The 57,382-nt window shown below is 42.5% G+C and carries 65 protein-coding genes and 3 tRNA genes (1 of these 68 cut by a window edge); 41 read left to right on the top strand and 27 right to left on the bottom strand.

Going from position 1 to position 57,382, the window contains the following annotated elements; all coding sequences use genetic code 11:
* Positions 1-594: 594 nt before the first annotated feature.
* Positions 595-2,220 carry a methylamine methyltransferase corrinoid protein reductive activase gene (locus tag MMAH_RS08390; RefSeq protein ID WP_013038120.1) on the bottom strand — a complete coding sequence of 542 codons (1,626 nt, stop codon included), beginning with the start codon at positions 2,218-2,220 and terminating at the stop codon, positions 595-597.
* A 127-nt stretch (positions 2,221-2,347) separates the two neighbouring features.
* Positions 2,348-2,932 (bottom strand): hypothetical protein, encoded by a 585-nt coding sequence (locus tag MMAH_RS08395; protein WP_013038121.1) that lies wholly within the window; start codon positions 2,930-2,932, stop codon positions 2,348-2,350.
* Between the two features lie 214 nt (positions 2,933-3,146).
* On the opposite strand from MMAH_RS08395, the gene MMAH_RS08400 reads away from it, so the two are divergent.
* Both MMAH_RS08400 and MMAH_RS08405 read left to right on the top strand, forming a co-directional pair.
* The gene (locus MMAH_RS08400) at positions 3,147-3,476 is read left to right on the top strand and encodes a DUF6951 family protein (RefSeq protein ID WP_013038122.1); all 330 of its coding nucleotides are present in this window, start codon (positions 3,147-3,149) and stop codon (positions 3,474-3,476) included.
* Positions 3,477-3,522: 46 nt separating this feature from the next.
* Positions 3,523-3,744: a histone family protein gene (locus MMAH_RS08405; RefSeq protein ID WP_013038123.1), complete on the top strand. Its 222-nt coding sequence runs from the start codon at positions 3,523-3,525 to the stop codon at positions 3,742-3,744.
* Between the two features lie 2 nt (positions 3,745-3,746).
* On the opposite strand, the gene MMAH_RS08410 is transcribed toward MMAH_RS08405, so the two are convergent.
* From MMAH_RS08410 to mmcA, 10 genes are all read right to left on the bottom strand, one after another.
* Positions 3,747-4,253, bottom strand: a complete 507-nt coding sequence (locus MMAH_RS08410; RefSeq protein WP_013038124.1) for a COG2426 family protein — start codon at positions 4,251-4,253, stop codon at positions 3,747-3,749.
* Positions 4,254-4,262: 9 nt separating this feature from the next.
* Positions 4,263-5,219 carry a replication factor C small subunit gene (locus MMAH_RS08415; protein WP_013038125.1) on the bottom strand — a complete coding sequence of 319 codons (957 nt, stop codon included), beginning with the start codon at positions 5,217-5,219 and terminating at the stop codon, positions 4,263-4,265.
* A gap of 101 nt (positions 5,220-5,320) precedes the next feature.
* Positions 5,321-5,662, bottom strand: coding sequence for a DUF4870 domain-containing protein (locus MMAH_RS08420; protein ID WP_013038126.1), 342 nt, complete (start codon positions 5,660-5,662; stop codon positions 5,321-5,323).
* A 4-nt stretch (positions 5,663-5,666) separates the two neighbouring features.
* The gene (locus MMAH_RS08425; protein WP_013038127.1) at positions 5,667-6,464 is read right to left on the bottom strand and encodes a Fe-S cluster domain-containing protein; all 798 of its coding nucleotides are present in this window, start codon (positions 6,462-6,464) and stop codon (positions 5,667-5,669) included.
* Entirely contained in the window at positions 6,461-7,054 is a 594-nt protein-coding gene (gene rnfA / locus MMAH_RS08430; protein ID WP_013038128.1) for an Rnf electron transport complex subunit RnfA, read from the bottom strand. The genes MMAH_RS08425 and rnfA overlap by 4 nt, the downstream gene beginning before the upstream one ends.
* Positions 7,051-7,668, bottom strand: coding sequence for an Rnf electron transport complex subunit RnfE (gene rnfE / locus MMAH_RS08435; RefSeq protein WP_013038129.1), 618 nt, complete (start codon positions 7,666-7,668; stop codon positions 7,051-7,053). Before rnfE ends, rnfA begins: the two co-directional genes overlap by 4 nt.
* A 13-nt stretch (positions 7,669-7,681) precedes the next feature.
* Positions 7,682-8,233, bottom strand: coding sequence for an Rnf electron transport complex subunit RnfG (gene rnfG, locus MMAH_RS08440; RefSeq protein ID WP_013038130.1), 552 nt, complete (start codon positions 8,231-8,233; stop codon positions 7,682-7,684).
* Complete coding sequence (gene rnfD, locus MMAH_RS08445; protein WP_013038131.1) at positions 8,226-9,149, bottom strand: Rnf electron transport complex subunit RnfD; 924 nt, start codon at positions 9,147-9,149, stop codon at positions 8,226-8,228. Before rnfD ends, rnfG begins: the two co-directional genes overlap by 8 nt.
* Before the next feature lies 1 nt (position 9,150).
* The gene (gene rnfC / locus MMAH_RS08450) at positions 9,151-10,506 is read right to left on the bottom strand and encodes an Rnf electron transport complex subunit RnfC (RefSeq protein WP_013038132.1); all 1,356 of its coding nucleotides are present in this window, start codon (positions 10,504-10,506) and stop codon (positions 9,151-9,153) included.
* Between the two features lie 14 nt (positions 10,507-10,520).
* Positions 10,521-12,083 (bottom strand): methanogenesis multiheme c-type cytochrome, encoded by a 1,563-nt coding sequence (mmcA, locus tag MMAH_RS08455; RefSeq protein WP_013038133.1) that lies wholly within the window; start codon positions 12,081-12,083, stop codon positions 10,521-10,523.
* A 254-nt stretch (positions 12,084-12,337) separates the two neighbouring features.
* Here mmcA and MMAH_RS08460 point away from each other — a divergent pair, with 254 nt between their 5' ends.
* A complete protein-coding gene (locus tag MMAH_RS08460) occupies positions 12,338-13,360 on the top strand; it encodes an FAD:protein FMN transferase (RefSeq protein ID WP_013038134.1) in 1,023 nt (340 codons plus the stop codon).
* On the opposite strand, the gene thpR is transcribed toward MMAH_RS08460, so the two are convergent.
* Positions 13,350-13,895 carry an RNA 2',3'-cyclic phosphodiesterase gene (gene thpR, locus MMAH_RS08465; RefSeq protein ID WP_083774853.1) on the bottom strand — a complete coding sequence of 182 codons (546 nt, stop codon included), beginning with the start codon at positions 13,893-13,895 and terminating at the stop codon, positions 13,350-13,352. The genes MMAH_RS08460 and thpR overlap by 11 nt on opposite strands.
* Before the next feature lie 134 nt (positions 13,896-14,029).
* Between thpR and MMAH_RS08470 the strand changes: the two genes are divergently transcribed.
* Entirely contained in the window at positions 14,030-14,899 is an 870-nt protein-coding gene (locus MMAH_RS08470; protein WP_013038136.1) for a DNA integrity scanning protein DisA nucleotide-binding domain protein, read from the top strand.
* Here MMAH_RS08470 and MMAH_RS08475 read toward each other — a convergent pair whose 3' ends face one another.
* Both MMAH_RS08475 and rqcH read right to left on the bottom strand, forming a co-directional pair.
* On the bottom strand, positions 14,900-15,949 hold the full coding sequence (locus MMAH_RS08475; RefSeq protein ID WP_013038137.1) for an mRNA surveillance protein pelota: 1,050 nt from the start codon (positions 15,947-15,949) through the stop codon (positions 14,900-14,902).
* An 11-nt stretch (positions 15,950-15,960) separates the two neighbouring features.
* Positions 15,961-17,949, bottom strand: coding sequence for a ribosome rescue protein RqcH (gene rqcH, locus MMAH_RS08480; RefSeq protein ID WP_013038138.1), 1,989 nt, complete (start codon positions 17,947-17,949; stop codon positions 15,961-15,963).
* 89 nt (positions 17,950-18,038) lie between these two features.
* On the opposite strand from rqcH, the gene MMAH_RS08485 reads away from it, so the two are divergent.
* From MMAH_RS08485 to MMAH_RS08530, 11 genes are all read left to right on the top strand, one after another.
* Positions 18,039-19,265: a DNA primase small subunit domain-containing protein gene (locus tag MMAH_RS08485; RefSeq protein ID WP_013038139.1), complete on the top strand. Its 1,227-nt coding sequence runs from the start codon at positions 18,039-18,041 to the stop codon at positions 19,263-19,265.
* Positions 19,252-19,920, top strand: coding sequence for a hypothetical protein (locus MMAH_RS08490; RefSeq protein ID WP_013038140.1), 669 nt, complete (start codon positions 19,252-19,254; stop codon positions 19,918-19,920). The genes MMAH_RS08485 and MMAH_RS08490 overlap by 14 nt, the downstream gene beginning before the upstream one ends.
* A gap of 26 nt (positions 19,921-19,946) precedes the next feature.
* The gene (locus MMAH_RS08495; RefSeq protein WP_013038141.1) at positions 19,947-20,225 is read left to right on the top strand and encodes a 50S ribosomal protein L44e; all 279 of its coding nucleotides are present in this window, start codon (positions 19,947-19,949) and stop codon (positions 20,223-20,225) included.
* A gap of 6 nt (positions 20,226-20,231) precedes the next feature.
* A complete protein-coding gene (locus MMAH_RS08500; RefSeq protein WP_013038142.1) occupies positions 20,232-20,408 on the top strand; it encodes a 30S ribosomal protein S27e in 177 nt (58 codons plus the stop codon).
* A gap of 10 nt (positions 20,409-20,418) precedes the next feature.
* On the top strand, positions 20,419-21,216 hold the full coding sequence (locus MMAH_RS08505; protein WP_013038143.1) for a translation initiation factor IF-2 subunit alpha: 798 nt from the start codon (positions 20,419-20,421) through the stop codon (positions 21,214-21,216).
* Between the two features lie 21 nt (positions 21,217-21,237).
* The gene (locus tag MMAH_RS10385) at positions 21,238-21,378 is read left to right on the top strand and encodes an RNA-protein complex protein Nop10 (RefSeq protein ID WP_245526218.1); all 141 of its coding nucleotides are present in this window, start codon (positions 21,238-21,240) and stop codon (positions 21,376-21,378) included.
* A gap of 5 nt (positions 21,379-21,383) precedes the next feature.
* Positions 21,384-22,163 carry a proteasome assembly chaperone family protein gene (locus MMAH_RS08510; RefSeq protein ID WP_013038145.1) on the top strand — a complete coding sequence of 260 codons (780 nt, stop codon included), beginning with the start codon at positions 21,384-21,386 and terminating at the stop codon, positions 22,161-22,163.
* Positions 22,164-22,165: 2 nt separating this feature from the next.
* The gene (locus MMAH_RS08515) at positions 22,166-23,419 is read left to right on the top strand and encodes a TIGR00375 family protein (RefSeq protein ID WP_013038146.1); all 1,254 of its coding nucleotides are present in this window, start codon (positions 22,166-22,168) and stop codon (positions 23,417-23,419) included.
* 58 nt (positions 23,420-23,477) lie between these two features.
* Positions 23,478-23,597 (top strand) — tRNA-Ser (locus tag MMAH_RS08520).
* 798 nt (positions 23,598-24,395) lie between these two features.
* Positions 24,396-26,150, top strand: coding sequence for an ATP-dependent nuclease (locus MMAH_RS08525; protein WP_013038147.1), 1,755 nt, complete (start codon positions 24,396-24,398; stop codon positions 26,148-26,150).
* 523 nt (positions 26,151-26,673) lie between these two features.
* Complete coding sequence (locus MMAH_RS08530; RefSeq protein ID WP_013038148.1) at positions 26,674-27,078, top strand: hypothetical protein; 405 nt, start codon at positions 26,674-26,676, stop codon at positions 27,076-27,078.
* Between the two features lie 51 nt (positions 27,079-27,129).
* On the opposite strand, the gene MMAH_RS10235 is transcribed toward MMAH_RS08530, so the two are convergent.
* From MMAH_RS10235 to MMAH_RS08555, 5 genes are all read right to left on the bottom strand, one after another.
* Positions 27,130-27,954, bottom strand: a complete 825-nt coding sequence (locus tag MMAH_RS10235; protein ID WP_013038149.1) for a protease inhibitor I42 family protein — start codon at positions 27,952-27,954, stop codon at positions 27,130-27,132.
* Positions 27,955-28,031: 77 nt separating this feature from the next.
* On the bottom strand, positions 28,032-29,246 hold the full coding sequence (locus MMAH_RS08540; protein WP_013038150.1) for an ABC transporter permease: 1,215 nt from the start codon (positions 29,244-29,246) through the stop codon (positions 28,032-28,034).
* A 12-nt stretch (positions 29,247-29,258) separates the two neighbouring features.
* A complete protein-coding gene (locus MMAH_RS08545) occupies positions 29,259-30,473 on the bottom strand; it encodes an ABC transporter permease (RefSeq protein WP_013038151.1) in 1,215 nt (404 codons plus the stop codon).
* A gap of 14 nt (positions 30,474-30,487) precedes the next feature.
* Complete coding sequence (locus tag MMAH_RS08550) at positions 30,488-31,777, bottom strand: COG1361 S-layer family protein (protein WP_245526219.1); 1,290 nt, start codon at positions 31,775-31,777, stop codon at positions 30,488-30,490.
* Complete coding sequence (locus MMAH_RS08555) at positions 31,746-32,438, bottom strand: ABC transporter ATP-binding protein (RefSeq protein WP_245526269.1); 693 nt, start codon at positions 32,436-32,438, stop codon at positions 31,746-31,748. The genes MMAH_RS08550 and MMAH_RS08555 overlap by 32 nt, the downstream gene beginning before the upstream one ends.
* 316 nt (positions 32,439-32,754) lie before the next feature.
* Here MMAH_RS08555 and MMAH_RS08560 point away from each other — a divergent pair, with 316 nt between their 5' ends.
* Together MMAH_RS08560 and MMAH_RS08565 are read left to right on the top strand one after the other, a co-directional pair.
* Complete coding sequence (locus MMAH_RS08560; RefSeq protein ID WP_157198723.1) at positions 32,755-33,843, top strand: hypothetical protein; 1,089 nt, start codon at positions 32,755-32,757, stop codon at positions 33,841-33,843.
* Positions 33,844-33,850: 7 nt separating this feature from the next.
* The gene (locus MMAH_RS08565) at positions 33,851-35,014 is read left to right on the top strand and encodes an ABC transporter permease (RefSeq protein WP_013038156.1); all 1,164 of its coding nucleotides are present in this window, start codon (positions 33,851-33,853) and stop codon (positions 35,012-35,014) included.
* Between the two features lie 229 nt (positions 35,015-35,243).
* Here MMAH_RS08565 and cofD read toward each other — a convergent pair whose 3' ends face one another.
* Complete coding sequence (gene cofD, locus MMAH_RS08570) at positions 35,244-36,167, bottom strand: 2-phospho-L-lactate transferase (protein ID WP_013038158.1); 924 nt, start codon at positions 36,165-36,167, stop codon at positions 35,244-35,246.
* A 67-nt stretch (positions 36,168-36,234) separates the two neighbouring features.
* Between cofD and MMAH_RS08575 the strand changes: the two genes are divergently transcribed.
* From MMAH_RS08575 to MMAH_RS08610, 8 genes are all read left to right on the top strand, one after another.
* Positions 36,235-37,455 (top strand): HD domain-containing protein, encoded by a 1,221-nt coding sequence (locus MMAH_RS08575; RefSeq protein ID WP_013038159.1) that lies wholly within the window; start codon positions 36,235-36,237, stop codon positions 37,453-37,455.
* Complete coding sequence (lpdD, locus tag MMAH_RS08580; RefSeq protein WP_013038160.1) at positions 37,442-37,777, top strand: prenylated flavin chaperone LpdD; 336 nt, start codon at positions 37,442-37,444, stop codon at positions 37,775-37,777. The genes MMAH_RS08575 and lpdD overlap by 14 nt, the downstream gene beginning before the upstream one ends.
* Before the next feature lies 1 nt (position 37,778).
* Positions 37,779-38,342 (top strand): UbiX family flavin prenyltransferase, encoded by a 564-nt coding sequence (locus tag MMAH_RS08585; protein WP_013038161.1) that lies wholly within the window; start codon positions 37,779-37,781, stop codon positions 38,340-38,342.
* Between the two features lie 85 nt (positions 38,343-38,427).
* Positions 38,428-38,505 (top strand) — tRNA-Pro (locus tag MMAH_RS08590).
* Positions 38,506-38,570: 65 nt separating this feature from the next.
* Complete coding sequence (locus MMAH_RS08595; protein ID WP_013038162.1) at positions 38,571-38,846, top strand: ubiquitin-like small modifier protein 1; 276 nt, start codon at positions 38,571-38,573, stop codon at positions 38,844-38,846.
* A gap of 22 nt (positions 38,847-38,868) precedes the next feature.
* Positions 38,869-39,237 carry a fluoride efflux transporter CrcB gene (gene crcB / locus MMAH_RS08600; RefSeq protein ID WP_013038163.1) on the top strand — a complete coding sequence of 123 codons (369 nt, stop codon included), beginning with the start codon at positions 38,869-38,871 and terminating at the stop codon, positions 39,235-39,237.
* Between the two features lies 1 nt (position 39,238).
* Positions 39,239-39,595, top strand: a complete 357-nt coding sequence (locus MMAH_RS08605) for a fluoride efflux transporter FluC (protein ID WP_013038164.1) — start codon at positions 39,239-39,241, stop codon at positions 39,593-39,595.
* A 29-nt stretch (positions 39,596-39,624) separates the two neighbouring features.
* Entirely contained in the window at positions 39,625-39,948 is a 324-nt protein-coding gene (locus MMAH_RS08610; protein ID WP_013038165.1) for a DUF190 domain-containing protein, read from the top strand.
* Between the two features lies 1 nt (position 39,949).
* Here MMAH_RS08610 and MMAH_RS08615 read toward each other — a convergent pair whose 3' ends face one another.
* From MMAH_RS08615 to MMAH_RS08625, 3 genes are all read right to left on the bottom strand, one after another.
* Positions 39,950-40,207 carry a YhbY family RNA-binding protein gene (locus MMAH_RS08615; RefSeq protein WP_013038166.1) on the bottom strand — a complete coding sequence of 86 codons (258 nt, stop codon included), beginning with the start codon at positions 40,205-40,207 and terminating at the stop codon, positions 39,950-39,952.
* Between the two features lie 62 nt (positions 40,208-40,269).
* Positions 40,270-40,977 carry an RAD55 family ATPase gene (locus MMAH_RS08620; RefSeq protein ID WP_013038167.1) on the bottom strand — a complete coding sequence of 236 codons (708 nt, stop codon included), beginning with the start codon at positions 40,975-40,977 and terminating at the stop codon, positions 40,270-40,272.
* A gap of 82 nt (positions 40,978-41,059) precedes the next feature.
* Complete coding sequence (locus tag MMAH_RS08625) at positions 41,060-41,596, bottom strand: MogA/MoaB family molybdenum cofactor biosynthesis protein (RefSeq protein WP_013038168.1); 537 nt, start codon at positions 41,594-41,596, stop codon at positions 41,060-41,062.
* A gap of 225 nt (positions 41,597-41,821) precedes the next feature.
* On the opposite strand from MMAH_RS08625, the gene MMAH_RS08630 reads away from it, so the two are divergent.
* Genes MMAH_RS08630 through pheS form a run of 5 tightly spaced genes read left to right on the top strand, consistent with a single transcriptional unit; the run spans position 41,822 to position 47,033 of the window.
* Positions 41,822-42,340 carry a 50S ribosomal protein L16 gene (locus tag MMAH_RS08630; protein WP_013038169.1) on the top strand — a complete coding sequence of 173 codons (519 nt, stop codon included), beginning with the start codon at positions 41,822-41,824 and terminating at the stop codon, positions 42,338-42,340.
* Positions 42,341-42,366: 26 nt separating this feature from the next.
* Positions 42,367-42,975, top strand: a complete 609-nt coding sequence (locus MMAH_RS08635; RefSeq protein WP_013038170.1) for a translation initiation factor IF-2 subunit beta — start codon at positions 42,367-42,369, stop codon at positions 42,973-42,975.
* 32 nt (positions 42,976-43,007) lie between these two features.
* Positions 43,008-44,198 (top strand): radical SAM/SPASM domain-containing protein, encoded by a 1,191-nt coding sequence (locus MMAH_RS08640; protein ID WP_013038171.1) that lies wholly within the window; start codon positions 43,008-43,010, stop codon positions 44,196-44,198.
* 42 nt (positions 44,199-44,240) lie between these two features.
* Positions 44,241-45,539: a tryptophan--tRNA ligase gene (locus MMAH_RS08645; protein WP_013038172.1), complete on the top strand. Its 1,299-nt coding sequence runs from the start codon at positions 44,241-44,243 to the stop codon at positions 45,537-45,539.
* Between the two features lie 18 nt (positions 45,540-45,557).
* On the top strand, positions 45,558-47,033 hold the full coding sequence (pheS, locus tag MMAH_RS08650) for a phenylalanine--tRNA ligase subunit alpha (protein WP_013038173.1): 1,476 nt from the start codon (positions 45,558-45,560) through the stop codon (positions 47,031-47,033).
* 1 nt (position 47,034) lies between these two features.
* On the opposite strand, the gene MMAH_RS08655 is transcribed toward pheS, so the two are convergent.
* Genes MMAH_RS08655 through MMAH_RS08665 form a run of 3 tightly spaced genes read right to left on the bottom strand, consistent with a single transcriptional unit; the run spans position 47,035 to position 49,209 of the window.
* The gene (locus MMAH_RS08655) at positions 47,035-48,144 is read right to left on the bottom strand and encodes a DUF362 domain-containing protein (RefSeq protein WP_013038174.1); all 1,110 of its coding nucleotides are present in this window, start codon (positions 48,142-48,144) and stop codon (positions 47,035-47,037) included.
* 11 nt (positions 48,145-48,155) lie between these two features.
* Positions 48,156-48,725 carry a DUF531 domain-containing protein gene (locus MMAH_RS08660; RefSeq protein ID WP_013038175.1) on the bottom strand — a complete coding sequence of 190 codons (570 nt, stop codon included), beginning with the start codon at positions 48,723-48,725 and terminating at the stop codon, positions 48,156-48,158.
* Position 48,726: 1 nt separating this feature from the next.
* A complete protein-coding gene (locus MMAH_RS08665; RefSeq protein WP_157198724.1) occupies positions 48,727-49,209 on the bottom strand; it encodes a GNAT family N-acetyltransferase in 483 nt (160 codons plus the stop codon).
* Between the two features lie 95 nt (positions 49,210-49,304).
* On the opposite strand from MMAH_RS08665, the gene hpt reads away from it, so the two are divergent.
* From hpt to MMAH_RS08720, 11 genes are all read left to right on the top strand, one after another.
* Entirely contained in the window at positions 49,305-49,877 is a 573-nt protein-coding gene (gene hpt / locus MMAH_RS08670; protein WP_013038177.1) for a hypoxanthine/guanine phosphoribosyltransferase, read from the top strand.
* Positions 49,864-50,847: a diphthamide biosynthesis enzyme Dph2 gene (gene dph2, locus MMAH_RS08675; RefSeq protein ID WP_013038178.1), complete on the top strand. Its 984-nt coding sequence runs from the start codon at positions 49,864-49,866 to the stop codon at positions 50,845-50,847. Before hpt ends, dph2 begins: the two co-directional genes overlap by 14 nt.
* A 3-nt stretch (positions 50,848-50,850) precedes the next feature.
* Positions 50,851-51,456: an METTL5 family protein gene (locus tag MMAH_RS08680; protein ID WP_013038179.1), complete on the top strand. Its 606-nt coding sequence runs from the start codon at positions 50,851-50,853 to the stop codon at positions 51,454-51,456.
* Positions 51,453-52,229, top strand: coding sequence for an exosome complex RNA-binding protein Csl4 (locus MMAH_RS08685; protein WP_013038180.1), 777 nt, complete (start codon positions 51,453-51,455; stop codon positions 52,227-52,229). Before MMAH_RS08680 ends, MMAH_RS08685 begins: the two co-directional genes overlap by 4 nt.
* A gap of 23 nt (positions 52,230-52,252) precedes the next feature.
* Complete coding sequence (locus MMAH_RS08690) at positions 52,253-52,528, top strand: DNA-directed RNA polymerase subunit L (RefSeq protein ID WP_013038181.1); 276 nt, start codon at positions 52,253-52,255, stop codon at positions 52,526-52,528.
* A gap of 23 nt (positions 52,529-52,551) precedes the next feature.
* The gene (gene pscS / locus MMAH_RS08695; protein ID WP_013038182.1) at positions 52,552-53,712 is read left to right on the top strand and encodes an O-phospho-L-seryl-tRNA:Cys-tRNA synthase; all 1,161 of its coding nucleotides are present in this window, start codon (positions 52,552-52,554) and stop codon (positions 53,710-53,712) included.
* Between the two features lie 67 nt (positions 53,713-53,779).
* Positions 53,780-53,851 (top strand) — tRNA-Gly (locus MMAH_RS08700).
* Between the two features lie 125 nt (positions 53,852-53,976).
* Positions 53,977-55,239, top strand: coding sequence for a rhodanese-like domain-containing protein (locus tag MMAH_RS08705; RefSeq protein WP_013038183.1), 1,263 nt, complete (start codon positions 53,977-53,979; stop codon positions 55,237-55,239).
* Positions 55,236-56,198 carry an L-histidine N(alpha)-methyltransferase gene (gene egtD / locus MMAH_RS08710; protein ID WP_013038184.1) on the top strand — a complete coding sequence of 321 codons (963 nt, stop codon included), beginning with the start codon at positions 55,236-55,238 and terminating at the stop codon, positions 56,196-56,198. Before MMAH_RS08705 ends, egtD begins: the two co-directional genes overlap by 4 nt.
* On the top strand, positions 56,195-57,376 hold the full coding sequence (locus tag MMAH_RS08715; protein WP_013038185.1) for an aminotransferase class V-fold PLP-dependent enzyme: 1,182 nt from the start codon (positions 56,195-56,197) through the stop codon (positions 57,374-57,376). Before egtD ends, MMAH_RS08715 begins: the two co-directional genes overlap by 4 nt.
* A protein-coding gene (locus MMAH_RS08720; RefSeq protein ID WP_013038186.1) for a SufE family protein crosses the window boundary here: on the top strand, positions 57,373-57,382 show its beginning. The gene runs 413 nt beyond the window's last position; 10 of the gene's 423 nt are visible here — the first part of the coding sequence; it begins with the start codon at positions 57,373-57,375; its stop codon lies beyond the right edge, outside the window. Before MMAH_RS08715 ends, MMAH_RS08720 begins: the two co-directional genes overlap by 4 nt.

The raw sequence follows: 57,382 nt of genomic DNA on the forward strand, positions 1-57,382 counted from the left end.
GGATGGATCCGCATCCCATGCTACTTTTCAGCCAACAAATTATGGGAAGGTAAGCCAACCCTTATTCATTGGCAAACTTACAACCTCCATAACTAAACATAACAAACTTTGCCGAATATCCGTCAAATTTGTAGTGTTGCAAGTTCCATCTCCATTACTAGCTGTCATAATCTGATTTTTAATACGCCCATATATATTTGTCGGTGAAAGGCAGACCAGTGGGTCACCATTAATTATCACAAAAGGGAAAGAATAGCAGATGGTAATCGATTCATGAGATAGAAATTAACTGAAAATCAACTAGATTTGTCATTGGTCCAACAACATCCATATTGAATCATCAATGATAATGGACACCGTTTATATCAAATCAATTTTACGATTGAATTCCATTAAAAAAACAAGGCAATTTGCTCCAAAGCTCCCAATAATACACAAGTATCATTCGACATATTAATTTTGAGTATACAGACAATGTTATTTCTACATATCAGTACAGAGTAACAATCGGAATACAGAAATACAAATGGAAAAAACGGAACTTATAAATAAGAAGAAAAGCGCGCTCCACACGCGCATGCTAAAAAAGAGATATCACGTTGTTTTAATATCTATATCTATATAATGAATTGCGTCCACCGGACAAATTGCAATACAGCGATGACAGGAAGTTCCAAGGCATTTTTCACTATCATAATGCACATATTTCTTACCATTCTCTTCCAGCGCTATAATAGCATCTTCAGGGCATTCCTTCTCACACTTACGACAGAGAATACAATCCGGAGCCTCCTCTTCTATTACGATACCCAGATTGCGCACAACTTCAAGACCTTCTTTGCCTACTTCATCAATATCTTTTATAACCCTTTTTTCAATTACAGGATCATTATAAGGCTCGGGTAATCTTGGAAGACCATACATTTCAAGCATCTGATTGTATGTTTCAATGGGCATTCCCTGTGTCCAGTAGGAAAGTTCACAAACATAGAAGTTCGAAAACGTTTTGCTTTCAGCCATCATCAAATGATCTGCTTTTATCCTGTTGGCTACTTCCTTAACTTCCTCAAGACGACCACCATCAAATACAAGCTCCCTTGCAAGAGAGATCGAAGTATTACCAAATTGCACAATTGATTTGGAGAAGTTTGGACAGGATCCCAGTATTCTGGCTTTTTCCGCATCAATATATGCACCTGTTGCACCGGCCATGTACATATAATCAAGGTCATCATATGCAAGACCTGCTTCAACAAGTAAAGTCAGGTGTGCAGCACGTATCGCACCAATCGCTTTGCCTGCTTCTTCGATATCCCTGTCGTATATTTCCACACCGTCAGCCAGAATTACTTTACCGTTGGGAAGATTTGGAAGCTTCGTGATTACTCCAGTATCCAGAGCAACCGAAATTGCCGCAATTACCCCTGTACCGGTAATTCCCTTTGCAATCAGGTCGCTGGCTTCTTTTATATCACCTGTAGCCGGGTCAATCAGATGGGCTTTGCGGGGAGACATATCCTCGTCCAGAATAGTGATTCTCCAATAATCTCCCTCAGGATTTACATCGGATATCGCACCGGGACTTGCAAGCATGCCACAGGAAATTCCCTGTCCCTCTATTGCAGGACCCGCAGCTGCACTGCCGGTAATAATCTTATCCCCTATTTTCAATGCCATTTCGGCATTTGTACCATAATCCGTTACAAGAGAAGGTTTTTCCTGTTCATAGAAATCGGTCTCAATCATCATTGCCAGTGCATCCGCACCAATCTCATGTTTGATTGCAGGTGGAACTATGATTTCGCAATTTGGAAGGGAGATCACACCCTCAAATATCTCAGAAGCATTGAAAACCCGTGCATCACGCACCACATTTTCAACACCAAGCTTCTTTTGTTTGTTTTTACCTGCATAAGCAAGGTCGCGAAGTTCAATATTCTGGAAAATTGAAAGCTGTATAGGGTTTCCGCATATAGCAATGCGTTGGATATCTGCCGGGTCAACATCAAATCTTTCGATTATTTTCTTTACTGTATCCATCATTATTTCATGTGAAATCTCGGGACCTACCTGAATCGAAAAATCCAGATGGTCCATCACATTTCCACCCGGCAAAGGATGGCGCATTGTAATAGCAGTCTTTAGAACATCCTTCGTATCAAGGTCAATCAATTGTGCCCGAAAGCCACTTGTTCCCAAATCTATAGCAATACCATACATTTTATACACCTCTGTTAATACAGAAAGGAATGCATAGAGAAGATAAAATTCGAAGGTATATAAGGTTTTGTGAAGTAATCACAAAACCACACTGTTACATAATAATTTAATTGACATGGACTGTAAATTAACCGTTGTTCTCAAAATCAAATCCCAGCAGGAATGTACCACTCCCACATTCATTCTTCTCACACATCCTTTCTTTAATATATTCATCAGTAGGAGGGGAAGGGGAAGCCAGAATTGCATCACTAACCCCTTCAACACAGCCGACAGGTTCACATTCTTTGGGTGGAAGGACAACTACAAGCGGTTCTTTACTGCTATTAGCCTCCATAAGGACCCCCTTGTCATAAATGATAATATTGCCTATTACAAGAGAATCTGCACACTTTTCCACTTCTTCAATCCTTTCTGCATCTTCAGTGTCTTCACCTACTTTTTTATCTTTATGTTTTAAGATTACATTTGGACCAGAGGGCCACTCATAGTTCATATCCGTAAGGAAAGACACAAGTACATCCATATCAAGTACTTTTTTCACACCCTGGTTATCACCTCTGCCCAGACCCATTAAAGTCATTTGGTCAGCCTTTTCCTCCATTTTTCTTATGGTTTCCCTGTCCTCTGAAGAAAGCAGCGTTGTAGCCCCTACACCTTTTATATGACCCAGTTTTTCAAGAACCTGTTCAGTTATTTTATTTTTATCCAATTTGTATCCCTCACAAAAGAATGATTAAGTCATTTTAATGAAGTGCTAATAATCTCTTTCTTTTGGATATTTAAGGATGTCGAATTATTGACGCATAAAATCTATAGCTACGAACATAATAATAGTGGTTTTGTGAAGAAGATACACAACTGTTATATAATATCCCCAAACATAATTATCAGATAAAAGCACCAATCTTAACAGGAGTGAGAATATGACAGAAGTTACTGTAAACTCAAGAATCTGTGGTTACAAGCATAAAATTAACGCAGAAAAAGAAGGTAAAAAGATTAATGTCGATATTGACAGTGACTGCAAAAAAATACAGGCAATGTCAAAGATGGAAGTACCAAGAATGGAAATTTTTGACATCCGGGACAACTACATCACCAAAAAGGCACAGGAAGCACACACATGTCCAACCTGTATAGTTCCAAGTGGAGCAATTCATGCCTGCCACCTTGAATCAGGATTCATTTCCAAAACACTGGCAAAAGAATCAGGTAGCATCAGTATCGATTTTGATGAAGAAATTGATGATTGAACAAATAAACACATAAATTATCCACTCGCAGGAGACAAAGAATAGAATGACAATAATACCAGTTGCACCAGTTGGAAGAGTTATCAGAAAAGCAGGTGCAGAGAGAATAAGTGAAAGTGCAAGTGCGGAGCTTGCCATGATACTGGAAGAATACGGCATGAAAATATCAAATGAAGCCATTGCTCTTGCCAGACACGCAGGAAGAAAAACAGTTAAAGAAGAAGATATAAAAATGGCAGTTGATATTGCACGCAAGACACGCGACTAATTTCAAAATAAAAGATCAATAAAACTAATTCCCACCAGTGTGGATATAGTCACTATAAAACCGGCAATCAAGATTCCTCCCAGAATGGCCATGAGAGCGTGCCTGAATTTTATTCCAAAAACAAAAGCTGCTGCACAGCCGGTCCATGCACCCGTAATCGGAAGAGGAATAGCTACAAACATTACCAATGCCATGGTTCCGTATTTTTCAAATCTCTCCGAATGGTTACGGTGGGTGCGTGCAAAAAGCCACCCAAAAAACCTATCTAAGATGTAAAAACGCCTGAGCCGGGATGACACCGGCTCAAGAAACAATAAAAGAGGTACCACAGGAAGCATATTACCAAAAACAGCCAGAAAATATGCTTCCAGAGGAGACATATTGTATAAACCTATAGCAATTGGAATTGCCCCCCTGAGCTCAGCTATCGGCAAAGCAGCCATTATTATAGTAGCAAGCCAGGAAGGAACTGAGCCCAATAAACCGATAAACTGGTCACCAAAAAGCATTAAATAACCTTATTCCTCGCCTTCAATTGAGAGATGAGCAAGTAAAGCATCCAGCTGGATGCGCTCATCAGCCCCTTCAGTAATCCTGAAATCGATCTCACCCAGCACATCAACAATTGAGACAAGTTTCCGGGCAGGTATATCAAGATCAAAGAGAGACCTGTAAACCTGGCCTACAACATCTTCGCCGGATAAACCCCTTGAAACCATTAAATCATCGAGTTTTTTGCGAGATGAAATAAAGTTGCCTCCAAGAGCACTTTCCAAAAGGGCCTTTATTTCTTCAGGGTGAGCCGTAGCAGTAATCCGATAAATACTGTCCGCATGGATACTTGTATCAAACATTGAAGCAGCCTGAACGGCATTTATTGCTTTGCGCATATCCCCTTCTGCAACATATTTGATGGCTTCAATACCATCATCTGCAATATCCAGACCTTCCTTTTCTGCTATATGCCGACAACGCTTGCCTATTGCATCATCGGAAAGAGGACGGAACCTGTAAACCGCACATCTGGATTGTATTGGCTCAATAATCTTGGAAGAATAGTTACATGAAAGAATAAATCTGCAATTGTTCGTATAGCGTTCCATGGTACGCCTCAATGCAGACTGTGCATCAGGCGTGAGAGCATCGGCCTCATCAAGAAAGATTATCTTAAAATCCGCTCCACCGATTGGAGAAGTTTTTGCAAAATTCTTTATTTTGGTCCTGACCACATCAATACCGCGCTCATCCGAGGCATTCAGTTCAGTGAAATTTTCCCGCCAATCATCACCAAAGAGTTCCCTGGCAATTGATACGGCTGTAGCTGTTTTTCCTACACCGGGCGGACCTGAAAAAAGCAAGTGTGGGAGATTATTGGTTTTTATATAGGAGCGCAGTCTTTCAATCGCATCTGATTGTCCCACCACATCTTCAAGCCTGTAAGGCCTGTATTTTTCAATCCATATTTCTTCTTTCATAGCTATCCTCCAAATTCGGCGAGCAAGGGGGAGCAAGAATAAGATTTAATTAGAGTTTAAATTTTCGCAAAACATGACAGGAGATGAAGCCAGAAATGACTTCATCTGTAAATCTTTTCATAAGCAAGTTTTCCTGAAAAAGGAAACCTGAACTTTGCACCCCTCCATGCCATTATGACAAGTACAAGTGTCAGGAAAAGGGACAAAAATCCTCCAATGTCAGCAAGTATCCAGCCTACATATGGAATCCAGGCAATCAGATAGATGCCTATGGAAAGAGGCAAAAACGTTAGTATAGACTGCAATGCATGGAATTGTACAAACCTGTTTTCCCTTTCTATGAGAAGGAAGATAAGACCTGTGATCCAGAAGCCTACATAACAAAGCACAGCTTCAACGTTTTCATCCAAGCCGGTAACTGTTGAATAACCAAGACGACCCATCAAATCACCTCATTTCAATACAGCCCTGTGGGCATTTTTCCACGCACTTACCACAGGATATACATTTTTCCTGATCGATCTCCGCAAGGAATTTGGTTACATGCACTGCATCTACAGGACATGCCTTTTCACAAAGTTTGCAACCAATGCAACCGTTTTCACATACTGCTTTTACAGTCTTTCCTTTGTCATGGGACATGCAGACTACATGTACCTTTTCTGACTGCTTTGCAAATACCAGAATGTCGTTGGGACATGATGCAATACAAATACCACAACTTGTACACAAATTCTTGTTAATTTTGGGCAAACGGTCATCACCAATATGAATAGCATCGAATGGACAAACTCTTACACAGGTGCCCCGCCCCATACATCCGTAGTTACAACCTTTTTCACCTTCAGAAAGCATCATCACGGCTTTACAATCTTCAATACCTTCATAATTGAACCTGTCGATACAATGGATGCCCCCATTGCAACGAACATAAGGGTATTCTGCTTCAGCATCAGAAACTTCCTGGCCCAAAATTCCGCCGATTTCTTTGGCTACATCAAAACCACCTACCGGACATCCGGTAAGTGGGGCATTGTCCTCCACCACATGTTCAGCAAAGTCAGCACATCCGGCATACCCACATGCACCACAGTTTATACCTGGCAAAATTTCAGTTACTTCTTCTACAAGAGGGTTTACATCCACTTTGAATTTCTTGGAAGCAACAATCAACATAATACCAATGGCAAGACCCAAACCTCCCAGAGTTGCCATAGATTGGATGAGAATTGTTGTAAGATTCATATAGGTATCACCTTGAAGTAGTTAATAAACGCCATTGAGAGGAAGGCAGCGATTATAAATGCCTGAGGCAAACCTTTCATTGCAGCAGGGACCGGTACTAAAGAGGTTCTTTCTCTTATACTTGACATCATCACCATTACTATGGTATAACCTATACCTGCCGAAATTCCAAATACAATACTTTCCAGGAAAGAATATTCATTCATTACGTTAAGTAATACTACACCCAATACAGCACAATTTGTAGTTATAAGAGGGAGATAGATACCAAGTGACCTATAAAGGGAAGGTATATTTTTCCTCACAACAAATTCAACAAGCTGTACAAGTGAAGCGATCACCACAATGAAACTGATGAGTCTTAAAAAGGTAAGACCCAATGGATCAAGAATAAACGTATAAATTCCGTAAGAAATTATTGAAGCCATTGTCATGACAAAAATAACGGCCCCTGACATACCTGCAGCACCTTTGGTGTCTTTTGTGACACCAAGGAAGGAACAAAGCCCAAGGAATTGTATAATCAGGAAGTTCTTAATAAAAGCTCCTTCTAAAAAAATGGCAAATAAAGCTTTTTCTACCAATTTCATTCACCTCTTGCAAGTTTTTTTGCGCGTCTGTGATTTATAAGTGCCATTAAAATACCTATTGTAAGGAATGCACCGGGAGGCAAGATCATGTAAGCGGCAGGCTCAACCATTGGCAGTGCAATAAGCATTTGTCCGAAAACAACAATTTGACCGGTTCCCAAAATTTCCCGGGTACCACCTATGAGTACCAATGCAAAAAGGAAACCTGTTGCAATACCAAGTGCATCTACCAAAGAATATGGAACTGTATTCTTATTTGCATAAGCTTCTGCACGCCCGATGATTACACAATTTACAACAATCAAGGGAATAAAAACGCCCAATGCTTCATATAAAGGCGGTGTATATGCCTCCATTACCATTTCGACAATAGATACAAAAGTGGCAATGATCAAAATAAATATAGGCAGCCTTACTGTGGAAGGGATCTGTTTTCTAAGAGCTGAAACCATCAGGTTAGCAGAAATCAAAACAAAAGCAGTCGCTGCAGACATTCCTATTGCATTATCTACGGAAGTAGTTACTGCCAGTGCGGGACACAAGCCCAACACAAGAGCAAATACTGGATTGTCTTTTGTAATTCCACGAATGAACTCGTTGAATGCTTTACTCATAAATATCACCTAATTAAGTTTCATGCTCCTTGATTTCATCAATTTTTGAATTCAATGCATCCACCACAGCATGAGATGAAGTAGTTGCACCGGTAATAGCATCTATTGAACCCCCATCTTGTGAAAGTTGAAGGTTGTCAACAGCTAAGTTGGAAAATTGGTTTTTAAATTTATCCTCCGTGATTTTTGCACCCAACCCCGGTGTTTCAGAATGACCCATTACATCCATACCAGTAATAGTATTAAAGGAAGAATCAATACCACCAGCCAATTCAACTGGTCCATTATAGCCGTTTTCTTCACTAAAGAAAGCATAACCTACCAAATTACCAGAGGAATCAAATGCTTTATAATAAAGAATTTGTTCCCCATTATTGTATACAGGTTCAAAAGATGAAGCAGAAGGCACTACTTCTTTCATAGCTTCTTCTTGTGCTTCTATCTTATTAATTTCAAGTTGTTCCTGTGTGGGCACGTAAGTAAGACCGAGCATTAGAGAAGCAACCAGACAAACCAATACAAGTTTGCCTATAATAATTACAACATCTCTTTTTGATTCAGTCATCAATCTTCACCCCCAGCCTTTCAAAAGGAATTTTATCCATAATTGCCTTATACTTACGTTGGAGGAAGGATTCATCCGCAAAAGAACCTGGCAAGGTGGAATTATCAATAAATGCCGTTACACAATTGGCCAGGAATATACTATAAAAGACTGCAAATATGTAATTTGCATAATGACCATATATTACAGTTAAAATGCCGCAAAGTACACCGTATATAATCCTACCTTTTTTAGTCACCGGTGAAGAAGGAGAATCAGTAGCAAGGAAAAGTACACCAAAAACAAATGCACCTGTGATCACATGCCCCATATTATCCCCTACTAGAAAAGCAAGTATAAGAGTTGTCAGCACATAGAAAGCCGGAATCTTCCATTCTATATACTTCTTTAAAATCAGATATAAACCGCCAATCAAAGCAATCGGTGATACACCAATAAGTAATCCTGCCCCATTCTCAAGGAATATGTCGGAAATACCTCCCAGTTCAGGGAAGGACACGGGATACATATAGGATGAATAAGCCAAAATTAGGAAAACCCAGGCAACCAGCACAGGATTGAATATATAGGAGCCAATTCCGCCAAAAGCATGTTTTCCAATGGCCACTGCAAAAAAGGAACCCACAACAGGAATCCATATTGGTGCTTCAGCCGGCAACATAAGAGCGAGCATCAATCCAATGAGAACAGCCTGTCCATCCATTATCGTAATTTTTTTATTGAATACTTTCTCAATCACCAGTTCAGTAATTACTGCCATACCAATCCCGGCAAAGATTATAGCAAGTGCATATAGTCCGAAAAAATAAACCGAGACAAGACTTACAGGCAAAAGAGCCAGAACTTTCATCCATGTTATTTTTTTGAACGTTGTATCTTGTTTGATATGAGGAGGGGGCGATATTGTAAAAGTCATGTTATTCACTTCCGCATGAACATCCTAATTTAATATTTGATGATTCCTTTTCAGAAAAATCTTCATCGGCTCTTGCAATTGCTTCCTTGGAGTACTGGATGAGTTGCATTACATGAATCTTACTGGGACAAACAGAAGAACATCTTCCGCATTCTATGCAGTTCTCTATATGCATCTGTCTACACTCATCAAAACGACCCTGATTGGAAAGAGCTGCTATCCTGTTTGGAATAAGATCCACAGGGCACACATCCACACAACGGGCACAATGTATACAATCCTTTGAGATATCCTTTAGTACTTCATCTTTGTCCTGAACTATAATGGAGGTGGTCATTTTAGTAACCGGGACTTCTTCATCATACTGTGCCACTCCTGTGATTACGCCATTTGAAATCAGTTTCGCAGGTTCACCACGATAATCACCACAAGCTTCGATAACATCCTTAAAAGATGTACCTATTTTTACCAGAAGACGCTGAGGATTATTCACCTGACCGGAAACAGTAACCACCGTTTCTATATAAGGCATGCCGGTATTGACCAGGTCATTTAGTGCTTTGGCGGATTTCACTCCACATATGGCAACCCCCACACTGGCCGGAGTGCAACGGAAAGGTACTTTCCTGCCTGTAACATTATAAGTGAAATATTCAAAAATATTTTTGCCGTATATCTTGTCCTGTGAAACTACGATAATATCAGTATCCTGGTCATTGAAATAATAACCAACCCTTCTCTTACCGATAAGAGGTGCCACCATTATAGTTTTTCCCTCATAATCCAGGCCATCAAAGGCATCGATGGAATCCTCATCATCATTTCTCAGAACAATGGCCCCCCGACTGGCACCAGCGGCTTTCATCAACAAACGTAGTGAATCAAGCATCTCTGATGCATATTCCAGGGGAGTTTCATAGTTATGGCCGACCCATTCAGATGCGGTGGCATTGATCAGGACTGTATCGATATCACAATCCGGAGGATTCAAGACCAGGTGGGTAGGAGTACCATAGTTTTCCACGATCCCTGCCTCTTTGATAACCGAGATTAATTGCTCCCTACCGGAGTCTTTGAAGGGAGTGAAATCTTCACATTCTGTTTCTTCTACTGGCTGGATAACTACACTGTTTATCCTGTTACCGGATGGATGTGAACTTTCTTCAACTGAAACCACTTCTCCACAGACGCTGGAATGGATTGCAGCACATCTATCAGAAGGACATTCACCAATCTTCTGGCCAACCTTAACAACTTCCCCTTTACTTACAAGTGGTTCACAAACGTCTCCATTGTGCTGCTTAAGAGGGATAACCATTTTATCAGGGATTGTTTCCATAATATTAATTTCTGCCATTTGATACCAACTCCTTAGAATGCAGGATCCCTTTCTACTTCAGGGGGCTTTGCCCCAGGTACTTCAATTTCTATGGTCTCTGCGGAGAAGTTGGTCGGAGGATCGGTTTCTGCAGGATCACTGTCATATCCAAGGGATGCCCAGTCAATTACAGGCTGCTCTTCATGACAGGTCAGACAATCCGGCCTTTCCTCAAAGTGGACTTGTTGAAGAGTTTCTGAAGCAGATACCCCATGACAATCATCACACATAAGAGGATCTGCCATTCCAGTTTCAGAACCTGCAATGTTGTGTCCCAGCTTATAGTGAAGATCAACCTGTCTCAGGACTGCATCTGGATAATCTGGTGTACCGTCATTGTCACCATCATAGGTCTGCATTTCCTCAGAAGTTACTGTTCCATCATCGTTAGAATCAGCTGCTTTTACTTCAGATATCGGAATCGGATCACCCATTGAAGCACTGGTATTCGGATTGGCAAGGACATCTGAATCCTGGCCTGCATCCCACCAGCTGCCTGTTACCACATTGAAAGCAGCTAGTTTTACACCACTGTCATTCTTACGGTCAGGTAAATCAAGCTCGCCTTCAGAGACACCATTTGACCAGGCAAGTTGTGGAGCAAAGTCTTCCATCCTGTGAGAATCCTCACGTTCGCCTGAAGACCAGTTAAAAGACTTAAGTGGAGTTCCTCCGGGTAATTCGCCCCCGGGTAGGGCCGGAATATGACAGGATTGACATTCCATAAATTCCAGGTGTGCATCCGTAATCGGGCCATGGGAGATGCCCTCATGACAATCTGCATCCTCACAGCTCTTCATGCTAGCCAATTCACCATGTACAGATTCCTCTTCAGGGGTTTCGGATCCATGAACTTCACTTCCGGCAATGTTGTGTTCTTCTGTAGTGTGACATTCAACACAATTTACATCAGCATGTACATCATATTTATGATAATCTTCTGAAGCCCACATTACAGCAGTGGTCGGGACATCCATTTCATGGCAGCTGTCTATGCAGGAGGTTTTGGTCGGGGCTGCATTCACAGCATCATGGAAAGCTATGAGTATTGGCAGAGGTGTTAGCACATCAAGAGTATAGGTGGCTACATGGAGCGGATCCTGCTGGACAACAGGAATAGCATCTTCCAAAGCAGCATCATTGGCCGCGGAGAAATTACCTGATTCAAAGGCCATCGCCCTCTTTTCAGCATCGTACAAACCATATTGTTCATGGCAGCTCATACAATCGATATCAACGCTGTATTCTTCCAGTTCACCCCCACCCGGATGATAGCGACCGTATTCTTTCACCCACTGTTCTTCTCCCTGGACATCAACATTATAATTGGTTAAAGGTTGCCACTGGGCGATGTCCCTCTGTACATGAGAGGATTCGGCAACTTCTTCATACACACCCATATGACAGCCTCCACAACTTGAGTCCGTCCATTCACCATCTGTCATATAGTGCTGTGCAAGAAGATCGTTTCCACTGTATCCCAAATACAGGTTTATCCCTGCTAATACAAGGACGATAAATGAAACCGCAACGAGACTTGCTTTCAAACTTGCCATAAATATCACACATTGTAATTTTGCAACTTCATAAAATATTGGTCATAATACCAATCGAGCCATTAAGGCAACAATATATTCCTTCTATATAACCTGCTTTCACATTAGATATCCGCCATTGTGGCGAGTATGCAACCATAAAGCAGATATGATGACATAATCATGATTCGTTATTATTAAAGCAGAACTGACCAATTGAATATATTTATAGATTTCGAATTAAGTTTAAAATAAAACACCTCATTTCCCTTCGCATGAACCCGAAATACCTGGTGATTCTTGCATTGATAATCATTATGGTTGTTGGATTTGCATATGTGCAATCCCCCTCCGAAGACAATTCTGAAGAATACCACACATATAGCCAGGCAAGAATGCTGATGGATACAGATGTCACAATAACTGTTGTGGATAACAATGAAACACATGCATACAACAGCATAGAAGATGCTTTCATGAACATGGAAAAGGCATCCAATCTGCTTGATTCCTATAATAACAGCAGTGAAATCCACATTCTCAACGAGCACAAGGAAACCGAGAATGCCAGTGATGATCTAATACACGTAATTGAAAGAGGAATTTACTATTCACAGATCAGTGACGGGGCATTTGACATAACTGTAAAACCTGTACTGGACCTGTGGGCAAGCAAATTCGGACCCGATCAACCCAACGTCCCCCCTACAGAAAAAGAAATAAACAACACACTTTCCCTTGTAAATTCCTCGAATATTACCATAGAAGACAACACAATAATTATTGAAAAGAATATGGGAATCACTCTTGAAGGAATAGCCAAGGGATATGTCGTAGACAGGGCAATAATGAGCCTGCAGGAAAATGGAATTGAAAACGGATTTGTAAATGCTGGTGGAGACGGACGATATATGGGGGAAAAATCTGATGGACAGGAATGGTCTATTGGGCTTCAGGACCCGGATAAAAAAGCAGAACCGATAACCATAATAAATGCCCGCAATATCGCTGTTGCGACCAGCGGCAATTACGAACGCTACTACAACAAATCCGCCAGCGCATCACACATCGCAGATCCTCGTACAGGCTATCCGGTTTCACACCTGATCAGTGCAACTATAATAGCTCCTACAGCCATGGAGGCAGATGCACTTGCAACTACCGTTTTTGTAATGGAAGAAGAAAAGGGACTCGAAATGATAGAAAAACTGGAAGGAGTGGAATGCCTCCTTATAAACAGTGAGAAAGAAATTACCAGGTCAAGCGGGTTTGCTAAATACGAACAACTTAAAGATTGAACTGCCGGAGGGTTTCATATACAGGGCCTTCTGGCGTCAATATACTTTTTTTTAGCCTGAAGTTATCGACCGTAAATTTTCCGAATTCGACATTCTCCATCTCCTCAACCATACTGGCAAATTGCTCCATATTGGAGCGGGGAATATGTTTTATTCGTGCAATAGTTGCATGAGCGGTAAATTCACGTTTATCGGGTTCAAAGCCTTCTTTTTCAAGGTAGTATTCAACCTGCTTATGCAAAGGGTCAAAATCGCCTTCCATACCTAACCATAATACACGCGGTCTTCTGACATTGGGAAAAACTCCCGTCCCTTTTATAAGGCATGTGAAAGGTTCACAGGAAATATTTTCAAGAGATTGCCCCACATCCGCAATTTTGTCTTCATCAACATCTCCCAGGAATTTCAAGGTAACATGGACAATTTCCGCAGGGACCATTTTCATCTTTCCCAAATCCCTGAAACTTTCCTGTACCTCTTTTACTATCTGCGCAAAATCCACGGGGAACTCCACAGCAACAAATGTTCTTACCAAACCAAATCACCATATTGAAATTAATGGTATTCTTTAATAGAATAACGACACAGAATAATAAACCTTATTTTATTATGCAGACAAAAATTAATACTAGCAAAAATATAATCTAAATAAAAGAAAACGGGGATGAAATGGACACTGCTGACATACTTGTAAAATCCGCACTTGAAACTGCAACACAGATTAAGGCTTCTGCAATAATTGTATCAGGAAATGTTGACAGGAATTTATTTGGTTGTGACCTGCCCGTCTACTTTGCTGCAAACCCATCGAGAAGTGCCGTTGAAAGCCTGATACCTCTCGACGAAGAAGAAGGAAGGTTAAAACAAATTGTCAACCAGATCCAGAGAGATGCCGCGGTTTCCATAGAAGATGTAGAAAATGCAGCAGCTATTGAGCAGGCAATAGGGGATATTAAAAAAGGAAAGGTTGTAGGACTGGTAGTTACAGATGATTCAGGTGCTGTAATCGTCCATAATATTTCAGGGAATCCACTATTAAAAGCGCTGGAAAAATTTGAACAGAGAGTCTCCCCTGAAATAATAAGAGCAGTTCTTAAAATTGCTCTGGAAATTGCTTCCACAGGCAGGGAAGGCAGTCCTGTAGGTACAGCTTTTATAATCGGTGATCTTGAAGAAGTGATGCAGCGCTCCCACCAGATGATCCTCAACCCTTATTCAGGCCATCCTGAAGATGAAAGGAACATCTTAAAGAAAAATAATCGGGAATCGATTAAAGAATTTGCTCTGCTTGATGGTGTATTTATAATATCTAAAGAAGGAGTAGTGCATGCCGCAGGTCGTTACCTGGATGTTGATGCAAAGGACATAGGGATAAATAAGGGACTGGGAGGCAGACATGTATCAGCAGCTGCGATCACCCGGGATACCGTGGCGGTTGCAATAACTGTTTCAGAAAGTGGCGGAACAGTACGGATGTTCATGGATGGCAAGGAAATGGCCTCTATAGAGTGTAACGACAGGGCCATCCGTAAACACTGATCACACCTTAAATCTCAGGAGTGCGGCAATTCCACCAAGAGCTTCCAGTTTTTGCCCGGGTTCAAATTCGGTACTGAAAACCACAAGCTTTCCCTGAGAATACTCCACATTCCTAATGAAAGCGTCAATTCCTCCACCTTCGCCTTTCTCCCGTTCATGCAGCAGGAATTCATCAGAAATGAGAAGCGTTTCAATCGAACCGTAATTGTTGGCCCGCTTAACTTCCTCCACCCCATAGACAACTTTGCCATCCATAGCTATTTCCTTTAGCAGGGACTCCATGAGAGATGCTTCCCGGGCTATACGTGATTGCTCCATAATCCTATCAACCGCACCCCTGCGCAGCACTTCCTGGAAACCAGATGTGCCTATCGAAGAAGTGTCCTCCACGATAATACCTCCCGCAAGCTCAGGGTCATTTGATTCAACATATTTGAGAAAATCATCCTTGGTAAAGCCGGGCCCTGCAACCACGACAGACTGAGAATCTGAAACCACATATTTAAGCTTGTCAAGAATCTCATTGAAAAAGACCTCTCTTAAAGTGCCTTCTCCTTTACCCGAAGACTGGCATATATGGGCATAGGATTCCACACCATAGTGGCGCACAAGCCCGATGTCGGCATCCCCTTCCTCGACTGCAACAATTATTACGCCCGGTTTTTTGGAAGATGCCTCTGCCTCATTGATCCTTTCAATCTGGTCTTTTTTCCAGCGCTTTATTATGGAAATATCAACCCCGTCCTCGACATTCAGGGTATGATAAGAACCGGCATCCATTCCGTGCTCAATGGGACCATGGATCCTGAGACGGTTGGAAAACTTATGGAATTCCAGATTTTCGACCCTGATACCAAGCCGCACAGTCTTCTTCTCGATTTTTTCAGGGCGTATCTTATCGTTTGCAGAATCGGATTTGCGTTTGGTCAAGGCAAATATAAGATCACCTTTCTCAATTATGTACTTAAGATGCCAGAGGTCATCCAGGGTCTCCGGTACTACGGTGATCTCCCCTTCATTTCCTTTCAGGTTTTTTTTGGTAACTCTCATACAATCACGATTCACTTTTTGATATCTGATTCGCCCGGCGGCAGTACATTGGCAATCTTGTCAGGGGATGCTATCTGTTTTACAAAATGCACATCCTTTAGACGGTCCACATATATACGGTATATTTTCTTTGCTATATCGTTCTGGTTGAATTTGCCGGGTGTCAGTTCTACCACATGTTCACCCCGCGCTTTCACAGCCGAGACAGGACCGCCGATTGCCCGGGTCTCGGGTTTGAGTTCCAGGCCCACCGCAGCCCTGACTGGCACGTCCCTGTAATAATTTCGCTCACCCCGGATAATAAAGGAACCTTTCTTAAGATACTCCCCGGATTCCGGCGTCTTTGTGACCTGTTCGGGATAGATCCAGTAGCAATCCCCGCTGAACTGGCCCCCTTTCCAGATACTTGAAAATGAAACCACGAACTCCGCTGCTTCCTGCAAGGTTGTGTCGGGAATTTCCTTTCCCCCTGTCTTGACAACAGTAATCGGGGCCCCCGGTGCCTGAGTATGGAATACAAGGTCCCTTTTTTCCATGTATTTCTTTACAATTTCCTCGTTGGTTGTGGCGTCCCTGCCACCTACCACAAGGAAACCATCCGAAGAAAAGAACCATCGGAAACGTTCATACCAGTGTTTCTTATGCACTACCTTGAAATGCTTTTTAGGTGCTGCTTTTTTCTTTTTCATTGCATTTTTCGTATCTTCGATTGCAGCAAGGGCCCCTTTACGCTTCTTTTCCAGTTTCTTGGCTTTCTCATAATAGCGCATGGCATTCTGGGGCACTGTCAGTCTGACATCAATATTCGCCTTCTTGCCATCAAGGTCCAGCAGGACAAGACCCTGTGAACCATCGATATTTATTATCTTTTTAGCCGCAGGCAGTTCATCCTTTGCATCTGAGATTATTGACTGGATTTCTTTCCAGGAATAATCTTTTTCACGGGCATCAAGAAGGGTTTGCAGTAATAGCTCTATGTCCTGATAGTGTTCATATATCTTCTCAGCAATGGAGGTATTTTTCTCTATATCCTTCTCAAATTTCTTAATGGCACCCTCTTGTTGTTTGAGCCTGCGCTGGAATACGTCTTCTGTTTTTTCTTTCACAGAGGCTTCCTTTTTTTGTTCCAGGGATATTGCAGCTCTTTTGCCAAAGAAATCATCCAGTGCCTTGTTGAATGAATCATAGTAATTCTTTTCAAAGTCTGCGTATTTTTCAAGATCAAAGGGTACTACATCAAAGGTTTCTTTTGAACCCGGTTTGCTGACAGTACAGGGTTTTAACTGCCCTTTTTCCAGAGGTGAGAAAAGAACACCTATTGCTTCAATCAATTTAGAGGCGATCTGCGGATCAACTTCCGAAGCTGGAAGGTTTTTGTCGACACCACTTCGCAGACAGACTTCTTCTGAGAGGATACCCCCCAGATTAAAACGCGTTGCCAGGGTTCGCACTACATCCGAGTCGGAATTAGAAAACACTTCACATAACTGGTCCTCATTCACATCAAGAGGTGTCAGCTGCGCTTCAGGGTACTGGTAGATCTCACCACTCCTGATACGCCTGCCCTTAAAAGTAACAGGGTTCATAGGCAGAATGATTTTTCTGTCGCTGTCCAGCAATATTATGTTGCCCTGTCCAAAGATCTCTACGACAAGAACAGTCTCATCGTCCCCTCTTTTTATACCAATCTCAATAATACGGTCAAAATCATATTGCCTGAAATAAGTTATACGTCCACCCATTATATGTTTACGCAAAAGCATGGGAAAGGACTGGGGATTTTTCGGGCTGGGAGGAATATATTCACTAAGGTGCAACCTGCTCCCGGCCTCAATTAAAAGATTGGCCTTACCTTTCTTAAAAATATAGAGGTGGATACGCAGAAGGCTCTCACCGGGCTGATAAATCTTGCCTATTTTGGAATCGACCAGGGAATTTTCCCCTGTGCCAAGTTCCGTTGCCAGTGCAGCCACATCTGCACTTGTCATCTCTTCTTTCATAAACTGTACTAATTGGGGAAGGGGCTATAAAGTTTTGTGCAATAGATTAATATCCCCGATAAAGATTAGTGATGAAGAAGGCATCGAAGATGAACACATCAACAAAACGCTATCTCAAATCAAGGTTTCATGATTATTACAGGGAAGCAAAAATACATGTCCCCCATTCCCTGACCAAACGTGAATGGGGATTCATCTCGTATGACTCCATGCCTGAAACCATGATGTACAGGCATAAAGCATTCGGTACGGGAGGAGAACTCAGAGACTATCTTGTATCAATGCAACCAGCCCATGTTTATCATTCGGTTGCCCTTTATGATTATCCGGATGCACCCACAATGAAAGAGAAAAAATGGCAGGGTGCAGACCTCATATTTGATCTTGATGCCGATCACTTGCAGGACGCCCCTTCTTCCTATGCAGCAATGCTGGAAATGGTAAAAACAGAATCATTAAGATTGCTGGACTTCCTGATAGACGATTTTGGTTTTGATGAAGATAATATAAAAGCTGTCTTTTCCGGTGGAAGAGGATACCACTTCCACATAACTGACCCTAAAATATGGGAACTGGAAAGTTCCCAGAGAAGGGAAATTGTGGATTATGTGGGGGGAAAGGGGATAAAATCTGAATATTTCTACCAGAAAGAATTCATGATCGGAGACCATGGAACCGGAACACGTACCTTCAATGACCGAACGGAGATACTTTCCAAATATGTAATAAAAAACCCCGATACAGGCTGGGGAAAAAGACTTGCTGAATATATTGCCTCATATCTTGAAGAAGAAGGACAAAAGGAAGAAAAAGAACGTTTTGCAGATATAAAACATATAAAGGGATTCGGCAAAAAAACACGACAACGGATGAACCGGATAACCAAAGACAGTAAGGCTCTGGAAGACATACGCAGAGGAAGACTGGATTTTGGGAAAATTAAGGATTTCAAAGCCATAATGGCCCAGTTTTTTGATAATACAATCGACCAGCATCGTGTCACACTGGCAGGATCGGCACAGGTGGATGAACCGGTCACTGCAGATATAAAAAGATTGATACGATTACCGGGTTCCCTGCATGGCGGCTCAGGGATGAAGGTAATTCCTTTAAAGCTGGAAGACATGGAAGATTTCGAACCACTTCAGGATGCTGTTGCCTTTTCGGATAGGCCGGTAACGTTAAAAGCCATAAAACCTTTAGAAGTACAAATGAAGGATCTGGATATCCGGGTTGAAGAAGGAGTACAGGAGCTTCCCGAATATGCAGCGGTGTATTTGATGTGCAGAGGGGTTGCTGAATATGGATCGTACTGAACTGAAGAATATTCTCCGTCAGGAAAACAGCTCGTCTTTAAATTCCCTTCCCTACGATTTTTATGAAAAAGTTGATGAATATATAAGGGAATTGGAAGAGGAAATCAAAAAGATCAACAATCCACGATCCGTTGAATCAAAGATTCTAGAAGACGAAATGCAAAGTGCCCTCAATGATGTGGAAACGATCTTTATCAGGAGAATCCGTAAAATAACATCCCGAGCAACCTCAAATGCATTTTCCAATATCTCATCCAGACAGGACCTTGACAAACTCCTGGAATCCGAACGTAAAGTTTTTGATGCCACCCTTTCAGCAATCCAGGTTGCCAGATCCGAATTGCTCGAACCTATCATGAACCCCCAGGATAGACAGAACAAGGGGTTTGCGAAAGAAAGTATAATATCTGATGAAGCAGATGAAGAAGAGGAAAACGGGACCATCTCGCAGGAACTCCCTGCAGAGGAAGAAACGGGCAAAAACAATATAAGTAAGGAATACTTTGTTGTCCGAATATTGAAAGACCTTCCTACCATAAAAGCGATGGATAATCTCAATTATACACTTGCAGCAGAAGACGTTGTGGTTTTGCCTTCCATGAATGCTCAGGGACTGGTAAAACGCGGTGCTGCATATCCAATAAATCAGGAATAAAAATCAACATTAAAGGTGTGAAGATAATGAAGATCCCAAAACGGTTCAGAACATACTGCCCTTACTGCAAAACCCATACAGAACATGTTGCTGAAAAGGTTAAAAAGGGCAGGGAATCAATGACCACACGTATCAGAAGGCAGAAGAAAAGGCATACTGGTATAGGAAACAGTGGGAAGTTCTCCAAGGTCCCAAGTGGTGACAAACCAACAAAAAGGATTGCCCTGCGATACCGTTGCAGCAAGTGCAACAAGGCACATCAGAGACCCTGCTTCCGTGCAAAGAAATTCGATTTCAAGGAGTGAGCATAAATGGCCGAACCAAACAGCAGATTTTTGAAAGTAAAATGCAATGATTGCTCCAATGAGCAGGTTATTTTTGGCAGTGCAAGCCAGAAAGTAAGCTGTCTTGTATGCGGCAGGACCCTTGCAGAACCAACTGGCGGAAAATCTACAATTACAACACATATACTGGAAGTACTCGAATAAAGGGATATTAATGGAAAACAACAAGTGGCCTGAAGTCGGTGATTTTGTAGTCTGTGCGGTAAAAAATGTCACTGACTTTGGCGCCTACACGACTCTTGAGGAATACGACGGAAAAGAAGGATTCATCCATATATCTGAGATTAAGGCAGGATGGGTCAAATATGTCAGGGATTATGTCAGGGAAGGACAGAAAATTGTCTGCAAGGTCCTGAGAGTAGATACCTCACGTCGCCATATTGACCTTTCCCTAAAAGATGTAAACGAACATCAGAAAAGGGCAAAAATCCAGGAATGGAAGAACGAACAGAAGGCTGAGAAATGGCTACAGTTCGTCGCAGAAGAAGCAGGACTCGACAAACAGCAACTTCAGAAAATAGAAGATTCTTTTGACACAGAATTCGGAAGTAAATACTCTGCCTTTGAAGAAGCTGCCATGCGCGGGGAAGACGCCTTCAGCAACCTCAAGATCGATAAAAAAGTTGTTGAAATCATTGTCAAACTCGCACAGGACAATATCAAACTGCCGTTTGTGGAGATTGCCGGACATATAGACCTTAAAAGTTCTGCACCGAACGGAATCGAGATCATTAAGGAAGCCTTAAGGGCCGCCAGTGAAGTGAAGATGGAAGATGTCCGTCTGGATATAACATATACCGGTGCACCCAGATATCGTATCAGGGTGATAGCTCCCGATTATAAGGTTGCAGAATCTGTCCTGAAGGAATCTGCAGAAAAAGCCATCGAAAAAATAGAGTATCTTGGCGGAGAAGGTGCCTTCCACAGGCATGCGGAAACTGCCAAGGCGTGATAACGATTGGGTAAAAAGATTTTGAAATGCATTTCCTGTGGGGAATACACCCTGCAGGAAACGTGTCCAAAATGTGGGGAAAGGACTATCAAGCCTTCACCTGCACGCTATTCTCCCCGTGACCCATACGGGAAATATCGCAGATTGAGCAAAAGGAATTGATTCCAATGCAGAATACAAAAATCGTGCGTCATAATACTGAGATTGAAATTCAGGATTCTACCCTGCTTGTCGGCCTGCCGGGCGTAGGACATGTGGGCAAACTTGTTGTTGATCACCTCATCGAGCAATTCGAAGCAGAAAAACTTCTGGAAATATATTCCACCTCATTCCCCCCTCAGGTACTTGTAGATGAAAATAGTACAGTGAGACTTATAAGTAACATATTCTATACATTTCAGGTAAATGGCAAGGACATCCTGCTGCTTGCGGGCGACCAGCAAAGTACAAATTCAGAGGGACATTACGAGCTGTGTGACCTGTATCTGGATATTGCCGAAGAGTATGGGGTTTCCAGGATCTTTACCCTTGGAGGATTCCCGACAGGACAGCTGGACCATGTTGATGAAGTCCTGGGTGCCGTGAATCAGGAAGACCTTGTAGAAAGTCTAAAAGAGCACGGAGTAACCTTCAAGGAAAAAGAACCCAACGGTGGAATTGTTGGAGCTTCTGGACTAATCCTTGGCCTGAGCAAATTCCGGGATATTGATGCTGCATGCCTTATGGGATATACATCCGGATATCTTGTAGATCCTAAAAGTGCCCAATCACTGCTCGCTGTGCTGAGCAGTATACTTGATATCGAGGTTGATATCAGTGAACTTGAGGAACGTGCCAAAGAGATGGAGAAAATCGTGGCCAACCTCGTAGAAGCAAAACAGCAGCAACAACAGCAACAGATGCTCACGGAAACACCCAGGGACGAGGACCTGGGCTACATCGGATAAACATGTTGATCAATGCCGACCTGCACCTGCATTCCAAATATTCCATGGCCTGTTCCAATAAGATGGAACTGCCTGTAATGGCCCGGGAAGCCGCTAAAAAGGGAATCAATCTTGTGGCAACAGGAGATTGCATACATCCCGGATGGCTTTCCGAGATCAAGGAATATGCGCAGGATGACGAGACGGTAGGCATCGATAATACTTCTTTTATCCTTACAACTGAGATCGAGGACAGGAATCGCGTACACCACCTGCTGCTAGTTCCCTCCATATCCAAAGCAGAAGAACTGGCGGAAAAAATGTCCTCCTATGGGGACCTCGCTATTGACGGCAGGCCGACGGTGAAACTGGACGGTTGCCAGGTAGCGGAAATCGCAGCCGACACCGGAGCCCTGATCGGTCCCTGTCATGCGTTTACGCCCTGGACTGCCATGTATGCCTACCATGACAGCCTGAAGAGTTGCTACGGGGATATGACCGACAGTATTGCTTTCCTTGAACTGGGGTTGAGCGCTGACAGTGATTATGCAGACAGGATCGAAGAACTCCAGGACCTGACATTTCTTTCAAATTCCGATGCCCACTCTCCCTGGTCCAACAAACTGGCCCGGGAATTCAACCGCCTGGAGGTCCCTGAGATGTCCTTTGAAGGTGTGGAAAAGGCAATCCTGAGGAAAGAAGGGTATGGCTGTGTGCTCAATGTGGGATTTTTCCCGCAGGAAGGCAAGTACAATGAATCGGCCTGTATCAAGTGTTACCGGCATTACCCGATGGAAGAAGCAATGAACCTGAACTGGAATTGCCGGGTTTGTGGCGGCCAGATCAAGAAAGGCGTGGCAGACCGGGTAAACGAACTGGCCAACTATGAAGCCCCGCAACACCCATCCCACCGCCCGGATTACCTGCACCTGATCCCCCTGGCGGAGATCATTATGATGGCCCTGGGCCATGCAAGCATCAATACAAAGGGGGTGAGCAATGCCTGGAAGGCTCTTGTGGAACGTTTCGGCAGCGAGACCGCGGTGCTGCTGGAGGCTGACATCTCGCAGCTGGATTTCGTGGATCCCAGGATTGTCAGAAGCATCGAGGCCTTCCGCAACGAAGACGTGATCCTGCACCCCGGCGGCGGGGGCAAATACGGCTGGATCGAGCTGCCCGACAATTTGAAAACAAACACAAAATCCGGTTCCCGGAAAGTCGACCCCGATGACCCGACACCAGAGGCAAAGAACCAGAAAAGCCTCTTTGATTTCTGATAATCGCGCCCTTCGATACCTTTTTAAGCCATAAACTCCTTCAAGCCAAGCGCATTGTGCCGGGGTGGCAGAGCGGACTAATCCAACGGCTTACAAAATTGCCGCGGAGTCCAAACGCGGCAGGCTCGAGACCTGTTTCCCCTAACGGGGTGCTTGGGTTCGAATCCCAACCCCGGCGCTGAAATTACAGTAAACGGCCTGGTAAGATCTTATTTTTGAATATATTAATGTCCTGTATGCTGAAGGTTTGTCAGATGCACGTGTACTCAAAATGATATTTCTGATCTGGTAAGTGTTGCACTTGCAGAATTCATTGGCATGTATAAGCGTGAACATTATGAATCCCAGGAAACTCATGCATTCTCTGAAGATCGCGAAGGAAAACCTGTTAGGATTGTTCATGAGTTGCAATAAAGAAAAGTTCATATACTTTCCAACTTTCAAATATTATAAAACGTGAAGCATATGAACTTGTGTGGGTGGCTACTGTGCATATCAATACAAAATGTAAATGCGAGAGAGAATGTTTTCATAATGTTAGAGTACGGGTTATTCAGGACAGAGACACTTTGGAAATTGATGATGCTAATGTGATGGATTCGGCAGAAGCGGAACAACTCACATAGTATATCCAAAAAGAGCTGCATGGATATGTGTATGATGGGATAACCACCCGGCAACTTTGAAAGGTCTTTAAGGATAAGTTTGGGGTAGCATTCAGTACTGCTGTGATGTTGTACAAAGACTGAAAATTGAAACGGATATGTATTGAATTGAAATAAGATGAAATGTTCAAATCAGACATTTTGCACAGTGAATAGGTTTATATACAACAAAAATATGCCAACAATTTTCAATCTTCAATCAATAAAAAACACTTAGTAGTAATTAGTTTATATAAGATGGTAAAAAACAGCAATTGCAATAAATTTAATATAAAAATTAATATTTTATAAAATGTTTTAGTAGTGAGAATATGATTGAAGAACTTAAACTTGAAAACTACCGCTGTTTTTCTGAGCATACCATCCCTTTTAGTGAAAAAAATGTAATTGTCGGGGAGAATAATGCTGGGAAATCAACAATAATTGAAGCTCTTAGACTTGTTTCAATTATAACTTCCAGATATAAGAGCATTAACTATAATTCTGCTCCAAATTGGCTCGATCTCCCGAGTAGAGAAAGAGGCATTAAGCCCTCTTTGAAAGAATATAATTTTAATTTTCAGAGTGTATTTCATCGATATGGAAACCCTCCTGCAAAAATCATAGCTAAATTTACCAACGGAACGCAAATTATTATCTATATAAATAATAATGAAGATGTTTTTGCTCTAATAAAAGATAATGATGGCAAAATTGTAAAGAATAGAAAACAGGCAAATAATATAGTTATACCAAATATTCTAATATTACCACAAATTTCACCTTTAAAGTTTGAAGAAAAAAAACTTACTGAAGATTATATCTATAAATCTACTTTTTCGAATTTGTCATCCCAACATTTTCGAAACCAATTACTTCTATATAGGGATGAATTTGAAAGATTCAAGTCTTTAGTAGAGGATACATGGGATGGATGTAAAATTGTTAATTTGGACAAAAGCAGTGAGGCGGTTCAACCAGTTATTTCACTGCTTGTCAGAGATAACGACTTTGTTGCTGAAATTGGTTGGATGGGGCATGGTTTACAAATGTGGATTCAAATAATGTGGTTTTTGTCTTTTGCCACTGAAGAAGATATAGTGGTTTTAGATGAGCCAGACGTCTACATGCATGCTGATTTACAAAGAAAAATAATAAAAATACTTGATGAGAATGATTTTTTACAAACTCTGACAACCACCCATTCAGTTGAAATTATTTCAGAAGTAAGTCCAGAACATATTTTAATTGTGGATAAAGAAAGAGAAGAATCAAAATTTGCTAATTCTATCCCATCAGTGCAAAAGCTAATAGACGGTATAGGTTGTTTACACAATATTCAACTAACAAGGTTTTGGAAATGCAAAAAATGTATTCTTGTTGAAGGAGAGGATATGGATTTTCTAAATCATTTGCACTCTAGATTATTTCCTCATTCAGAAACACCTTTTGAAATAGTCCCAAATATGCCTATAGGCGGATGGAGCGGTTTGAATTATGCAATTGGTACTTCGTTAATATTACAAAATTCAGCAGGGGAATCTGTAAATACTTATTGTATTTTAGATAGAGATTATTATCCAGAAGAAAAAATAAAAGATACATGTGAGGCGGGTGCTAAAAAAGAACTAAACTTGCATATTTGGAATCGAAAAGAAATTGAAAATTATCTGGTAATTCCAGATGTTATTGTTAGAATTATAGAAAGAAGAGCAAATGAAACTGTAAGTATAAATGCTTCTGAAATTTGTGAAGTCATTGACAGCATTTGTGATGATTTATATGATGCAACATTTGATAACTTGTCGAACGAATATAGAAAATTTTATCGAGACAAACAAGAAAAAGGAAATACCGAGTCTAGATCGTTTATTAGTGAACATTGGGACTCTACAGAAAACAAATTAAAACTAGTTTCAGGGAAAGAGGTAATATCAAAATTATCCAAGTGGAGTCAAAATAAATATAATGTATCTTTTAGTGCAGGAACTATTGTTCGTGAAATTAAAGCAGAAGAAATTGACTCAGAAATCCGTTATGTGATTGAAGCCATCGAAGAAAATACTGCTTTTTTGAATAAACTATGATTTTTAAGTGAAAATTATATACTGATATTTTTACTAATTTATATTTTATTTGTATTAATATACTCATATACTTGATTTCTATTGCTCGCATATCTTTAGGTATTGGGTTAAGTACCCATTCATGAATTTTTTTGATATACAAAGGTAAGTTTCAGCATAATTAATATCAATTCCCTGCATTGAAAACTTGTTCGCTTCTTTGCCGATATACTCAAACCCATAGGCCCCCAGAAGATAACTTTGAAGAATTCCAGCCTCTCATACTTAGCAGTAGATATAATTTTTTCAGACCTAGCAACAATGCCTTTATAAAAACAGAACTAAAACTAATATCACGACAAATTTATATAACATCTAGCACTGTGTGGGTTTTATACTGTTTTTCCCCAATTCGTGCATTGCTTTTTTAATTATTTTATTTACTTTTAACATTTTAACTTCTTAAATTACTAATATAATGATATGAAAATAGATTTTAGTAATAACATTTTTATTGTAAACTGATGCATTCTAGTTGATAAATATGCTTAGAGAAGGAGAGACATACAAAAGAAGCAACCTCCATGATGAATATGGCGGGAATCGACAAGGCGGAATTGCAAGCTGTAGGAAAAGCGATATGATTTTGCTTTTTACGGGAAATTCTGGTAAAGAACATGGTTATGAAGATGGATGGAAAAGCAATTATATATTTCACTATACTGGTGAAGGACAAGTTGGAGATATGGAATTTAAACGTGGAAATAAATCTATAAGAGACCATCTAAAAAACGGTAAAGAGATCTATTTATTTGAACAATTTGGAGATGGTTTTGTCAAATGTTTAGGTGAAATGAAATATAATTGTCACCAAATAAGAGAAGGAATTGATCGAAATAATCATAAAAGAAATATTATTGTTTTTGAACTCCGCAAAAAAATCCAGTAAAAAATAATGCCAAACTCAAAAATCAGAATTTGGCATCCAGATCATCCATCCTCACTTAAGCACATTATCGCTCTGCAATTCAAACGAATCCTGTACACCATTCACATCCACGGTGTAATTACCTTTCTCCAGACCGTAGACATCCAGTGGGACGCTGATCTCGAAGGGCACAAGGGCCTGGGTACATATGGCATCCTTAGGGCGCTTAGTCGGGATATGGACATTGAAGGTGTTGCCTGTTTTCTCAGTTGTTATGTTGGCCTCATCGATCACTGTGCAGCCGTTTGGCAGAAAGCCCGTGGCCAGGACACTGATCTGGACGGGAAAAGACTCCATCACCATTATCTCTATGTCATCCACATTTGCTGTACCGTAGACATACTCACCATCATCACCGTCTGCAGGGGCAACGGGTTCTCCTTCAACCTCCAGCGTCAGACTGAAAGTGTCTTCCTCACCCGTAACGTTTTCCCATGGACGCTTGTAGATGGCATCAATCTGCTGTTTTCCGTCATCCATTATCCTGAAGGTCCATATATGGAAACCTGCTGCACCCACGACATCCTCATTTTCCGGCGGCTCAAACTTATCTCCTACAATTTTGATACCATCGGAGGTTGTCAGGTTCCACTGGTACCCTGTGGAGGGATTTTCCTCCAGGCGTATTGAAAAGTAATCCCCGGTGGAAGCATTCACTGTGTTGCCACTCCATTCACCGGACAGTTCCGTACCATTGTTCAACGTGTGGGCATCCACACTTTCATTCACACCTGTACCACCGTCATCCGCACATCCCAGGGAAAGGACAACTGCGGCCACCACAACGGTAAAGGCAATCAAAAGCAAGCCTGCCCCTGCATAAGTATTAATCTTCATTTAACCATCTCCATGTAAATAGATAGTTTTCACATTATATATTTATTTTTTAAGCTGCGAACCTATTCGAACCTTTATCACTGGGTTCGCAGGGCTTCCACGGGATCGAGCTTTGAGGCCTTGTTGGCAGGATAGAGGCCTGCAACCAATCCTACAGCTAGGGCAATCAGGAAACCCACAACTATGAGATAGAACGGGAAAATATAAGGCAGGTTCAAAAAGTAAGCAACACCATAGGAAGCCGCAATGCCTACAATCGTACCCAGCACACCACCAATGGCACTCAAAATCATCGATTCTATGAGGAAAAGGGTGAGTATGTTCCTACGCGTAAAACCCAGGGATTTGAGCAAACCCACTTCCTTTGTCCTTTCGGTTACGCTGACAAGCATAATATTCATAATACCTATCGAGCCCACAAGCAAGGCAATCAACGCCACGGAAGTAAGAAGGGTTGTCAGGGCACTGGAAAGCTGATTCAGGTTATCCAGGATATCCGCCTGGTTGAAGATTGAATAGGGTTTTACATCCTCATTATCCAGCTCCCTTTCAGAAACACCAAGGCTTCTGGCAAGCCTGCGGTCAACTTCATCCGAAACCTCCCTCACAGAACGGGATTCATCGACGGTGGCTGAGATCCCTCCATAGTCCCCAAGACCCAGCATCTCATTCATCGTAGCTATCGGGATAAAAATACGCACATCGGATTCCGCCCCGCTCTGGATGAATGTTGTTTTGGGACTGTCAATAATTCCTATTACTTTGAAAGAATGGGATACTTTTGTGCCATCCCTGCGTACAAACTCAATATCAATGGAATTATGATTGGAGATTTGCCGGTCGAATTTCTCATAGGCCACATCCGAACCCAGCACAGCCACATACTTATCCTTATCACTAAAAAAAGTGCCTTCCGCAAGCTGTATATTACCAATTTGCTCATAATCCGCCGAACATCCCTGTATATCAATCTGACGGACAGTAGAAAGGTACGTTACACTTGCAACCTGCTGCCGGATGCCGGATATACCCTCTATTCCCGGTACACTGCGCACAGTATCCAGCTGTGCGTCATAGAAAAGATCAATATCCTGACTGTAAATAACAATAAAATTCGAGCCCTGGGTACCCAGCTCTTCTACAAAGAACTGGTTGAAGCTGGCGCCCAGGGACACATTCGCAATAACTGCTGCAACACCTATAATAATTCCCAGGGTAGTGAGGGTGGAACGCATTTTGGAACCGTTAATACTCCCCAGGGAAAGACGGAAAGCCTCCTTGAAATTCAGCATCCGATTAACACCTCACTCATGACGCAATGCCTCCACAGGGTCCATTTTAGCAGCTTTGCTGGCAGGATAAACACCCGATATGAGACCCACGACAAAGGAAATGCCAAAACCCAGTATAATAAGGCTTAGCGGGAAAACACCACTGATATCGAGATAATTATTTACCGCCATTGAGGCTGCCATACCCAGCAGTACACCGAATATCCCTCCGAAGAGGCTGATTATTACGGACTCAACAATAAAAAGGGTCAATATGTCAAAATAATTATAACCAAGGGATTTCATGAGCCCGATTTCTTTTGTCCTTTCTGTGACTGTAACAAGCATGATATTCATGATACCGATGGAGCCTACTATAAGGGATATCAGGGCTATTGCAACCAATATGGATGTCAGGGCACTTGAAAGCTGGTTTATCTGGTCAAGTATATCCTGCTGGTTGAAAATTTCATAGGGCTTGGCATCCTCATTATCAATATCCCTGCTGGGAACACCTACCGACCTTGCAAGGTTTTCATCCACATCATCTGTAACCCTATTCAGGATTTCGAGAGAGTCGGCTTTAATGAAAAATCCCCCGATATCGTCCCTGTGCTGCATTTCCTGCATGACGGAAAGAGGAATGAAAACACGTCCGGAAGGGTCCACTTCTGGGGATACGAAGGAAGCGTCCGGGTCCTGTACGATGCCCTTTATACGAAATGTCCGTGTACTTACTCCCCCGTCCACGTTCTTAATACTTATATTTATGAAATTCTTAACTGACAGGTTCCGATCAAACTTCTCATAGGCCACATCAGAACCTATTACGGCAACGTTCTGGTCCTGATTGGTAATAAACTGCCCATGCTCCATTCTTATATTACCAACTTCCTCATAATCGGCAAGCACCCCACTTACCGTTGCCGTACGCTCTGCTGACTGATATCGTAAGGTGGCAGACTGTTGGTTAATGGGAGATACAGCAGCCACACCTTTAGTATTCTCAACAATATTAAACTGGGAGTCCCCGAATACATTGTTCTTCTCAGTAAACACCACTATAAAATTTGTACCTGATGCTCCGATTTCCTCTTCAAAATACTGGCCGAAACTGGCCCCCAGTGATATATTGGCAATAACTGCGGCAACTCCTATGATAACACCCAAGGTAGTCAGAGCAGAGCGCAGTTTTGCACTCCTGATACTGGCAAAAGCTAGTTTTAGTGCTTCAGAGAGGCCGACCATGCAACATTACCCGCTTATTCATCCTGTTTCTGCCTCTTGCGATACAGATAACCACCTGCAATCAGCAGGACAAGAATCAGCACTACCGCTGAAATTATAGCAGCATTATTATCTTCTTCAACTTTTTCAAATTCGAGCGGTCTTTCACCCACGATAAACTCGTGTTCATTAAGACCATTGCGAAAGCTGGCAATTATTGTTACATTTTTAGTACCGGTATATTCTTTCTGATCTGAAGTAACATCTATTTCAATGGTAAACAGTTCATCTGAATCCATGGTACCCACAAAATAATTCGAAGGAGAAAAGGAAACTCCTTCTGCTTCCAGAGCTACTGCCACTGAAGAAAGTTTGTTTGGATGGATATTGGCCACATCAAATTCCAAAGTTCCTTCACCATTCTTTAAAACCAGTGGCCTGGAAGGGATTACTTCCAGTGAATATGAATCCACAACTATAGGAACCTTCCAGTTATTGTTAAAGGAATGGGAGTTACCAATTGTGGAAAGGTCCAGATAATGGGTCCCATCTTCTATATTTTCAGCAACTTCTATATTGTATGTGACCTGTAAGGAATCTCCTGCTCCAAGTACACCTTTGCCTTCATAGGGTTCACTGGTAACCTCTATCATCTCAGTTCCCTGAAGAGTTGCAGACTGGACCCTGGCATATGTATCATAGGTCTCATCACCTATTGAAACAGTACCTGACTTGGCCGTATTTTCCAGTGTAAAACTGATAGAACCTGTATCCCCGGGCATGAATACCTGGGGTTTGGAAATCATATTGGAAAGTACTACAGTGCCTTTACTATCAAAAGTATTGGAACCTACTTTTAGGTCGAAGGATTCCTTGACCCATGAAAGATCACTATCAGCCCGGTAAAGCAAATCAAAGCTAGCTGTACCGGTTTTGGCATTTTCGTCAACATACAACCTGTATTCATGGATTGCTGTGCGGTCGGGAGGGATTCTGCCAAAATTCTGGATTGCATTTGTTTCAGAATCCAGTGAAAGAGGATATTCTGGTTCTATTTTGATTGAAACATCCCCGGCTTCTCCAGAAGCGTAATTTTCAACTTTTACCCACACAGACACATAATCGCCTATATCCGCAGGATAGGGTTCGTATTTGAGCACATCTACCCTCAGGGTCGAACTTGATGAGTCTTCTGCAGCAGTAGCAGGAACCACAGCTATTGCAGAAACCATCAGCAACAAGGAAAAAACAAAAAGTATCAAAAATCCGGATTTTTTCATGGTTATACCTCTATTAAGCAGCGTTGACCTTGGTAGTCCTGTCATCAATTACACCGTCTTTCAGGTAAACTACCCGGTCTGCGTATTTATTAGCAAGATGTAAGTCATGAGTAATCATAATGACCGTGCGACCCCTTCGATGAAGATCTGTAAAAATATTCATTATCTCTTCCCCTGTTTTTGAATCCAGGTTCCCGGTGGGTTCATCGGCAAGTATTATAGAAGGGTCGTTTACAAGCGCCCTGGCTATTGCCACCCTCTGGGACTGACCCCCAGACAACTCGGTGGGTTTGTAATCCATACGTTCTGAAAGTCCTACCTGATCCAGTAATTTCTTGGCCTTACCTCTTACATCAACCCCGGGCCGTCTGTTAGCATAGGTAGGCAATTCCACATTTTCCAGGGCACTTAATCGTGAAACCAGATTGAAACTCTGGAACACAAAACCTATCTCCATCCCTCTTAACTTTGCAAGTTCATTATCGGAGATACGGTTCACATTCTTCCCCATGATATAAACTGCACCACAGGTAGGCCTGTCCAGACATCCTATCATATTCATCAGGGTACTTTTACCCGACCCCGAGGGACCCATGATAGCTACAAACTCCCCCTTCCTGACAAGCAGGTCCACATTCCTGAGTACCTTGATTGTCATATCCCCCACTTCATAATCCCGGCAAACATTTTCAGCCCGCACGACTATATCATCCTACGGAGGATTTTTTTCCAGTTTCATCATCCTGTTATTCAAAAATCACAACCCTCCGATTGAAAAATACTGATGGGACATATGGAGTGATTTATGGGACCAATATCGAAGATAAAAATGGGAGAAATATCCAGATTCGATGTGATCATCTTTTTAACTCCTTTTAGCATAAAAGAAAATGAAGATTTTTCTCATATTTCTTTCTTGCACTTTTTCCTTTTTATAAAACTGTGATCCAATGGATATAAACATTTTTCTACAGGTTTTTCTGAAAGGATATTTAAATACCATTAAAACAAATCAAAATGTGATGGGCTGGAAAACTAAGTATTATATTTTTGTAACCACAGTATTGTTGCTATTAATTATCCCGGGGACAGCGGCTGGAAAAAGTGACATTACTATTGAGGAGATCTACAGTGACGTGCAGAGCTGTGATGTCAGGATTATTTCAGAAAGCACCTATAATAATCTCACAGTAGAAGCATCAATGTTGCATGAGGGAGAAGTCATTGATACACAATCTATCGATATTGACACCTTGACAGCTGCTTCTCCACTTACCAGAGTATTCTACTGGGAAACCGCAATACGGGATCGAGGGGCTTATAAAGTACATATAATAGTCAAAAATGAGAATGGGGTTTTTGCCCGACAGGAAAAAACGTTTGTACATGGCCATCAGATTCTTCCTGCCATAACAATTGACAGTATGACACCCACACCAACAGGAATCGAAGCCATAATAACTCCTTATAAATCCACGCTGATAGATATTGAATATATGCTGGTGGATGGCAACCAGGTGGTGGACATAATAGAAGAAAAAGCCATTCCTGTGCATACCCAACCCCTGGCCCTGAACAAAAAATGGAATGTGGTTCTCAAAAATAAACATGTATACCAGGGAAGACTAAAAGTCAGTATAAAGGACCCCTATAGTATATCGTTGCTCAGAAGCCGCTCTTTTGTGGCAGAAGAAGATGTGGAAATCAGCGATATTTACAGGGATGAGATTGGTGCAAGTGCTACAATATCAGGCATGTCCCAGGTACCTTTCAGGGGGTCAATAAGATTCACTGTTTTTGATAGCAATGGCAAACCAGTAGAAAATATTGTCCTAAAAAGTCCGGTTCTGCTTGCAGAAGATGATGAAACTGTAGAGGCAATCTGGGAAAATAAACTTGATAGTGGAGAATATATACTGCTAATCGAGGCCATCGGGGAATACGGAAAAGTCATAATATCAAAAGAAAGCATAATTGATGTCGAAAAAGAAATTGGACCTGCTACAATAAATGAAGAAAAAGAGGAACAAAGCAATGCCACACCTGCAATTGGTTCTCTTATTTCAATAATTCTGGTTTTTCTGGCATACCTGGCAAAAACAAAATATTGATCAAACCATGCCATTGAAATTTGAACTTTTTGTTGCATTAAGACACATTGTATACAGGAAACGTCAGACCATACTTTCCGTAGGTGCTATAGGAATTGCGGTTATGATTCTTGTTGTGTCCAATGCATTCATGGCAGGTTTTACCGATAAGCTGTATGAATCAACTGTCAATGATATGGCCCATGTAACCATTACACCGGAAGAAAACAGTGAATATATCCACCTATACAAAAATCTCCAGAGTGAACTGTATAAGATTAATGGTATCAAAGCAGTATCTCCGTCCCTTGCAGGAGACGCCGTATTGCGAAATGAAGATAATGTCAAAAATGTCTTATTTAAAGGAATAAATCCCCGTGACGAAGATGCAGTATTATCCACCAGTGAGGACATAATAAGGGGAAGTTTTTTCGGCCTGGCTACTTCTGGCAATACAATTGTAATCGGGGATGACCTGGCAGATGAACTTGAGGTCGGCCTTGATGACAGAATAGAAATATCCTTTCCGGGATCCGAAACTCGTTTTTATCGAATAATAGGGGTATATGATACGAACACCCCCCTTGATTCAACACTGACCTACACTTCCCTTCAAACAGCCCAGTTATTCTACGCAACTTCTGATGTTGTCAATAGTATCAGCATAAAACTTTATGACTTCAATCAAGACAGGGAAATTGCACAGCAAATTGAAGACAAAGGTTATTCTGCAGAAGGATGGACGGAAACAAATCCGGAAATACTTCAGACTATTACAATTGAAACCATTTCCAATAATATCATGCTGGGCTTTATTCTCCTGATAGCATCTTTTGGTGTCATAAGCGCCCTGAACATGGTGGTCATGGAAAAGACAAAGGAAATAGGCATCCTTATGGCAATGGGTGCGGGCAAGTCGGGCATACGGAACATCTTCATCCTTGAAAGTGGTATCCTGGGTTTCCTGGGAGCTGTTGCAGGAACTATTACCGGTATTGCAATTGCACTATCAATAGGTAACTATGATGTGCCCTCTGAACTTTACCATATAGACTCCATACCCGTGATAATACGATACAATGATGTATTGTTGACAATCGTCATCGTGTTCATACTGAACCTCATAGCAGGAGTATATCCGGCAAGCAGAGCCGCAAAAATGGATCCGGTAGAAGCAATAGCAACACATTGAGCAACACATTGATCTGTTAAAACAGAGGGAAAAGTGTATATACTAGACATACATTAGGGTGTATAGATAAGCGGGTTTTAATCCCTTTTTTAGTACCCCCACTCCCCAGCCCGCTCATACCACCCCCATTATGGTAAGCGAGCATTTTGGGATAGTCAAGAATATGAGATATTAACATATATACTCTTTGCTTCTGAATTTTAAGTATGTTTAAAAATTTCAAGCACACTTATTCCAGGGACTCAAAGAGATCTCTTACATAACCTGCCAACTGTATACTTACATCTACAGAAGACATCATAGTATCAGTCTTTACTATACTGCAAGCCATATTTTCAAAAGAATCACAACCCTGCGGATCACGGATATCAGTTACAAACACATCCAGAAAATCATGGTAACACCTTGCAACCTCGTTTGAAGAAATACCGTAACCACATGCATTCATAAGTTTACCGGCAGGACCGCTAACAGGTTCATTCCCGATAATAGGACTGATTGCAACCACATTTTTACTTTTAAGGATTTCAGGCATTCCATCAAGGGATATGATGGGACCTATGCTTGTAATGGGATTGCTGGGACCAATCAGGACATTGCTATCTTCCCGTAGTTTTTCCATTACAGCAGGAGATATAGAAGCTTCATCAATTCCAACCATCTTAACTTCAAGTACATCGGGTTTGCCCTGATGCTTAATCCAGAAATCCTGGTAATGCATCCAACCCTGAGGTGTACGGATCATGGTAGATACCGGATCGTCTGACATTGGCAGGACGTTGGCTTTGATACCAAAGCTTGAACAAAGGTTTTCAATCGCTTCACTAAGGGTAGCCCCGTTGTGAATCATCTCAGATCTCATGATATGTGTGGCCCGATCCCGGTCCCCCAGCATCATCTTTTCATCATAACCACAATCCTTCATAGCATTGAAAGTGTGGAATGTATCACCTGCTATACCCCACCATTTTTCCCGGTCAATCATAGCGGCAAAGAGGTAGAGTACTGTATCAATATCCGGTGTTACAAGATTACCCGATACCCACAGGTCTTCGGCGGTATTCACGACAACTGTGATTTCTTCTTCGTCCATTGTCCGCATCAGGCCATCAAGGAACTTGGGTGTGCCGGTTCCACCGGAAAATATTATCATGATATTACCTCATCATTTCACTATCAAAATCACAACATCATTATAATATGAACGGTTATTTAAAAATATGAAGGTCATGAGGGACCCCGTACACGGTCATGTCGAACTTGACGAGCTTGCAGTATCCCTAATGGATACACCCCGCATGCAGCGTCTCAGGAGAATACGCCAGTTAGGACTATCCAACCTTGTATATCCGGGTGCCAACCATACCCGTTTCGAACATTCACTGGGCGCACATCACCTGGCTACGACCCTTGCGGGAGAAATAGATTCCGTACAGCAATCTGAAATCGATGAACTCAGGGTTGCTGCAATGTTGCATGATATAGGACACGGCCCCCTTTCACATGTGACAGAAGGCATCATCAAAAAATATACCCGCCGGGAGCATGAAGATGTAAAACACCTGCTGCGCAAAGGGGATATAGCAGAAATTTGCAGCGAAACCGGCCTCAACATATCAAGGATTGCAAATCACATCCTGGGCAAAACCTCCCTCGGACAGATCATAAACAGTGAGATTGATGTTGACCGCATGGATTATCTCATTCGTGATGCACATTATACAGGTGTTGCATACGGACTTGTAGACCACAGCCGTCTGATCCATAAAATGCAATTCTATGAAGATAAACTGGTTGTAACAGAAGGCGGCCTCAATGCAGCCGAATCCCTGCTTGTATCGCGTTTTTTAATGCATCCTTCGGTATACTTCCATCACGTGACCCGCATCTCGGAAACAATGTTAATAAGAGGTATCGAATATCTGGTAGAGCGGGAGAAACTCGATCCCTCCAGCCTCCAGGACATGGATGACTACCGCCTGTTTGAAACCATGCGCCAGGACGACGGTTACGCAGGTGAAATGATCAACAGGATTGATGAGAGAAAACTGTACAAACGTGCCCTCTATGTAGGGTTTGATGACGTTGATGAGAAGGTTTTGGGCTATCGCAAATCCATCCAGAGAGTGGAAAAGGAAATCGCAGAAGAGGCGGGAATTGATGAAAAGAAAATCCTCATAGATATTCCAAAGTTGCCCCGGATAGAGGAAATGAAAGCATTGATCAAGGTCAACGGGAAAAAAATGACCCTTGATAAAGCCTCCCATCTTGTAGCAACTCTTGAAAAAGCTCATCGTGATAACTGGAAACTCGGGGTTTATACACCCAGAGAACACAGGGAAAAGGTGAAAAAAATTGCAAACGATTTTTTCGAGGTGAAAAAACATACCTTACAATACAAATTAACGGATATAGAAGAGGATATAAGTGGGAGTAATTGAAAAAAAAGCAGGGGAAAGAAAACTCTTTCTTAAATGGCGCAATATCGGGGACGGTCTGCTTGTAACACTTACGGGTGGCGATGAGCATATAGGAGCGGTTGCTGTGGGTAATTCTGGTGCTTGTTCAGTGATTACCCTGCCCGGACACAGGGATGATGAAATTGCACACCGACAGGCAGGCCGTATTAACAGGAAAACCGGCATGGATACTGTTTTCCTTGTGGGAATACATTTCAACAACATACAGCCTGATGAGATCAGGAAAATATGTGATACCGCAGAACTTATGGTTGACGAACTTATAGATATAATTGAGGAATAATATGGAAGTCGTAGTGGGAATCAGTGGGGCCTCCGGGGCACAATACGGAATCAGGTTACTTGAAATATTTGCAGAAAAGGGAATTTATACACACCTGGTAATAACATCTGCAGCCAGGCAAATAATAAATATAGAAACAAACTGGCAGATCGAAGAGGTGGAAAAACTCGCCTGCGAGGTACACGAGGAAAAGGATTTCACTGCTTCTGTAGCAAGCGGATCCCATCCTTACAATGCTTTGGTAATAGCCCCTTGCAGCATGAAAACCGCTGCATCCATCGCCCACGGGATCTCCGATAATCTCCTCACACGGGCTGCTGATGTCTGTCTCAAGGAAGGCAGGGATGTTATCCTGATGGTGCGGGAGACCCCTTACAGCCGAATTCATCTGGAAAACCTGCTCAAACTCAAGGAATCGGGCACCCAGATTTTGCCTGCATGTCCTGCATTCTACAACAAACCAAAATCAATAGAAGACTTAATTGATTTCATGGCTGGACGGGTACTGGATCTTCTGAATATAGATAATGACGTATACCCCAGGTGGGAAGGAGACAGCGACTGAACCAATTTTCACCCTCTTCTGAAGCCTTCAATAGTTAGATATATCTAGGAGAAGTGCATTTAGGGGGGATGACCTTACATCATGTGGGATAGTAGGGTAGCCTGGCCGATCCTCGAGCGTTTGGGACGCTTGGACTGCGGTTCAAATCCGCGCTATCCCACCACTATTCTTCATGTAACTACGAATTTTAACGAATATTTTATAAACAAGCCTGACGTGGGAAAAGCTATGGCTGCCAAGAAGGTAAGATTGTTTGCCAATGTCAGGGAAAAAGCCGGAACTTCTGAAGTAGAGGTCAACGGTGATACCGTTTCTGAGATATTGGATGAAATAATTGCAAAATACCCGAATCTTGAAAAACTTATATTTGAAGATGGCAAAAAACTCAGGGGATATATAAACATCCTTATCAACGGGGAAAATATCCAGCATCTTGAAGGTACAGACTCAGCAATTACAGAAAAAGATGAAGTAGCTATATTCCCCCCGGTTTCCGGTGGATAAATAAAGATGGTGGGACAATCCCATGGAATACCGGGATGTTACCAATCTCTTTTTCATAGGAACTGGCGGGTTCCTGGGAGCTATATGCAGATATGGCACTTCAATCTTAATCCCCGGTGCCCGGGGAACACTGGTTGTGAACGTGCTGGGAAGTTTCCTGCTGGGATTGTTACTGTTCTACTCTGACTATATCGGTTACCTGACCCCACGCATCCGAATGTTTGCAGGCATCGGATTTTTAGGTGCATTCACCACATTCTCCACATTCATTGTACAGACTGTGCAAATGCAACCTGTATACGGGTTTGCAAATATGATGATAAATCTGCTACCCGGTTTATTTGCAATCTTTCTTGCAAGAAGCCTGGTAATATACATTGGAGGCAGGTGAAATGAATACGACAGGCTATTTACTTGTTGGAATCGGCGGGTTTATCGGTGCAATCCTCAGGTATATGGTCGCGGGAATTGTCCCGAAAAAGGGAGATATACCCACAGGTACACTCACAGTAAATATTATGGGTACAACAATACTCTCATATCTTACATATTCCCATTCCCTGCAGCATCTTTACCTGTTGAATATAGGTATTCTGGGTTCATTCACCACTTTTTCCACCTTTACATATGAATCATTCACACTCCTGGAACAGCAGGCCAACCGGAGTTTTCTTACAAATATAATGCTTAACTGTGTATGCTGCATAGCCGGTGTCGGACTTGGGCCTTTAATGGCAAACCTAATTTAAAATAGAATTCAACAAAGAAGGCAGACTTTATGCAATCAAAAATAATGACAATTTATCTTAGTGAGAATGATACATACAAAGGAAAAAATGCCCATCAGGCCATCATCGAATTCTTGCTTGAAAATGATGTTGCCGGTGCCACCGTGATCAGGGGTATCGAGGGCTATGGAGTACACAGTGTAATCCATAAAACAAGTATCCTCAGGCTTGGAATGGATCTTCCCATCATAGTACAGGCCGTGGATGAAGAAAATAAATTGTGTAATATCCTGCCCGAACTCAAGAAAATGGTTCCTGATGAACTCATTGTGATGCAGGATGTGGAAATCCTGGCAGGGCATAAAAGGGATTAATTTACCTGTAGAGGACTATCGCCCTTCCACGCACATCTATCAGGGTAGTGGATGTAAGAGAGGCCAGTTCCTCTGCAATTGAATCCATACTTTCACCGGGAAAACTTTTGAGGATTTTTACCTTGACAAGATGATTGGCTTTAATTTGTTTTTTCAATTCAGTTACAACCGCATCATCAATTCCCTTTTTACCCAGCGTGAGAATGGGTTTCAGGTGAGTTGCCTGTGACCTAAATTTCCTTATTTTATCCTTATCCATCAAATAACACCTGCCTATAGGGACCTGCATGAAGTATATATAACTAACTTAAAGAAAAGCATTCATTCATCCTTGATGCCCTGAATGGATATCAAACCATCCTCCACCAAATACTCAAACCAGGGAGTGGGTTTGGAGGATATGCCTACTGCACGTAGATAATGACTGCCGTTTTCTTCCTGCACCTCAATCATACCGTCGTAAAGTTGTTTTAAGGTAGCAATTGTGCGGGAGTCATGCATCTGGTCTTCAACTACGAATAAACCAAGTCCTTTTATGGCTTTGATTCTGCCTGTGAACACGTGCAAGAAACGAAATACAGTCTGGATATTAGAGTACATTAGAATGGTCGAGACAGAATTAATACAGAGGATATTATGGGATATTTGACGTTTCATCCAGAATTGTTCAAAAAACTGACTTATTCGAACACCTATACCCGTAAGGTCCACAGGACTTGAAGCACGTTTTATGTTATCAGTATCATCAGCCGCCATCCCCAGCGTCTTTGTCACACAATCCACAATCCCTATGTTGGATACAGGTAGGGTTTTGTCAAAGGAGGTAAACCATTCCAGGACATGTTCACCCGGTTCTCTTGTAGAAACTATGACCGAAGATTCTTGCCTTTTTAGACCGTTTTTAAGGATATGGTAGGCAACATCCTCCTTTCCACTCATAGGAGGACCTATTACCATCAGATTGCTTCCTTCACGGATTTCCCCGATAATACTATCCAGTTCTTCAATACCCAGTGAATAGGATGTCATATATTCCAGCCGAACTTTCTATTTTAATTTATTATATAAGGATAGCCCTTAATAACATTATTCCTGATAATACACTCAGTTATCATGATCTTGCATGTTTTACTATATGCCCTGCTTCAGGAATTATTATTTCCTCGATTGCAAGTTCCACAGCCTTTGGTGAACCAGGAAGGCAGAATACAGCACAACCCTGTATGATACCTGCAGTTGCCCTGCTCAATATTGTGGCAGATCCTATCTGATCCAGACTTTTAAGGCGGAAAAGTTCTCCGAATCCTTCAAGTTCCTTTTCAAATAGCGGGCAAAGAGCTTCTATGGTCACATCAGAATCAGACAAACCTGTACCACCGGTTGTAATCACAACATCGGCTCCATTAAATATCGATGATAAGACTGCTTTCCTTATATCTGCGATATTATCTGCCACCAGACTGTAGCACAATACATTGTTGTGAGCAGCCTTGAGAATATCTGAAATAAGTTGCCCCGAGACATCATCCACAGCAGAAGGGGCATCCGTGGACCCATATTTATCAAAACGAGAAGTTGAGATGGTTATAATACTAAAAGAATATGCTTTATCAGTTCCTTTTTTATGCTCTTTGGTGCTGGAGCTCATAAAAGAACATATAAAAACTGCATATATTATAATTCTGCTGCATACCCTTTACAAATACAACAAATGACCGATAAGACTTATAAACTACCAGACAGTATGGAGGGCAATATAAGATAGTACACCATCCCATCAATACATTAAAATATGTAAATCTCAATAAGAAACCAAAACTTTCGAGAATGGGATTATTCTACATCATTATCATTCCAAGGAGGCTTTTAGTCCATGACAAGAAAACCAGCAAGTATGTACAGGAACATTAAACAGCGCTCATATACACGCAGAAAGTACATGGGTGGTGTTCCGGGAAGCCAGGTAATACACTACGACATGGGAAATAAGACCGCAGATTTCCAGGTCAAGATGTCACTTATATCTGAAGAGAAATGCCAGATGAGGCATACAGCCCTCGAAGCAGCAAGGATATCAGCTAACAGACATATGCTTTCCAAAATCGGCCGTATCAATTACCATTTCAAATTGAGAGTTTACCCACACGAGGTCCTGAGAGAAAACAAACAGGCAACTGGTGCAGGTGCAGACCGTGTATCCAGTGGTATGAGAAAAGCATTCGGCAAAGCTGTAGGTACTGCAGCAAGAGTCTCTGCCGGGCAGAAGATATTCACTGTTTCTGTCAATAAGAAGAATTTTAAGCATGCCAAAGCTGCACTTAAAAGAGCAGGACAGAAGCTTCCAACACCAATAAGAATTGTTGTTGACGAAGGCGCAGAGCTGGTACAATAAAACCAGCTTTTGAGGAGGGAACACTTATGGAAGACTATGAATCCTTGCTTGACCGGGCAATGGAAAACCTGCCGGAAACCGAAACAACAGATGAACGTTTTGTAATTCCGGAACCCAAGATTTATTTTGAGGGAAAAACAACGGTACTGGACAATTTTGCACAGATCAGAAGTGTCCTTAACCGTGATGCAGATCATCTGATGAAATACCTCACAAGGGAACTGGGTACCGCCGGTAAGGTCGAAGGTGGCAAGGCCATATTCCAGGGGAAGTTCCCAGTTCAGGCCATCAAATCCAACATAAATGCCTATGCTGATGAATATGTTATATGTTCGGAATGCAACAGGCCAGATACGGAACTTGTGAAGGTTGACAGAGTCCTGATGATGAAATGCGCCGCATGTGGTGCACACAGGCCTGTCAAGAAAAGGAAAGCCACTGCACCTACCCCCGAATCCGCTCTTGAAGAAGGAAAGGAATACGAAGTAAAGATTGATGCTGTTGGTTCCAAGGGTGACGGAATCGCCAAGATGGCAAAATTCACTATTTTCGTGCCTGGTACTGCCAAAGGTGATGTCTTAAAAGTCAGGATTAAAAAGATCAGTGGAAACCTGGCTTTTGCAGAAAAGGCATGAAATCCCCGGCGCAATCAAGGAGCAAAAATCCAATGTCAGGCGGTGAAAGGGAACCGGGAATCAATGTATTTTCGATTCCCGGCCTAAACATTGACCTCAAAAATTCAAATGGTTCTCTACAGTTGAATTCCCGGGGCCAGCTTAAGTATGCCTGCTCACCCATCCTGAAAAAAATTAATGAAAGATTACGGGAAGAAAAACCCGTACATATGGGCAAGGACAGGGTGATTGCTTCTACCTGGCTGCCCCCAATCCCGAGCGGTCCTTTCAAAAGGCTCCTGAACGCTGAAGTACAGCATGCTTTGGGAAGACGGGTTCCTGAAACTGTTTCTTTTGAGATTACAAGACAATGCAAATGTAATTGTGATCATTGCATCATAAGTGGTGGAGAGGAAGATATTGACACAGAAACTGTCAAGAAAACCATAGATGATGCTCTTGATATGGGTGCATTTATAATTATTTTTACAGAAGGAGATCCTCTTCTCAGGGAAGATATTTTTGAATTAATAGATTATGTCGACAAGGAACGTGCAATTGTCAATATGTACACACCTGGAACAGACATGAATCCGCAGACGGCAAGAAAACTAAAACAAGCCGGACTGCATAATCTTCTGGTCAGCATATATTCAACTGATCCCGAAAAGCACAATGCGGTAAGAAGACTTGAGGGGGCATTTGATATGGCTACATCCGCCATTAAATACGGACTGGATGCCGGGTTATTAGTCACCATGTGCACACATGCCTCCCCAAAAAACATGGATGAACTCCCACAACTCTATGCTCTTGCAACACAACTGGGAGTGAGCGAATTTTCAATATGGGAAAGTGCTCCGAAAAAAAAAGGTGATGCTATTATATCACCTGAGGACAGGGAAAAAGTCCTTGAAATGCACCATAAAGCCAATTCCACAGAAAGCGGGCCCAGAATATTTACCAATACTTATTTTGAAGGTGAGATGCTGGGTTGCATGGCGGCTCAGCGCTGGATGCATATCTGCGTGGATGGATCGGTCAAACCCTGCCCATATATACCATTCAGTTTTGGCAACATACTGGACCAACAATTAAAAGACATCTGGAAGAACATGAAAAAAGCACCCCGATTTGAGTCAGGGGATGTATTCTGCCAGATGCAGATGCCACAATATCTTGAACTTGTGGAAAAGATTCCAGATGGAGTTATACCCCCATATCCATTTGACAAAATCGAATAAATAATAATGACAAAATAAACCAGATTAATCTTGAGGATATGCATGAATATGAAACTAGATCCATGGGGCTCGTCAAATATCGACGACTATTCGAAATTGTTCGATGAATTTGGAATTCAGCGTTTTGATGAACTTCTACCCCGGATCGAGCAACCCAGCGCTTACATGAGAAGGAAGATTATCTTTGGTCACAGGGATTATGACATGATAAGCCGGGCCATGAAACACAATGACCCGTTTGCGGTAATGAGCGGGTTCATGCCTTCCGGAAAGGTCCATCTCGGCGGAAAGATGGTCATGGACCAGATCGTCTGGCACCAGCAGATGGGTGGTGAGGCTTTTGTGGGTATTGCCGACAGGGAAGCATATTCTGTCAGGGGATTTTCCTGGGATAAATGTAAACAGATTGGAATTGAGGAATATATCCTTAGCCTGATTGCCCTGGGATTCGAACCAGAGGGGCATATTTATTTCCAGTCCCAATCCAAAAATGTAAAGGATCTGGCCTTTGAACTGGGTGTCAAGGCAAATTTCTCGGAACTCAGTGCAATCTATGGTTTCAATGGACAGACCAATATAGCACATATGGTCAGTGCCCTCTCCCAGAGTGCGGATATTCTCCAACCCGAACTTGAAGAATTCGGTGGCCCCAAGCCGACAATCGTTCCCGCGGGGGCCGATCAGGACCCCCACATGAGACTCACCAGAGGACTGGCAAACAAGATGAACATGTTCCTTATCGAAAAAAGGATGGATAAGAATAACACACCTTTTGTCAGCGTCCGCAGCAAGACCGCTCCTGCCGATGCGCTTGAAGAGGTTTCTGAAGCGTTGCCCTGGGATACAAAACTGTTCGAGGGGCATGTAGATATTTTTGGTGTGGATGACCTGACTAAACTTAAGGAAATCACAATGGAAGTCGAAATGAATAACGGAGGATATGGATTCCTTCCACCGGCTTCGACCTATCATCGCTTTATGTCCGGTTTGCAGGGCGGCAAGATGTCAAGCAGTGTGCCTGATAGCCTTATAGCCCTTACCGATGATCCGGATGATGCCGCACGCAAGGTTAAGAAAGCTAAGACTGGCGGGCGTATGACCCTGAAAGAACAAAAGGAACTCGGGGGACAGCCCGACGAATGTTCGGTCTATGAGTTACTCGTATTCCATCTTAGTGACGATGACGGGGAACTGGCACAGCTCCATTCCGAATGTTTGGATGGTAGCCGCATGTGCGGAAGTTGCAAAGGCCTGGCAGCAGAACGCATGGCAGAGTTTTTGAGAGACCACCAGGAAAAAAGGGAACTGGCACGCGAGAGACTTGAAGAATACGGGCTCTGATACTTAAAGGGAGATACTATGGAAGACCTCAATCTTACACTGAATGAAAAGGAAGTACTTCTCTTCCTCAAACAAAAAGGTACTGCAAGTCCCGGGGATATAGCCGATGGAACACCCCTGAAAATAGAGAATGCTACTCAGGCATCCTTTTTGCTTGAAGAGAAGGGTCTTGCAGAAGTTAAGGATGAAGTATCGGAAAAATATCGCCTCAGTTCAGAGGGTATGCAATATGCCAAAAAAGGCCTCCCCGAAAGACAGGTGATCAACAAGATCGACGGGCCTACTCCTATAAAGGACCTGCAGGAAATGCTTTCACCCCAGATGGTAGGAATTGCAACCGGATGGCTCAAGAGGAAAGGCTGGGCATCCATTGAGAAAGGAAATATCATACCTGCAACAGATATATCTGAAACCGATGACGAGATTGCCCTGGCAAAACTCGATGAGACAGCAGTTACCCTTGAAGAAACCGGCATTGACCAGAAGGTTATAAAGGACCTGGTCAAACGCAAACTGGTAGAAAAAGAAGAAACAAAAAGCCGTACTATCACAATTACAGCCGAGGGGAGAAAAATCGCTGCATCAGGCCTTGAACTCACCGAAGATATCACCCAGCTGACCTCCCGGTTGCTCAAGAGCGGGGAATGGAAGAACAAGACATTTCGCCCCTACAATATCGATAAACCTCCAAAAAGGGTTTTTGCAGCAAAAGTACATCCCTACCAGCGTCTGATAGACCAGATGCGCCAGATATTCCTGGAAATGGGATTCACCGAAATTAAGGGAGATATTATACAAAGCTCTTTCTGGAATTTTGATGCCTTATTCCAGCCACAGGACCACCCTGCCCGGGAAATGCAGGATACATTCCACCTGGAATCCCGTTCACAATTGCCGGGCGAATACTTGGAAACAGTATGTTCCATGCATGAAAAGGGCGGTGACATTGAATCCAGGGGATGGGGTGGCAAATGGGACAGTGATGTAGCAAAACGTAACGTGTTGCGCACCCACACCACCTCGGTCAGTATCAAACACCTGGCAGATAATCCAAAACCACCGGTCAAAGCTTTCTGTATAGACAGGGCCTATCGCCGGGAAACAATTGATCCCACACATACCCCGGAATTCGAGCAGCTGGAAGGTGTGGTAATGGACAGGAACATGTCCTTTGCCAACCTGCTGGGATGCCTGAAGGAATTCTATCACAGGATGGGATTCGAGAACGTCAGGTTCAGGCCCGGGTACTTCCCCTACACCGAACCCAGTGTCGAACCCGAGGTTTATATTGAAGAACTTGGATGGGTCGAACTCGGTGGTGCCGGCATATTCAGGAAAGAGGTCACTGAACCTCTCGGCATCAAAGAACCGGTTTTGGCATGGGGCCTGGGTGTTAGCCGCCTGGCAATGCTGAGATTGGGTTTGAAGGATCTGCGTGAATTATATCAGTCCGACATTGAATGGTTACGCAAAAGTCCTGTCTGCAAGCTCTGATTCAAAACATCCGGGCCAGCAGCGACTTCCTGGATTTTACAGCCGCTGCCGGACACAATTCCCGGCAGCAATAACACAGTATACATATTCCAGCATCTATTACAGCGTGCCCATTATCCATATAGATGGCCTCTGCAGGACAATTTCTCACACATGCTCCACAGGCAGTACACTTATCAGCATCAATTTCCGGCCGGACCGTGAATAGGTGCCCTGCCTTTTGGATAAGCCAGGGAGGCAGCATTCTCAACAGGCTAAGACCCGGTTTTTTGAAAGGAACTGTAATCTCATCCACGTTTACACCGACTATTTGAGGTGAAATATCACCGTAAACTCTGGCTGCCACATGGTTGGAAGGTATTGAAAGAGGATCAAAGCCCATTAACTGTGCCGCAACCACATCCAGGGAAATTCCGTCTTTTGAGGCAAGGATTGCACCAACCTTAATTGGTTTACCTCTGGAGGGACCATCCCCTTCCATTCCCACAACTGCATCGATAATTGATAATTGTGGAGTTGCCACATTGTAAATATCCAGAAGAATTTCACTGAATATCAGAGGGTCTGCCATCGTATGTGCTTCCTTCCTGATGCGCAGGGGAACAGCACCGAACATATTTTTCACCGCACCGGTCATCGTTGTGAGTTCATGAGTCTTGAGCTTGGGCAGATTAATGATATAATCAGCATCCAGTACCCTGTCACTAACATATATCTCATTCAAGCGCAGGGGTTTTTCAGGTTTTACTTTACTAAAACCTGCAGTCTGGAAATTTACAACTTCACCCCCGCCCTCCAGAGCAGCCTGCTTTATACCGGATTTTTCAAGCGCTTCTGCAGTTGCTCCTGCAGATGTAATACCGGCACAATCTCCTACAACAGGAAAAGCATCCGCCTCCCTTACAATTTCACATACTGCACGAACAAGAGAGGGATGGGTTGTAGCCGCATCTTCTGGTTTCCGGGCAGCAAGCACATTGGGTTTAATCAGGATACGCATACCTGCCTTGATTTTATCAAAACATCCAAGCAGGTCGAGTGCCTCCCATACTGCCTGTTTGGAGGTGGAATAATCCATACAGTGAACTAATGCTACCCGGTCAGGACTCATTGTAGGAATTATCAGGAAAAGTGCTTAAAAGACTTATGGGATTTGTGGTTATTACTCTTTATTCCCTCAACTATGCCCATAATATAAGCAGGGATTGCCCCCATAGCCGTGCATGTCTCACAGGAAGTACCGCCACTACTTATATCAAGGTGGGCAGGGGCCTGTTTTATAATTGATTTTGGCAATCCTTTCCTGCCAAGTCCAACGAGGAACAGATAAGAATCTTGATGTATTATTCCCTCTGCAGCATCCATAACTGTCATTCTTTTAGATCCATCTATCCTGGAAGTGGTTGCAACAGGTTTACCAAAATGTGCCGGAAAACCTTTTTTTGGAAGGTCCTGTACAAAAAAATGGTGTTCTTCATTGAGTTGTTGCAGATAGGCACCTGATTCTCCTATTGTTGTTTTTTCCACAACGTACTTCACAAGTTCATCTTTTTCCATATCAAAAGGAAAATCAAAAAGGGCAAGGCTAAAGCCGAATATCCTGCAAATCGGGGCAGCCCGTGCAATGGCCCTATAATGGGCATCAAGGACCTTTATACGATCATAAGTATTGACAATTCCAATAGTCTGCATATTATTCTCTCCTCCACACCATCACATGCTGGTTGCAATTTTCCAGGTATTCACAGCATGCACAGTCATCCCACAATTCTTCTCTGGAAGGACTGATTACTTCAACAAAACCTGATTTACTGAAAAAGGATTTGGCCGTGGTTCTTGCATATACTGCACTGCTCAATGAGAGTTGCAGGGCACTTGAGACGAGCAAAGCACCTATTCCTTTTTTCCTGAATGAAGGGTGAACTGCAACACTATGTATCTCCTCAAAGTTATCCCTTACAAATGCTACTGTGCCCACTATCCTATCATCAACTTTTGCCAGCAGAAAATCTCCTGTATCCAAATCTTTTCCGTCGAGAAAATAGGTACAGAGCAACGAGTCTATTGCTGCCCGATCATCCGGAACAGCCTGGCAAATTGTAATATCCTGTGTAATATGCATGTTCTCTGAATCCTGTCCCTGAGGAAAAGGATTTTCTATAAATAGGTATTGCAAATATCATCCGCCACTTATAAATATAAATCCATTTATTCCTGCCTTCAATCTTCTTTCCATCAGGAAGACGATTCTTCTCATTGTCGGGGTATAACATGTTAGAAATACTCAAGAAATCCCTGAAAAAGGCCCCTATTGTAAAACGCGGTAAATACCCCTATTTCATACATCCGATTACAGATGGTGTACCTGCAATAGATCCCAAGCTGCTTGATGAGATCAGTGACTACATCATAGAGTACTCCGATATGGATGTCGACCGGATCCTGTCTATTGAAGCGATGGGAATCCCCCTTGCAACAGCAATTTCTCTGAAAACCGGCATCCCATTTTCTATCGTGCGCAAAAGGCAATACCAGCTACCCGGTGAAATAAAGATATCCCAGAGCACCGGATATTCTAAAGGTGAACTCTACATAAATGGTATTGAAAAAGGAAACAGGATACTGCTTGTTGATGATGTGATCAGTACAGGAGGTACCCTGCGCTTTCTGGTAAAGGCCCTGGAAGAAAAAGGCGTTACTATAAGCGATATAATCGTTATTGTAGGCAGGGGAGATGGCGTGCAGCAACTTGCAGGAGAGGGAATAAGGGTCAAAACCCTTGTGGATATAAATGTAAGTGAAGACGGGGTTTCAATACTGGAGGACACCGGTGAAACTAATTGAGAATTTTGACATTGACCTGGAATCCATTGTAAATATGGTTATTCAGGAAAAAGCCACAAAAGTAGGCCTCCAGCTGCCCGAAGGATTCAAACGCCAGGCAATGGAGATTGCAGGATATATAGAGGATAATACCGATGCAGAAACCCTCATTTCCGGCAACCCCTGCTATGGGGCATGCGATCTTGATGTGCAACTTATCAAAGATACCGATCTTGTATTCCATTTCGGCCATTCCAGACTCGAGCCCTCTGAAAATGTAGTTTATATTGAGGCACCCTCCCATCTCGATATAAGTGACGTGGTTTTTCAGGCTGCAGACAAACTTAAAGGAAAAAGGGTAGGCCTACTTACTACTGTGCAACACGTGCATAAACTGGAAGAAGTAAGGAAGATCCTTGAAGAAAAAGGATTCGAAACCATTATAGGAGAAGGAGATGGACGGATAGTGCATCCGGGACAGGTACTTGGCTGCAATTTTTCAGCGGCATATGACATAACCTGTGAAGAATATCTGTATATTGGCGGAGGGAAGTTCCATCCGCTGGGTATAGCCCTTTCAACAGGCAAACCTGTACTCTGTGCAAATCCGTTTACTTCATCCATCGAACACATCGATCTCAAGCAAATTATGAAAAAACGATATGCAGCAATTGCAAAAACCATGGAAAAAAAGAAGTTTTGTATACTGGTATCCACAAAACCCGGGCAGGAAAGAATGGAACTTGCCAGGAATATAAGGGACATTGCCAGAGAAAAAGGAAAAGAGGCATACATTGTAACAATGGATCTCATTACACCCGACCAGCTCCTGCAATTCCAGGCGGATGCATATGTCAATACAGCATGCCCCAGAATTGCAATTGACGAGGCAGGAAGATTCCCGGCCCCCATGTTAACTCCCCCTGAATTTGAAATCATACTGGGAATACGTGAATGGGAAGAACTGGTTTTTGATGAGATAAGGGAATGATAGATGAAACAGCGAAAACTCGAGATGCTACTGCAAAAGGTCAGGGGGTTTGATGACCCCGATCCTGCACTGGAACAATATGCCACACCCGCCCCTCTGGCCGCTGAAATATTACATTTTGCATACATGAAGGGAGATCTTGAAGATACAGTTTTTGATATGGGATGTGGCACCGGGATACTTGCAATCGGTGCCGCAATTCTGGGAACCCCAGAGGTCGTGGGATATGATAGTGACCCGAAAGCAATAAATGTTGCAAGAGAAAATGCCGTGTTGATGGGTGTTGAAGTTGAATTTGTTAATTGCCCTATAGAAAAGGTGAGTGGAAAAGCGAACACTGTTGTAATGAATCCCCCGTTTGGCGCCCAATGTAAGGGAAGTGACAGACCTTTTCTCTCAGCTGCTCTAAATGCAGGGAATGCCATCTATTCTATTCATAACAGCGGAAGTTTTAACTTTATAAGGCAATACATAAAGCCATCAGTTATTACCGAGTGGTATACTACATCTTTCCCGCTAAAAAGAACATTTAAATTCCATAAAAAAGATGTAGAACGAATTGAGGTAGAAATATACAGAATGAACTCCTTATCACATCATAATTATTGAAACTAAGAGGGATTATTATTAGGATACGCAACAAAAAGAAGGCCACTAGAAGGAAAATCAAGGGTTCTTCAAAGAAGGATGAAAAAGAAGAAAATCAAAATCCAAAAACTAAGGGCCAGCAAAAGGAAAAGAGAGAAGCTAGGGAGAAAAATACTGAAAACCTGAAAAAAGAGAAACCCCAGAAGCATCTCAAAGAAGAAGCTGAAAAGCACATTGAAGAGCAGTTTGTGCTGCCCGGTGATATTGTCGGTACTAACGAAGAGTATGAAGCCGGTGAAGGGACCTATACATTAAGAGGGAACATATATTCAACCAGGACAGGAAATGTTGAGATTGACAGGAAAAAACGTAGTGTTTCCGTGCGGGCTACATCCGAACTTCCACCTGTAATAAAGAAAGATGATATTGTAGTCGGCAATGTGGTGAATGTACGTGATTCAATGGCGCTTGTACAGATAGCAGCCATAAAAGGCCATGGTGAAAGGGAAGTCAACAATCCCGGAATTGCCGCCATCCACATATCAAATATCAAGGAAGATTACGTCAAGAACATAGCCAATGAACTTGCCCTTATGGATGTTGTTAAGGCAAAGGTGATTGATATTGATAGCATGCGCCTGAGTATTGCTGCAAAGGAACTGGGTGTTATGTCCGCAGTTTGTGGCAGATGTGGCGAAGCCCTTGCTATTGAAGAAGGAAAACTGAAATGTCCCGCCTGTGGCAGGATTGAAAAGCGTAAACTTTCCGCTGATTATGGAACAGGAATTATCTAACGCAAAGGGCCAGGAGATTTATTATGGAACTGAAGATCATTGAGAAAAAGGATGATGAAATACAAGTAGAAATCAAAGGGGAGAGTCACACCCTGCTTAATATGCTTAAGCATTTCCTGCTTGAAGATGAGCATGTGGATATAGCAAGTTACGATATGCTTCACGTAAGTATTAGTGAGCCGGTCTTCTATGTAAGGACCGATGGCAAAGACCCTGTGCAGGCAATCAGGGATGCAGCGGTGAAACTCACAGCAGAATGCGATGAGTTCAGTGGTGTTTTCGAAAAAGCCCTCGCGTAATCCGGCAGGAGATCTGGGCCAGTATGTCACTTGATGAAGATAAACTGAAAAAATTCGGTTTTATCGAAAGGGGACCAAAGGATGCCATTAATATTGACCCCCTGCAAACAGGAGGTATCCTTACAGAGGACGCCCGCAAAGCCCTGCTTGAATGGGGAGACGGTTATTCGATCTGTGATTTCTGTGGCGGAGTATTGGATCTTATCAAAAAGCCACCTGTATATGAATTTGTACATGAGGCCCTGCCGGAGTTCATAGGTACCGATGAAGTAAGAGTCACACATGGTGCCCGTGAATCCAAGTTTGCAGTAATGCATTCAATGGGCAAAGCCGGAGACACTGTCGTGCTTGACGGGCTGGCACACTACTCCTCATATGTCGCTGCACAGAGGGCAGACCTTGAAATAGAAAAGGTGCAAAGCTCCGGTCATCCTGAATATAACCTTGACCCTGAAGGGTATGCTCAGGCTATCGAGAAGGCTACCAGTCAGAGTGGCAAGCCTCCGGCACTGGCCCTTTTGACATACCCGGATGGCAATTACGGCAACCTGGCCGATGCAAAAAGGGTAGCAGATGTCTGTCATGAGTACGATGTACCATTACTTCTCAACTGTGCATATTCAGTAGGCAGGATGCCGGTAGATGCAAAGAAACTTGGAGCCGATTTCATTGCAGCCAGCGGCCATAAATCCATGGCATCCTCGGGTCCGATTGGCCTGCTCGGCGTGCAGGAGGAATACGCAGATACCGTTTTCAGGAAATCCTCTACAAACAAGAACAAGGAGATTGAATTGCTGGGCTGTACTTCCAGGGGGGCTGGTCTGATGACAATGATCGCCTCATTCCCTCAGGTCGTGGAGCGTACCAAACACTGGGACGAGGAAGTTACCAATGCCCGCTGGTTCTCGGAAAAAGTGGAAGAACTGGGACTTATTCAGGTAGGACAGAGACCACACAATCATGACCTGATGTTCTTTGAGACACCACCGTTTTATGAGATCTCAAAGACCGCCAAGAAAGGCAGGTATTTCCTGTACAAAGAGCTCAAGAAGCGCAATATCCACGGTATCAAGGGCGGCCTTACCAAATATTTCAAACTGAGTACCTATCAGGTTGGCAGGGACAATCTTTCCTATGTGATTGACTCCTTTGAGGAGATCATCGACAAATACACTAAAGAATAAGGGTCAGAAGGTTGCACTTTCTCCCACGAAACTTTTATTATCTACAGAGCCTATATATTTTTACCGAGCGGCTGTGGTTTAGTGGCTATGACCTGAGCTTCCCAAGCTTAGAACCCGGGTTCGAATCCCGGCAGCCGCATCCTTTTTTAAAACTCAATCGTTCATAGTATGCAATTCGTGTACACTAACATTATCCTGCATAAATAAAGAATTCTGCAAAGGCAAGCCCAAATAATATATAAAGATTTAAACCAATTGTACTCCATGGGTAAAATTACAACTAAACAGTTAGCAGAAGACCTGGACAACTATAAGGTAATTGATATAAGATCCATTGATGCTTATAATGGCTGGAAAGAAGCCGCAGAGGCAAGAGGCGGGCACATCAAGGGTGCAAAAACGCTGCCTTACAAATGGTTACACTATATTGACTGGATAGAAATAGTCAGGAATAAAGGAATTCTGCCGGAAGATTCTCTTGTCATTTATGGGTATGACCCACAGAAAGCAGAAGAGGTGGCAAGGCAATTTGAAAAAGCCGGGTATCCTGATGTAACTGTTTTCAATAATTTTCTCGAATGGGCAGAAAAAGATTTGCCCATGGAGCATCTTGAAAGATATGAGCACCTGGTTTCAGCGGATTGGCTTAATCAATTGATCACAACAAATAATGCTCCGGAATACAGCAATAATAAGTTCGTTATCTGTCATTCCCATTACAGGAACCTTTTTGATTATGATGAAGGCCATATTCCCGGCGCAATCCCTATGGACACAAACTCCCTTGAGTCTCCAGAGACATGGAACCGCCGCTCACCGGAAGAACTAAAAGCTGCTCTGGAAGAGGCAGGTATAACATATGACACAACAGTCATTCTCTATGGAAAATTCTCTTCACCAAATAATGATGATCAGTTTCCGGGAAGCAGCGCAGGCCATCTCGGTGCAATGAGATGCGCTTTCATAATGCTTTATGCAGGTGTGGAAGATGTCCGCATACTAAATGGTGGTCTCCAGTCATGGCTGGATTCTGGTTATGAAGTCACTACAGTTCCTTCTAAAAATGAAAAAGTATCTTTTGGAATTGACATACCTCAAAAACCGGAAATTGCTGTTGATCTTGAAGAAGCAAAAGAGATCCTTGCGTCCCCTGACAAGAACCTCGTAAGTGTCAGAAGCTGGAAGGAGTACATTGGAGAAGTAAGTGGCTACAATTATATTGAAAAGAAAGGAAGGATTCCGGGAGCGGTATTTGCTGACTGTGGAACAGATGCCTACCACATGGAAAACTACAGGAACCTGGATCATACCATGCGTGAATACCATGAAATTGCAGCAAACTGGAAGAAAATTGGGATTACTCCCGATAAACGCAATGCATTTTACTGTGGAACTGGCTGGAGGGGCAGTGAAGCCTTTTTAAATGCATGGCTTATGGGCTGGGATAAAGCAGCAGTCTATGATGGTGGATGGTTTGAATGGAGCAGTAACAATCTTCCTTTTGAAACGGGGGTTCCTGAAGAATGATCATAGAAGATTTTATGCCAAAAGTTGGAGAAAGTTCTATCAGGGAAGAGATGATCAATTGCCTGAGGGGAAATCCTAAAACACTTCCGTCCGTATTTTTCTATGACCATAAGGGTTCTGAATTGTTTGAGACTATCACTAATCTAGAAGAATATTATCCTCCAAAGATTGAGATTCCATTGCTCAGGTCAACTGCTCAAAAATTGAAACAAGAATTGAAAGACTGCGATCTTGTAGAGCTTGGAAGTGGAGATTGCTCAAAAATTTCTGTCTTTCTTGATGAAATACCAGAAGAGATTCGCCAGACTATAGTATACTATCCGGTTGATGTATGCAAACAAGCTATAGAGAAATCCGCCTGTAATCTTCAGGACAGATATCCTGAAATGAATATCCATGGGATTACTGCTGACTTCCTTGGGCATATTGAAAAAATCCCTGCAAAAAGGAGAAGATTCTTCTGCTTCTTCGGAAGCACAATCGGCAATCTTACTGAAGTACAGGCAATGCAATTCATGACAGACCTTGGCAACGTTATGAATAAGAACGACAGGCTTCTTCTGGGAGTGGACATGGTAAAAGATATTGATATCATCGAAAAAGCCTATAATGATGGCCAGGGTGTTACTGCAGAATTTAACAAGAATATATTAGAAGTTGTAAATGATCACATTAAAACTGATTTCTATCCAGAGGAATTTGTTCATGTTGCATTTTTCAATAAAAAATATTCCCGAATCGAGATGCACCTGAAGGCGAAAAAAGATCTGGAAATAACAAGCCCCCTATTAAAAGAGCGGATAGTATTCAGAAAAGGCGAGACCATCCACACAGAAAACTCTCATAAATATACTGTTGATGGCATCAATAAAATGGCAGATGCTGCAGGGCTTTCTGTAGAGAATATATTTAACGATGATAAAAAATGGTTCTCCCTTGCTGAAATGGTGAAACAATGACAGGTTTTGCAAAAGATTTCCCTATACTTGCACAGAAAGTCTATGGAAAACGTCTGGTTTATCTTGATAACGCGGCAACAACACAGAAACCAAACTCTGTGATTGATACAATATCTGATTTCTATAAGACTGATTACAGTAATATTCATAGGGGAGTGCATTACCTGAGCGAGAGATCAAGTGAAAGGTATGAGAAAACCAGAGAAAAAGTCAGTGACTTCATAGGTGCCCGCAACTCCAGTGAAGTGACATTTACTGCCGGAACTACCGATGCCATAAATCAGGTCGCACGTTCACTTGAACCTTCCTTAAGGGGAAATGAAGTCCTGGTAACCGGTGTGGAACACCACTCAAATATCGTCCCCTGGCAGATGGCAGAAGCAAAACTAAAGGCAATTCCGATGGATGAGGATTGCAATTTGCTGCTGGACTCTGTAGATATCACAGATAAGACAAAATTGGTTGCTATCAGTCATGTCTCAAATGTCCTTGGTTCTGTAAACGATATCAAGGAAATAACTGAAATTGCAAAAGACCATGATGTCCCGGTTCTGGTGGATGCTGCCCAATCAATACAGCATCTACCCCTAGACGTAAAAGACATTGACTGTGATTTTTTGGTTGCTTCAGGCCACAAGATGTATGCATCAACCGGAGCTGGGGTGCTTTATACAAACGATCGCTTCAGTGACCTCATGCCGGCAAAGGGCGGAGGAGGCATGGTTGATAAAGTAAGTCTCGAAAAAACAACATATCAAGAACCCCCGTTAAGATATGAAGCAGGCACACCGCACATTGCAGGAATAATAAGCATGGGTGCATCGATTGATTACATGCAAAAAATTGGTTTGGAAAAAATAGAAAAGCATGAGAATGACGTATATTCTTACGCAAGAGACAGATTGCTGGAAATGGATAACGTGACAGTTTATGGAAATACTACCCGGATGTGCGGGTCAATCTCCTTTAATCTGGATCAGGTCCACCATTATGACGTCGGCCTGATGATGGATAAGATGGGAGTAGCTGTCAGAACAGGTCATCATTGTGCCCAGCCATTGATGGAATCCCTCACAATAGAAGGGACAGTACGGGCAAGTTTTGCATTGTATAATACAAAAGAAGATGTGGACAGGCTTATTGAAGGGATTGAAAAAGTAGAGATGATGTACACGTGACAGATG

It is taken from the genome of Methanohalophilus mahii DSM 5219 (assembly GCF_000025865.1).
Taxonomy (GTDB): domain Archaea; phylum Halobacteriota; class Methanosarcinia; order Methanosarcinales; family Methanosarcinaceae; genus Methanohalophilus; species Methanohalophilus mahii.

Coding starts and splice junctions, on each gene's coding strand:
- MMAH_RS08390 (WP_013038120.1), bottom strand. CDS start 2,220: ATGTATGGTATTGCTATAGATTTGGGAACAAGTGGCTTTCGGGCACAA.
- MMAH_RS08400 (WP_013038122.1), top strand. CDS start 3,147: ATGACAGAAGTTACTGTAAACTCAAGAATCTGTGGTTACAAGCATAAA.
- MMAH_RS08405 (WP_013038123.1), top strand. CDS start 3,523: ATGACAATAATACCAGTTGCACCAGTTGGAAGAGTTATCAGAAAAGCA.
- MMAH_RS08410 (WP_013038124.1), bottom strand. CDS start 4,253: ATGCTTTTTGGTGACCAGTTTATCGGTTTATTGGGCTCAGTTCCTTCC.
- MMAH_RS08415 (WP_013038125.1), bottom strand. CDS start 5,219: ATGAAAGAAGAAATATGGATTGAAAAATACAGGCCTTACAGGCTTGAA.
- MMAH_RS08420 (WP_013038126.1), bottom strand. CDS start 5,662: ATGGGTCGTCTTGGTTATTCAACAGTTACCGGCTTGGATGAAAACGTT.
- MMAH_RS08425 (WP_013038127.1), bottom strand. CDS start 6,464: ATGAATCTTACAACAATTCTCATCCAATCTATGGCAACTCTGGGAGGT.
- rnfA (WP_013038128.1), bottom strand. CDS start 7,054: ATGAAATTGGTAGAAAAAGCTTTATTTGCCATTTTTTTAGAAGGAGCT.
- rnfE (WP_013038129.1), bottom strand. CDS start 7,668: ATGAGTAAAGCATTCAACGAGTTCATTCGTGGAATTACAAAAGACAAT.
- rnfG (WP_013038130.1), bottom strand. CDS start 8,233: ATGACTGAATCAAAAAGAGATGTTGTAATTATTATAGGCAAACTTGTA.
- rnfD (WP_013038131.1), bottom strand. CDS start 9,149: ATGACTTTTACAATATCGCCCCCTCCTCATATCAAACAAGATACAACG.
- rnfC (WP_013038132.1), bottom strand. CDS start 10,506: ATGGCAGAAATTAATATTATGGAAACAATCCCTGATAAAATGGTTATC.
- mmcA (WP_013038133.1), bottom strand. CDS start 12,083: ATGGCAAGTTTGAAAGCAAGTCTCGTTGCGGTTTCATTTATCGTCCTT.
- MMAH_RS08460 (WP_013038134.1), top strand. CDS start 12,338: ATGAACCCGAAATACCTGGTGATTCTTGCATTGATAATCATTATGGTT.
- MMAH_RS08470 (WP_013038136.1), top strand. CDS start 14,030: ATGGACACTGCTGACATACTTGTAAAATCCGCACTTGAAACTGCAACA.
- MMAH_RS08475 (WP_013038137.1), bottom strand. CDS start 15,949: ATGAGAGTTACCAAAAAAAACCTGAAAGGAAATGAAGGGGAGATCACC.
- rqcH (WP_013038138.1), bottom strand. CDS start 17,949: ATGAAAGAAGAGATGACAAGTGCAGATGTGGCTGCACTGGCAACGGAA.
- MMAH_RS08485 (WP_013038139.1), top strand. CDS start 18,039: ATGAACACATCAACAAAACGCTATCTCAAATCAAGGTTTCATGATTAT.
- MMAH_RS08490 (WP_013038140.1), top strand. CDS start 19,252: ATGGATCGTACTGAACTGAAGAATATTCTCCGTCAGGAAAACAGCTCG.
- MMAH_RS08495 (WP_013038141.1), top strand. CDS start 19,947: ATGAAGATCCCAAAACGGTTCAGAACATACTGCCCTTACTGCAAAACC.
- MMAH_RS08500 (WP_013038142.1), top strand. CDS start 20,232: ATGGCCGAACCAAACAGCAGATTTTTGAAAGTAAAATGCAATGATTGC.
- MMAH_RS08505 (WP_013038143.1), top strand. CDS start 20,419: ATGGAAAACAACAAGTGGCCTGAAGTCGGTGATTTTGTAGTCTGTGCG.
- MMAH_RS08510 (WP_013038145.1), top strand. CDS start 21,384: ATGCAGAATACAAAAATCGTGCGTCATAATACTGAGATTGAAATTCAG.
- MMAH_RS08515 (WP_013038146.1), top strand. CDS start 22,166: ATGTTGATCAATGCCGACCTGCACCTGCATTCCAAATATTCCATGGCC.
- MMAH_RS08525 (WP_013038147.1), top strand. CDS start 24,396: ATGATTGAAGAACTTAAACTTGAAAACTACCGCTGTTTTTCTGAGCAT.
- MMAH_RS08530 (WP_013038148.1), top strand. CDS start 26,674: ATGCTTAGAGAAGGAGAGACATACAAAAGAAGCAACCTCCATGATGAA.
- MMAH_RS10235 (WP_013038149.1), bottom strand. CDS start 27,954: ATGAAGATTAATACTTATGCAGGGGCAGGCTTGCTTTTGATTGCCTTT.
- MMAH_RS08540 (WP_013038150.1), bottom strand. CDS start 29,246: ATGCTGAATTTCAAGGAGGCTTTCCGTCTTTCCCTGGGGAGTATTAAC.
- MMAH_RS08545 (WP_013038151.1), bottom strand. CDS start 30,473: ATGGTCGGCCTCTCTGAAGCACTAAAACTAGCTTTTGCCAGTATCAGG.
- MMAH_RS08550 (WP_245526219.1), bottom strand. CDS start 31,777: ATGACAGGACTACCAAGGTCAACGCTGCTTAATAGAGGTATAACCATG.
- MMAH_RS08560 (WP_157198723.1), top strand. CDS start 32,755: ATGGGCTGGAAAACTAAGTATTATATTTTTGTAACCACAGTATTGTTG.
- MMAH_RS08565 (WP_013038156.1), top strand. CDS start 33,851: ATGCCATTGAAATTTGAACTTTTTGTTGCATTAAGACACATTGTATAC.
- cofD (WP_013038158.1), bottom strand. CDS start 36,167: ATGATAATATTTTCCGGTGGAACCGGCACACCCAAGTTCCTTGATGGC.
- MMAH_RS08575 (WP_013038159.1), top strand. CDS start 36,235: ATGAAGGTCATGAGGGACCCCGTACACGGTCATGTCGAACTTGACGAG.
- MMAH_RS08585 (WP_013038161.1), top strand. CDS start 37,779: ATGGAAGTCGTAGTGGGAATCAGTGGGGCCTCCGGGGCACAATACGGA.
- MMAH_RS08595 (WP_013038162.1), top strand. CDS start 38,571: ATGGCTGCCAAGAAGGTAAGATTGTTTGCCAATGTCAGGGAAAAAGCC.
- crcB (WP_013038163.1), top strand. CDS start 38,869: ATGGAATACCGGGATGTTACCAATCTCTTTTTCATAGGAACTGGCGGG.
- MMAH_RS08605 (WP_013038164.1), top strand. CDS start 39,239: ATGAATACGACAGGCTATTTACTTGTTGGAATCGGCGGGTTTATCGGT.
- MMAH_RS08610 (WP_013038165.1), top strand. CDS start 39,625: ATGCAATCAAAAATAATGACAATTTATCTTAGTGAGAATGATACATAC.
- MMAH_RS08615 (WP_013038166.1), bottom strand. CDS start 40,207: ATGGATAAGGATAAAATAAGGAAATTTAGGTCACAGGCAACTCACCTG.
- MMAH_RS08620 (WP_013038167.1), bottom strand. CDS start 40,977: ATGACATCCTATTCACTGGGTATTGAAGAACTGGATAGTATTATCGGG.
- MMAH_RS08625 (WP_013038168.1), bottom strand. CDS start 41,596: ATGAGCTCCAGCACCAAAGAGCATAAAAAAGGAACTGATAAAGCATAT.
- MMAH_RS08630 (WP_013038169.1), top strand. CDS start 41,822: ATGACAAGAAAACCAGCAAGTATGTACAGGAACATTAAACAGCGCTCA.
- MMAH_RS08635 (WP_013038170.1), top strand. CDS start 42,367: ATGGAAGACTATGAATCCTTGCTTGACCGGGCAATGGAAAACCTGCCG.
- MMAH_RS08640 (WP_013038171.1), top strand. CDS start 43,008: ATGTCAGGCGGTGAAAGGGAACCGGGAATCAATGTATTTTCGATTCCC.
- MMAH_RS08645 (WP_013038172.1), top strand. CDS start 44,241: ATGAATATGAAACTAGATCCATGGGGCTCGTCAAATATCGACGACTAT.
- pheS (WP_013038173.1), top strand. CDS start 45,558: ATGGAAGACCTCAATCTTACACTGAATGAAAAGGAAGTACTTCTCTTC.
- MMAH_RS08655 (WP_013038174.1), bottom strand. CDS start 48,144: ATGAGTCCTGACCGGGTAGCATTAGTTCACTGTATGGATTATTCCACC.
- MMAH_RS08660 (WP_013038175.1), bottom strand. CDS start 48,725: ATGCAGACTATTGGAATTGTCAATACTTATGATCGTATAAAGGTCCTT.
- hpt (WP_013038177.1), top strand. CDS start 49,305: ATGTTAGAAATACTCAAGAAATCCCTGAAAAAGGCCCCTATTGTAAAA.
- MMAH_RS08680 (WP_013038179.1), top strand. CDS start 50,851: ATGAAACAGCGAAAACTCGAGATGCTACTGCAAAAGGTCAGGGGGTTT.
- MMAH_RS08690 (WP_013038181.1), top strand. CDS start 52,253: ATGGAACTGAAGATCATTGAGAAAAAGGATGATGAAATACAAGTAGAA.
- pscS (WP_013038182.1), top strand. CDS start 52,552: ATGTCACTTGATGAAGATAAACTGAAAAAATTCGGTTTTATCGAAAGG.
- MMAH_RS08705 (WP_013038183.1), top strand. CDS start 53,977: ATGGGTAAAATTACAACTAAACAGTTAGCAGAAGACCTGGACAACTAT.
- egtD (WP_013038184.1), top strand. CDS start 55,236: ATGATCATAGAAGATTTTATGCCAAAAGTTGGAGAAAGTTCTATCAGG.
- MMAH_RS08715 (WP_013038185.1), top strand. CDS start 56,195: ATGACAGGTTTTGCAAAAGATTTCCCTATACTTGCACAGAAAGTCTAT.